This window comes from Rhodococcus sp. GQ147 (assembly GCF_059759155.1).
The window spans coordinates 1-56,620 of record NZ_JCAXDU010000024.1; the positions used below are offsets into that span (position 1 = coordinate 1).

Consider the following 56,620-nt stretch of genomic DNA (forward strand, 5'->3'; position numbering starts at 1 on the left):
CAAGGTTGCGGTTGCGCAATGACTCGGTAGTGGGTCTGGTGTGACCGTCCGAGGCGGACCACACTCGGAGAATGGCCAGGACAAGCGCACAGGCCCAGGATTTTCCGATTGCGCCCGACGTGCCGATGCATTTGATCGACCGCATCCGGGCACTCCGACATCTCGATACCGGTCCCGAGAAATTCCGTGATGCAGGCGGGCCGGTCACCCTCGTACATATCGGTCCTGCCCGGTGGGCGCCGACCTTCGCTATCGTCACCTCACCGCAGGGCGCCCACGATGTTCTCGGCGGTTTCGACGGTTCCTTCGACAAGGAAATGACCGTCCACGTCGAGGGACGGGTGTGGGTCGGCGACAATCTCTTCAATCTTCCTCACGATTCGTGGGTGCCGCACCGTCGTGCGTTGCAGCCTTTGTTCACCAAGAAGCACGTAGCGGTCTACGCCGACCGGATCGCCGAGGTCGCCGACACGATGGCGGCAGAGTGGAGCGAGGGCGGGTCGATCGATCTCGACACCGAAACCCGGCGACTCACCCTGCGTGTCCTTGGCCGGTCACTCTTCGGAACGGATCTCAGCGAGAAATCCGAAGCTGTCGGAGTTCCACTCGGACAGGTGGTGCAATTCGTGGGACGACGTGCCCTGCAACCGATACGAACCCCGACATGGCTGCCGACACGTGCCCGTCATCGTTTCCGTGTTTCGTTGGCTGTTGTCACCGAAACGCTCGACGAGGCGATGGACGCCGCGCGGAGCGGTGCTGGCAATGGCGCCGAATTGATCAAGCTGTTCTTCGAGCTCACTGATCCGGTCACTGGCAGAGCGTTCAGCGACGAGAAGATCCGTGACGAGTTGCTCGCGTTTCTCTTCGCGGGTCACGACACCACCGCGACCACTCTCGCCTACAGCTTGTGGCAGCTCGGCCGCAATCGCGAGATGCAGGAGCGGGTGGCGCGGGAGGCTGCAGCCATCGGAGACCGCCTGTTGCGCGCGAGCGATATCGGGGATCTGCCCTACACCGTCCAGATAGTCCATGAGTCACTGAGGATGTGTCCGCCCGCAGCGACGGCCGCGCGAATGGCAATGCGCGACGTGGAGGTCGACGGTCACCGTATCCCTGCCGGGACGAATACGATCGTCGGCACCTACGCGCTCCACCATGATCCGTCGCTCTGGGACGAGCCCGAGAAATTCGACCCGGATCGGTTCGCCCCGGGCGATCGGTAGACAGGTCGCGGTGGCAGTATCTGCCGTTCGGTGGTGGCCCACGCACCTGCATCGGAGATCACTTCGCCATGCTCGAAGCAATCCTGGGCCTCGCCAGTGTGGTGCGAAAACTCTGGGTGGAATCCCTTCACGACAATTTTCCGTTAAGGACGCCGTTCACCTTGGTCGCGGCCGGACCCGTGCCCGCGCGTGTGGGGACCAGAGCCGTCCCTGCGTAGTCGTCGGCGAGAGTAGGCAGGCCGGTGCGTCGCGCCGCACTGATCGGGACAGGGCAGGATGGTGGCCATGCAGACCCCACCTCTGACCTTCGAGTCCTCCGTCGTCGTTTCCGCCACCCCGGACGAGGTGTACGCCCTCGTCTCCGATGTCACCCGCACGGGTGAATGGTCGCCCGTCTGCGCGGAGTGCTGGTGGGACGAAGGGCAGGGCCCGGAGGTCGGGTCCTTCTTCACCGGCCGGAACGTCACCCCCGAACGCACCTGGGAGACCCGCTCGGAGGTCGTCGTCGCCTCCCCGGGCCGCGAATTCGCATGGTCGGTCGGCCCGGGCCTCGTGCGCTGGAGCTACGTCATCAAGCCCACCGACGCCGGCACGGAACTGACCGAGACCTGGGAGTTCACCGAAGCAGGGCAGAAATTATTCCACGAGAAGTTGGGGGCGGAGGCACCTGCCCGGATCGCCGCGCGGGAGCAGGCCGCCCGCAGCGGAATTCCGGCGACCCTGGACGCGATCAAGCGCATCATCGAGGGCTGACCCGGGACGCTCGTCGATCATCGTGGGATCGCCGGGCGCCTCCTTGCCGAGGGGCGAACGGTGAACACCGCGACCTTCGGGTGCACCAGGCTCGGTACGTGGTGGGCGCAGTGTCGTGCGCTGCGAGGCCGGGATCGGATTCGAGGGGTCGGCTGCGACACGTAGCAGCCTGATCGCCGAAGTGCGGGTCACCGAGGAACTCCCCACCGGCGGACTGGGTGTCGGCCTGGGCATCCAGAAGGCCGATTCGCGCTAGGAGGCCCTGCGCGATCTGATCGACGAGGTGCTCCGCGTCGACGATGCCGGCTCACCGATCGCGACGTTGATCTCCGGCCTCGACGTCGCCTACGACCTCGGTGAGAGACACCCGCTGCTGGGACGACGCATGCCGGATCTCGACGTCATTGCCGAGGAGAAGCCGGTTCGAGTGTTCGGGCTCGCCCACTTCTGCTGCAATCCGACGGTCCACCAATCGATTCCGGGCATCGTCCTGAATGCGTCGACCTCGTGTGGGCGCGTTACGACGCCGCTTGGGGATTGTCGTTGCTCGGTGAGGGGGACGCGCCGTCGGCTGTGCTCGTGCGCCCGTACGGGCACGTGGCATGGGTGGGGGGCTCGACGGACGGTCTCGACGCCGCGCTCGCGAAGTGGTGCGGCACTGCGGCCGGCCGACCAGGAACCGTTGCGTGAGCAGGTGATTCCTGACCTACGCGGGTAGACCGTACCGACCTTGCGCGCCGAACAGGGCTTCGCGCGCGTTGCAGTTGCGTCGAAACACGGTTCGGCGCGCAAGGATCGGCGGCGCAGTGAGACCATGCGTCACCGACGAGGAACAGCGACGTACTTGACCCCGAGGAACTCGTCGATACCGATGGTGCTTCCCTCACGTCCGAGACCCGATGCCTTGATGCCGCCGAACGGTGCCGCGGGGTTGGACACGATGCCGGTGTTCAGCCCGACCATGCCGACCTCGAGCGCTTCGCTGACACGGAAACTGCGGTCGACATCCTGGGTGAAGATGTATCCGGCCAGTCCCCAGGGCGTGTTGTTGGCGATCTCGACGACCTCGTCCTCGGTATCGAAGACGACGATGGGCGCGACCGGCCCGAAGATCTCCTCGCTCATCAACGCGGCGTCCTTCGACACGTCGGCGAGGACGGTGGGTGGGTAGAAGTAGCCGGGTCCCTCGGGCCGGCTGCCGCCACACACCACGCGCGCTCCACGTTCGACGGCATCGGCGACGAGACGTTCCACCTTCGTCAGAGCCTTCTCCTCGACCAGCGGACCGACTTGGGTGCCCTCGACCAGGCCGTCCCCGACGGCGAGGGCATCCATACGGGCAGCGAGCTTCTCGGTGAACCGATCGGCGACCGCGCGGTGCACGAAGATGCGGTTCGCGGCGGTGCAGGCCTCACCCATGTTGCGCATCTTCGCGGCGAGCGCGCCGTCGACGGCCCGGTCGAGATCGGCGTCCTCGAACACGATGAGCGGGGCATTTCCGCCCAGCTCCATCGAGCTGCGCATCACGTGCTGGGATGCCTGTTCGAGCAGCCGGATGCCCACCGCGGTCGAACCGGTGAAACTGATCTTGCGTGCAATACCGCTGGACATCCAGGTCGAGACGACCTCCCCGGGTGCGGTGGTGGGCACGACGTTCAGCACACCCTTGGGCACACCGGCCTCGACGAGCACGTCGACCAGGGCCAGCGAGGTCAACGGCGTCAGCTCCGAGGGTTTGAAGACGATGGTGCATCCGGCTGCGATGGCGGGTCCGATCTTGCGGGTACCCATGGCGAGCGGGAAGTTCCACGGCGTGACGAGGACGCACGGTCCCACCGGCTCCTTGGACACCAGGATGCGGGTCGCGCCGTCGCCGGTGCTGGTCACATCGCCGCCGATGCGGACGGCTTCCTCGGAGAACCACCGGAAGAACTCCGCGGCGTAGGCGACCTCGCCCTTCGCCTCGGCGAAGGGTTTGCCCATCTCGGTGGTCATGACGGTCGCGAACTCGTCCTGCCGCTCCAGGATGAGCTCGTAGGCCCGGCGAAGGATCACGCTGCGTTCGCGCGGAGCGGTCTTCGCCCAGTGCTTCTGCACGCGAGCACAGGTCTCGACGGCACGCCGGGCGTCGTCGGCGTTGCCGTTCGCGACGGTCGCGATGACCTCCTCGGTCGCCGGGGCGACGACCTCGAATCGTTCGCCGGTGGTCGACTCGACCCACTCACCGTCGATGAACAATTCTGTGCTGACGCGGGACGCTGCGTCGGAGACGCCCACCCGTGTCCCGACGATCGTTGCATCGGTCATGCGCTTTCCTCCTCGGAGATGGTGTTGTTCATCGACATTCGTGGCCCGGGGTCGAGAAGTTCTGCGAGATGTTGCCCCGGGGCGGACACGTCGATCTGCGCAACCTGCATCGCGCATGAGAAGCCGTCGGTGACCACCGCGGAGTCGTCGTCGGCCGCGCGCAGTGCCGGAGCGAGGGAGGTCTCGGCGACCTTCATGCTGATGTCGTGGTGTTGTTTCTCGAATCCGAAGTTTCCTGCCACGCCGCAGCATCCGACTGCGTCGCGGACGTCGTCGACTCCCGCTGCGGTCAGGATCCGGCGATGGCTTCCGGCGCCGAACACGGAGTACTCGTGGCAATGGGTCTGCAGCACTATCTCGTGTGGTAGCGGTTGTGCAGGGGCGGGTGTCCAGCCGTTGCGCACCATGGTGTCCAGATAGGACGCGAAGCTGTGGACCCGTGCGGCGACGCGACGCGCAGCCTCGGTGGGCACCAGCTCGGGCAGGTCCTTGCGCAGGGCGGCGGCGCAACTCGGCTCGACGACGACGATCGGCCGGTCGGTGCCGTCGTCCAGTGTGCGGGCGGCGTGGGAGAGCTTCTTCTTCGCGGTGTCGAGCTGGCCGGTGGAGATCCACGTCAGTCCGCAGCACGCGTCTGCGGAGCAGCTCATCACCCGCTGATCCGCCGAGGCGAGCACGCGGGCGGCGGCACCGGCGACCCCCGGCCGCAACCCGCGAGTGAAGGTGTCGACGAACAGCACCACCGGCGTCGAACCGGACCGGCCACGTAGTGCGTCGCGCACGGCCTTCTTCCAGGCCCGCCGGGAGGCGAAGGGCGGAAATACCCGGTCGGGGGAAATGCCGCCGAGTGCGGCGGCGCGCTTGGCGAGAGAAGTGCGCAGGACCGCGTTGACCAGCGGTGCTGCCAACCCCGTGAGGCGGAGCCAGCGTGGCAGCCACCCCAGCGAATAGTGCGACACCGGTCGTCGTGTGCTGTCGTAGTAGTGCGAGAAGAACTCGGATTTGTAGGTGGCCATGTCGACGCCGGCCGGGCAGTCGGTCGAGCAGGCCTTGCACGACAGGCACAGATCGAGTGCCTCACGCACTTCCTCGGATTTCCAGCCTTGCTCGATTGTGCGGGCGCCGCGCACCATCTCCTGCAGGACCCGGGCCCGGCCCCGAGTGGAGTCCTTCTCGTCGCGGGTCGCGCGGTAGCTCGGGCACATCACGCCACCGGAGTCGGCCCGGCATCGTCCGACGCCGATGCAGCCCTGGACGGCGTGCACCCACGGGGCGGGGGTGTGTTGCGGCCGCGCGCCGTCGGGACGGACCGCCTCGATCGGGTGCAGGTCGTAGTGGGTACGCCAGGTGCGTTCGGGAACGTCCGCCAACGCCAGATCGTCATCGATCCGCGCCGGGTCGGTCAGCGATCCCGGGTTCAGGATGCCTTGCGGGTCCCAGATCGTGCGGAAGGCGCGGAATGCGCTCATCATCCGCGCGGAGTACATCACCGGCAGCAGTTCCGAGCGGGCACGGCCGTCGCCGTGTTCTCCGGAGAGCGATCCGCCGTGACGGACCACCAGCCGCGCGGCCTCGTGCGTGAACTCGCGGAAGACCTGTCGGCCTTCCTCGGTGCGCAGGTCGTAGGTGATGCGGATGTGCATGCAGCCGGCGCCGAAGTGCCCGTACATCACGCCCTGCAGACCGTGCCGGTCGAGCAGTGCGCGGAAGTCCTGGAGGTAATCGGCGAGGTTCTCCGGCGCGACAGCGGAATCCTCCCAGCCCGGCCAGGATTCGCCGCCGGATGCCAGGCGGGAGGACAGTCCGGCGCCGTCCTCGCGCACCCGCCACAGGGAAGCACGCTCGGTGGTGTCGGCCGCGACGCGACCGTCGACGAGGCGGCCGTTCCGGCGAAGTGTGTCGAGCAGTGCGTCGGCGGCCGCGGCCACGGAGTCCGGGTCGTCACCGTCCAGATCGACGTAGAGCCAGGCGTTTCCCACCGGGAGTCCGAGGACGGAGTTCTCGCCCCGACGCAGCCGCATGGTCTCGACGATCGCCGCGTCGACACCCTCGACTGCCGCAGGCGAGAACTCCAGGATGGTTCCGATGTCGCGGGCCGCGTCGACGACATCGTCGTAGCCGAGGCAGACCAGCAACGCGCTGGACGGGCGGGGAACCAGCTCGACGCGGGCACCGACGATCACCGCGCAGGTTCCCTCGGATCCGACGAGCGCACGGGCGACGTCGAACCGCTTCTCCGGCAACAGATGATCGAGGTGGTAACCCGAGACCTGCCGTTGGATCCTCCCGAGTTCGGTGCGGAACTCGAACAGGTGCTCGCCTGCCAGCGCGGTGAGCTCGGCGTCGAGCTGCTGCGCGCGCGCCGCAGCGGCCGCGTCGTCGGGATCGGTGGCACGCAGACCTTGCTGCGCCGCGGTGAGCCGGAACCCGTCGGCGGTGACGAGGTCGATCTCGTGGACGTGATCGGACATGCGGCCGTAGCGCACCGAGTGGTTGCCGCAGGCGTCGTTGCCCAGCGCGCCACCGACCGTGGCCCGGTTCTTCGAGGAGGGATCGGGGGCGAAGGTCGTCCGGCCCGAGGACGCGTCCTCGGCCACCCGCGTGAGGGTCGCGAGCACGACGCCCGGTTCGACGTCGGCGACACCGGCCGTCTCGTCGATCTCGAGGATGCGGTTCATGTGCCGGGAGAAGTCGACGATCACACCGGGGCCGACGGCATTGCCCGCCATCGAGGTCCCGCCCCCTCGGCTGACCAACGGAATCCCGGTGTCGCCGCAGACGGTCACCACCGCCACGACGTCGTCCACCGACCGAGGAAAGACCACGGCCGAAGGTGGCACCCGGTAGTTGGAGGCGTCGTAAGAGTACTCGGCCCGTCGACGCGTGGAGGTGTCGACCGGGACGCCCAGTGTCCGGAGTCTGTCGGCGAGGACGCGAATCCGGACGTCCTCGTCCGTGCAGGAGACGCTGGGGCGCTGTCCTATGTTGAGCTGGTCGTCGTTCATCGCGTGCGCCGCGTCAGGATCGGGGACCGCAGAGAATATGGGCGCGTCGGTTCGGGAACTCCATCGGCCGCCTCCGGGTTTGTAGGATTGTCAACAATCCTGCCATGAACGGAGCCTACAAAGAGGAGGCAGCGAACGCAACGGCACGCCGGCCCGGGCGTTCTCACCGTCAACCGAGGAGGCTTCTGTGACAGCTTGCCGTCTGCACCCCGAGGCTGGACAGGGTGCAGACGGCAAAATGCTGTATCGGAGTCGGAGGGCGCTGCGGCGTGCCTAGACCAGCCGAGTCACGCCGATGGTGTGATCTGTGGTGAACTCCTCGATCGCCCACTCGCCGTTGAATCGTCCGACACCGGAGTTGCGTTCGCCACCGAATGCCACGTGTGCCTCGTCCTGAACGGTCATCTCGTTGATGAACGTCATGCCCGCCTCGACCCGATGCGCGAATTGCAGTCCCCGGTCGATGTTCTGCGTGAAGACCGCGCTGGACAGACCGAATTCGTGGTCGTTGGCCAGTTCGAGGGCGTGTGCTTCGTCATCGGCGCGTAGGACCGCGACCATCGGGCCGAAGATCTCCTCGCGGGCGATCTCCATACCGGACGTGACGTCGACGAACACGTGCGGAGGCACGACCCGGCCGTCGATCTCCCCACCGAGCGCAACGCGTGCTCCGGCGTCCCGGGCCTGCTCGATCTTCTCCTCGAGGCCCTTCAACTGCGAATCGTTGATGACGGGCCCGACCAAAGTGCCGTCTGCGGACGGATCGCCGTAGGACACGGCCTGCGCGGCTCGGGTGAACCGACCGAGGAAATCGTCGTACACCGGCGCCTGCACGATGATGCGATTCACGGCCATGCAGATCTGTCCGGAATGCAGGAACGACCCGGTCACCGCTGCCTCGACGGCCGCGTCGAGATCGGCGTCGTCGAGGACCACCAGGGGTGCGTTGCCGCCCAATTCGAGTGCCACCTTCTTGAGGTGCTTACCGCCGGTGGCGACCGCACCGACCTGCTTGCCGACCGGTGTCGAGCCGGTGAAGGAGATCAACCGCGGGACGGGATGCTCGACGAAGGCATCGCCGATCTCAGAACCGGAGCCGATCACCACCGACAACACTCCCGCCGGGAGGCCTGCTTCCTCGAAGATCCGCGCGATCAACAGGCCGCCGGTCACCGGAGTGTCCGAGGCCGGCTTGATCACCGCGGCATTGCCCAACGCCAACGCCGGTGCCACCGATCGCTGCGACAGGTGCAGCGGGAAATTCCACGGGCTGATCACCCCGACCACTCCGATGGGCTTTCGGTACACCCGCATCTCACGGTTCGGGGTGTTCGAATCGAAGATCGATCCGTGGACCCGGGACGGGAACGACGCCGCCTCCTGCGTGATGCCGATGGCCAGGGAGACCTCGGTATCGGCCTTGATCCGCGTCGAGCCGGACTCGGCGACCAGCCAGTCGATGATCTCGGCTCGGCGCTGCTCGAGGATCTGTGCGGCGCGACGCAGGACCGTGGCGCGCTCGGCGGGAGCGGTCGCGGCCCACTCGGTCTGTGCTGCCCGGGCAGCGGTGTAGGCGGCGTCGACGTCTTGGGCGGAAGCGAGGCGGATCGTGGCGACCACGCTGTCGTCGAACGGGTTGGTGTCGGTCAGGACGCGGTCGGAGCGTCCCTCGCGCCACTGCCCATCGATGAACTGGGAGGCGACCGGTTGCCCGGCGAACGTGGCACTGGAACCGAGATCTGTTGCTGTCATGGAGAACTCCTCGACGGTAGGTAGGTCAGAGAAAGGCGACGACGGGCTCGGGGGTCGATGTGTCTGCCGAATCGTCGAATGTGGTGTCGATCTGCCCGAGCGGATCGGTCTTCACCGGCCGACCGAACGGGAACCGCCCCAGCATCGGCCGGAGCACGTCGCAGATCGTTACCGGCTCCTGCCCGGATGGCGCAGATCGAACATGTTCTCACAGTGCGCCGCCTTGCTGGTGGTAGGCAGCGGCGTCGGGTACCACTGTTTGCGGGCGATCGCATCTGTGTGGCATACCCCGCCGGCGACCATTCGAACCCGGACTTGCGCCTTGTCGGGACCGGCGACGCAGGAGATGGCGCACGGCTCGCGAAGCTGTGCGCCATGTCTTGCGTTCGATGGACGATACCTACGAATCGAGCCGGCGACCGTCGAATCTATCGGCGTGCCCGGCGATGTGAGCGTGCAGTCGCGCGACCGCCGGGGACGGCGTCCTCGTCCCGGTCGTCAATCCGATGGTGCGATTCGCGATTCCGGCGACCGGCACGGTCACGATTCCGGGCACAGGCGTTTCCGAGCGAGGCAGCAGTGCGACACCGAGGCCCTGGGCGACCAGTGCCCGGATCGTTTCGAACTCGCTGATCTCGAACGCGATGTATGGTTCGAATCCTGCTTCTTCGCAAGCTGATTCGAGTTCTCTGCGGATGTGATAGTCGGGTGGGCTGGCGATGAAGTGATCGTCCGCGAGATCGCGCAGGTCGAGGCGGGCACGGCCGGCGAGTCGATGGCTGCTCGGGAGGTGGAGCAACAGTCGCTGTTGCGCGAGCACGGTGACCGGCAGATCCTCCGGTGGAGGGATGATGACGGCGAGATCGAGCCGGCCGTCGCGAACCATCTCCGCGAGCTCTTCACCGTGTGCCTGGACCAGATGCAACCGGACGCCGGGGGCCAGTCGGTGGAACTCGGCCAGCAACGACGGGATGCTCACCGGCCCGAGGGTGAGCGGGAACCCGAAGCGGACGAGGCCGTGGTCGGGATCGGCGTGCTCACGCACCGTGGTGATCGCACCGTCGAGTTCGCGGACCAGATGCCGGGTGCGTTCGTGCAACTCCCTCCCGGCAGTCGTCAGCACGACCCCTCGCCCGGACTGCTGGAACAACGTCACACCCACTGCCTTCTCGAGTGCCCGGATGCGGCGACTGACGGAAGACTGGGGAACGTCGAGCAGATCCGCCGCGCGCGTGATGTGACCTTCGCGCGCCGCGGCGTCGAAGGCGACGAGCAGCGGGGCGACCATTGCGGTCTCGGGCGTCACATACCAATCCATATCTGCATGGTACTGCCTGCAAGATCTCATTGGCCGGATGAATCGGAAGGGGGCACGCTGAAGGTCGACAACGGCGAAAGCAGGTGAATGATGGTGGATCGGAGGCATTCTGCCGACGGAGCACAGTACGGCGACCAGGAGTACGACGCCGTCCTGATCGGCGGCGGCATCATGTCGGCAACACTGGGTGCACTGCTGACACGGCTCGAACCCGATCGGTCGATCCTCGTCCTGGAACGACTCGACGAGGTCGCGGCCGAGAGCAGCGCCCCATGGAACAACGCGGGCACCGGCCACGCAGGTCTGTGCGAACTGAACTACATGCCCGATCCCGCGGATTCGACCCGGGCCGAGGAGATCGGCGGACAGTTCCGGATCTCACGGCAGTTCTGGCAGTCCCTCGACGACCCGGGCGAGGCGACGTTCGTGAACGTGACACCGCATATGAACGTCGTCTTCGGCGAACGCGATGTGGACTATCTGCGACAGCGGCACGCCACCCTGCAACGCTCGCCGCTGTTCTCGGCCATGGAGTACAGCGAGGACCCCGACGCGATCGCGCGGTGGGCACCGCTGGTGATGACCGGTCGCTCGGGCTCCGAACCGGTCGCCGCCACGCGCTACGAGGCGGGCACCGACGTCGACTTCGGTGCCCTGACACACCGACTGCTGTCGGACGCGCGTCGTCGTGGCGTCGAGCTTCGTACCGGACACGAGGTCACACGACTGCGCCGCGCCGCCAACGGGCGGTGGACCGTCTCCGGGCACACGAAGACGGGACGGTTCTCGGTCCGATCCCGGTTCGTGTTCGTCGGCGCCGGCGGGTACGCCCTGAAACTCTTGCAGAAGGCCAGGATCCCGGAGGTGCGAGGTTTCGCCGTCTTTCCCATCGGCGCGCAGTTCCTGCGCACCGGCGAGCCCGACGTGGTGTCCCAGCATGCAGCGAAGGTCTATAGCCAGGCCGACGTGGGAGCACCACCGATGTCGGTGCCGCATCTCGACAAGCGGGTCGTCGACGGCCGCGAGTGGTTGATGTTCGGGCCGTACGCCACGTTCAGCACGAGATTGCTCACACGCGGCCGGCTCACCGATCTGTTCACCACCCTGCGCCTGCACAACATCGCCCCGTTGGTGGCGGTGGGCCTGCAGAATCTGTCGCTGGTGCGCTATCTCGTCGGCCAGCTGCTCGCGTCCCGCGCGCGGAAGTTCCGGCAGCTGCAGCGATTCTGTCCCGAGGCGCGGGAGTCCGACTGGGAGTTGATCGACGCGGGGCAACGAGCTCAGCTCGTCAAACCCGATCGTCGCAGGGTCGGGGTCCTGACCTTCGGCACCGAGGTCGTGGCGAGCGCGGACGGCAGCATCGCCGGGTTGCTCGGGGCGTCGCCCGGCGCTTCGATCGCTCCGTCGGCGATGGTCGAGCTGCTGAGCACGTGTTTCCCGGATGATGTGGCGCGCTGGCGGCCGGTGCTCGAACGGATGATGCCCGACCTGTCTCGGGAGACCGAAACGACCTCGCGCGCCGAACCGAGGCTCGCCCGCGCTACAGCAGCGGCGAGAAACGGTTCGGCGCGCAAGGATCCGAGCGCCTCGTAGGGCTTACGCTCAGACGGTCTGCAGGAACGGGTAGTCGGTGTACCCCTCGGCTCCGGATGCATAGAACAGCTCCGGACGCGGTGCGTTCTCCGGATGCCCGTCCCGCCAGCGCTCGGCCAGGTCGGGATTGGCGATCAGCGCGCGGCCGACGGCCACGGCGTCTGCGTGCGAATCGTCGATCAGCTGCACGGCCTCGTCACGCGTGGTCGGCGAGCCGAAACCGCTGTTGGCGATCACCTTGCCGCCGAAACGCTTCCGGAGCTCCTGCGCCAGATCTCCGGTCGGCTCCTTGTGCAGGACCGACAGATACGCCAGGCCCAGGGGCTGCAGGGCGTCGACCAGAGAGCCGTAGACAGCACGCACATCGTCGCGATCGGTCTCGACTGCGTCCTGGATGTTGTGCTCGGGAGAGATCCGCAACCCGACACGTCCGGCGCCGACTGCCGCCGACACGGCCTTCACGACTTCGACGACGAGGCGGATCCGGTTCTCCACCGAACCGCCGTACTCGTCGTCCCGCACATTCGATGCAGGGGAGAGGAATTCGTGCAACAGGTAGCCGTTGGCGCTGTGGACCTCGACGCCGTCGAATCCGGCATCGATCGCGCGGCGAGCCGAGGCGACGAAATCATCGACGACGGACGGGATCTCGTCGATGGTCAGCGCGTGCGGCGTAGGGTAGGGCTGCTTGCCCTGCTCGGTGTGCACCTGGCCGTCGATGGCGATCGCGCTCGGCCCGACGACACGCCGGCCACCGTTGACGTCGGGATGCGTGACGCGGCCGCCGTGCATCAACTGCAGCACGACGCGTCCGTCGCGCTCGTGCACGGCATCGGCGACGCGACGCCAGCCGGCGACCTGCTCGTCGGTGACGATGCCGGGCTGACCGACGAAGGCCTGCGATTCGAAGTTCACATAGGTTCCCTCGGTGATGATCAGGCCGGCACTCGCCCGCTGACGGTAGTGCTCGACGATCAGGTCTCCGGGTACACCGGCCGAACCACCACGCAGGCGGGTCAGCGGGGCCATGACGATGCGGTTCGCGAGTTCGAGGTCTCCGAGGGCTACGGGTGTGAACAGATCCATGGGTGGCGCAACCACCCCACCCCCGACGGCATTCCGATCCCCGGCCGGTTGTGGGATGTGTCATAGCGCCGGATGGATGGTCACTTCGAGTGTTCGTCGGCGGTGACCAGCCGATTCGACCAGTTCTCCAGGTACTCGACGAACTCCGGTGGCGACGCGCCGAGCAGCCGCCCACCGGACATACCCACGGCGAATACCGCCCAGTCCATGCTGTCGGCGTCCACCTCGATCCGGCACCGTTCGGAGTCGATCGCGATCACCTCGGCCCACTGACCGATCCGGCGGCGCACCTCGTGCTCCGACGCCTCCAGTTCGGCGCTGACCTTCACCTGGGAGCGGCTGCGGATGCCGCGTTCGACGAAGGCCGCGGCGTCGCCGCCGGGCAGCTCGCGTTGTCGGAAACGCATCCCGGTGGCCGTGGTCTCGGCCATGCGGTCGAGCCGGAAGCTGCGCCAGTCACCGCGGTCGAGGTCGTAGCCGACGAGATACCAGCGTCGCCCGAGGGAGACGAGCTGCCGGGGTTCGACGCGCCGGCCCGTCGCGGTGCCATCGGCGGCGGTGTACTCGAAGACGATGCGTTCGTCGTCGCGGCAGGCGCGCGCGACGGTGACGAGTTGCTGCGAATCGGTCGCGCGGGTCGCCCAGGGGATATCGGCGGAGACCGTCGCCCCATCGATCGCCTCCACCTGGCGTCGCAGTCGCGGCGGCATCACCTGGATGACCTTGGCCAGCGCGCGCACGGAGATCTCGGCGATCCCGGTGATCGAGGTCTGGGCCGCGGTGAGGAGGCCGACCGCGAGCGCGACCGCTTCGTCGTCGTCGAGAGCCAGTGGTGGCAACGACGCGCCCGGCGCGAGCTGATACCCACCGCCGACCCCGCGATCGGACCGCACCGGATATCCGAGATCGCGGAGCCGTTCGATGTCGCGGCGCAGGGTGCGCAACGAGACGCCCATCCGGTCGGCGAGTTCGGCGCCGAGCCAGTAGCGGTGGGTCTGCAACAGCGATAGAAGCCGCAGGATGCGGGAGCTCGTGTCGGACATGACCTCATTCTTCCGCACCTGCCGACCTATAAGTGACAGGAACTGGCACCAATGGCTCGTAGCGTAGATCTTGCCGGATCACGACGACGAGGAGCACCCGATGACCGAGAGCACCACCACCCGGAACGCCACCCCGACCCTCGACCAGGAACGCCGGGATATGCTGTCGAGCCTCGCCCACGCTCGGCACTTCCTGCGGTTCACGGCCCGCGATCTCACCACCGAACAGGCGTCGCAGCGAACGACGGTGAGCAACTTGACGATCGGTGGTCTCATCAAGCACGTCACCGAGGTCGAGCGGGGTTGGGCGGATTTCCTCGTGGTCGGAGCCGACTACATGGAGAAGGATTTCACCGAGTGGACCGAAGAGGATTTCGCCGAACGCGACAAGGACTTCCAGCTGCAGCCCGGTGAGACCCTCGAAGGTGCGCTGCGCGCTTACGACGAGGTGGCGGCCCGAACCGACGAGTTGGTGCGCACGCTGCCGTCGCTGGACGTCGTCCACGAACTCCCCAAGGCCCCCTGGAACATCGAGGACGCCTGGTCGGTGCGTCGCGCGCTGCTGCACATCGTCGCCGAGACGACGCAGCACGCCGGCCACGCCGACATCATCCGCGAGTCCCTCGACGGATCGAAGTCGATGGGATGAACCGGAGGTCGCGCTAGCGCCGGCCAGTGTCGCGCATCAACTCGGCGAGCTCCGTGCGGTCGGAGACGTCGAGTTCGGTGCACGCCCGGTAGATGTGCCCCTCGACGGTGCCGACCGGCACCACGAGCCGGTCGGCGATCTGCCGGTTGGACAGCCCGGCGGTGACCATTGCGGCGAACTCCCGTTCCCGGCTGGTCAGGGGGAGTGGGCGGGCCGCTTCGTCCAGCGCAGGCGACGAGGCGTGATCGCATCGCGCAGCCAGTGCCGCGGCCGCGGCGGCGGCTTCGACGGACCGTTGGGTGTCGGCGTGGTCGCGGTACGTGATCGGGGCCAGGGCGTGGGCATCGGCCGCGTCGGCGAGTGCCCCCAGCGCCTCGAAGGTCTCCGCGGCCACGGTCAGTCCCCGGCCGTCCGCCTCCGCGGAAGCGGATCCTGCCGCCCGCGTCGCCGGTTCGCACCGGACCCGAGACGAACCGGTTCCATATCGCGCGACTGATTCCTAGTCCGCGGGTGGCCCGGTGGTGGCAGCGACTGCTGCCTCATCCGGAACCGGAGACGGCGCGCCGCACCCCGGCGGTCTGCGGCTGATTGATCAGAACCCGGGAATGCTGGGCAGCTGCGGGAGCTGGATCTGCGGAGGCGGCGGCAGCGTCGGCAGCTCGAACTGGGGGAGCCCGGGGACCATCGGGGCCGGCTCCGGTTCGAGTGACGGCACCGAGGTGTCGGCTGCCGCATCGTCCTGCGCGCCGGTGGTGACGGGGACCTGCGCGGAGGTCTCCGCCGTCGTCTGCGGCCGGTAGGTGGTGCGGGTCTCGCTGCGATCGATGGCCGTCGACTGCTCGTCCGACACTGCCGGGACGGTTTCCGGCGCGGGCGATGCGTCCGTGGTGGTCATGGGCCGCGGTTCCGCTGCCGGTGGCTCCTGCGTCTCCTGGTGCGTGGAGGTGGGCTGCGGATCGCGACCGGAATTCTGCAGCAGGTCGACACCGAGGCCGATCGCCGCTGCGCCGACGACGGCACCACCGGCGAGCAGGAGGCGTCGACGGTTCCGCGGCTGCGCGGGCGTCTCGGTCTCCTGCCGGATGTCGGGGGCAGCGAAGCTTGCGGTCGGTGCGTCCGGCGCGACCAGCTGCGGGGCGAACTGTACGGTCTCGGTGAACTCCGTCGGCGCAGCGAACTCCGCCGTCTCGACGACCTTCGCAGTGTCCGGGCGGGCGAGGAGCGCCGCGCCTTCCGCCGCCACGAGTTCGGGCTGCGAGGGCACGATCACCGGAATGTCGAGCCACGACTCCATCACGGCGGTGACCAGTGGAATGTTCGCTCCGCCTCCGATGAGCACCGCGGCGTCGGGAGTGCGTCCCGAGCGGCGGATGACGTCGAGGGTGAGGCGGGCCGAGGCCTTCACGGGTCCGTCGATGAGCGAATCGAAGCTGGCCTGCGAGAGCAGTAGCAGACCCCCCTCGCCGGGCATGCACACCGCGTCCTTCGAGGACAGCTGCTCCTTCGCGTCGCGGCACCGGGCGGTGAGGGCCCGCTGCGCCGCCATGTCGGCCGGCTCGGCGAAGCGCTGCAGTTCGACGTGGTGGTCGTAGATCAGGTGGTCGACGAGGTCGCCGCTGATCCGGTCCGAGCGTGCCGTGCTCAATGCGATGCGGGTGCCCCGATCGACGACGGTGACGGTGAGGCCCGAGCTGCCGAGGTCGTAGAACACGAGTGTCTCGTGGTCGTCGAGATCTCCTGTGGTTTCCAGCATTTCGAGCGCGGCGGTCACTTCCGGGACGAGCCGGAAGTTGTCGATGTCCAGGCGGCTCATCGCGCCCTGGACGAAATCGGCCTGCGTCTCGTTCTGGTAGGCGACGCCGATGGCGCGCACCTGCTCGATCTCGTCGGTTTCGGCGAGCATCGTCTCGATGGACTCCGCGGCCAGCTCGGCCGGCCGGTCGAGCAGGGCGGGCATCGAGTGGGATCCGAAGACGAGGCTGTCGAGGCTCCCGGTGTCACGTCGCGCAAAGCGCACCGCGCTGGCACCGACCGAGACACCGAGAACTGTAGTCACGACGCCGACTATAACGGTTCGGTCACGGTCTGCACGCCGGAGGCGGGCGGTGCCTGGATGACGGCACGTCTCCGAACGGCAGCCGAGGACGTTCGTGGCCTTCGCCGATCCCGACTGACCGGGCTCACATCTCCACGGCGGTACCGCAGATCCCGCACTGCTCCAACTGTCGGCGGCCCCACCGCGCGACCGGCACGAAGAACAGCGTGAACTGCTTGGACTCCCGGATCCGGAGCCACTGCGTGGTGTTGTGGCAGCGCGGACACGTCCGGTTCTGCCCTGGACCGAGATTCTGTCGCTTGGTGCCGAAGCCGAAGAGAAGGAACATCGTCCGAGCATAGAGCGATGACGTGTGGTCTTTCAGTGCATGATCGGAAGGATCGCCGTGCTCGTCGCCACCGATCGGCCAGCCTCTGTCGACGACCCGACCGCCGTCCCTCTTGCCGGGGCGACGCGACGGATCAGGCGGGGGAGAGCCGCACCCGTAGGTCACGGGGCTTCAATGTGATCGCCTCGTGAACGTCGAGTTCGTAGCCCGGTTCCGGAGCGAAGTCGTACCGCCGGATCAGCGACGCGAGCGTGAGCGCCGCCTCGTGCAGCGCGAACTGCCGACCGATACACGCCCGGATGCCGGTGCCCCACGGTTTGAAGATGTGCGCCGGCCGCTTCCGCACGGCCTCGGGCTCGAATCGATCCGGGTCGAACCGCTCGGGATCGTCGCCCCACAGCGGGTCGCGGTGCAGTTGCGGCAACAGCACGAACACCCACGAACCCTTCGGCAGCGTCCGTCCGCCGAGGGTGGTCTCACCACGCACCTTGCGGAAATAACCCGGGGCGGCCGGCCACAACCGCAGCGTCTCGTCCACCACCCGCCGCACATACCGCAGCTTGGCGACCTGCTCGTACCCGATCCGGCCGTCGGCACCGACCACCTCGGCGATTTCGGCCCGCGCCTTCGCCACCACCTCGGGATGTCGGCTCAGGAAATGGACCGCGAACCCCAGGGTGGCCGCAGTGGTCTCGTTACCCGCGACCAGGAAGGTCAGCACCTGATTGCGGATCGACTCCGGACTGAGCTGCTCGCCGGTGTCGGGATCGACGGTGTGCATCATCAGATCCAGCAGATCGCCGTGCTGCCCACCGGAGCGCATCCGCTCCTCGACGATGCGATCGACCGTCTCCTGCATCAGCGCGATGTCGTGTTCATGCTGCTCCCTGGCACTGCGGCCGAACAGGGCCCGGAGGATGGGGATGTCGTTCGACGAACGGTTGATGTACTCGAGCGCCCGGCTCATCGCCGCGATGAACGGATCGGGTTCAGTGCGGCCGAACGAGTCGAAGTCGTAGCTGAAGCCGCACCGGCCGATGACGTCGAAGGTCAGCGACGTCATGCTCTTCGGCACGTCCACATACTCGCCGTCGGCCGCTGCGCTGTCCCAGCTGTCGACCAGTCGGTCGACGACGGTGAGCATCGAGTCGTGATAGCCACGCATCGCGGCCTGGCTGAAGCCAGGCCCGAGGATGTTGTGGGCTTTGCTCCAGTTCGGTTCGGAGTTGAACGCGGTGAACAGTCCGTCGCCGGCGATGACGCGAAGCTTGCGCAGCGGCTTGCCGAGGAACTTCGCCCACTTCTCCTCGTCGTTGACCTCGCGCACCAGATCGGCGCCCGAGACCACGATCAACCGGTGCTGCAGGATCTTGCGTTCGAAGATCCCACCGAGTTCCTGTGCCATCTGCATCTCACGCTGAACCGGCTTGGCCACGTCGATGCTGAGCAGATCACCCACCAGCGGAAGTCTCCATCGCGGCTGTGGAATCGGCTGCGCGCCGGTCGTCATGGTGATGCTCGTCGTAGTCGGTGACCCCATTCTGCGAGTGTGCATCAGCCTCCACGGGACGATTCGGGCGGCCTCACCGCGACGCCCAAGAGGATCAGAACAATCGCGGAGTCGCGTGCGACCCGTCCCGGGCTTCGCAGATTCGGGCGTGCCACCGGTCGACGAGCCACATCTCGACCATCTCCGGACGCGTGGCGATCAACGACGCCCACATGTTGAGGAGTTCGAGGTACCGGTGATAGCGCCGCAGCGTGAAGTCGGCGACCGACGGATCCTCGAGCCACCCTTCGTGGATGAGCGTCGACACCGCGTGCTGATCGAGAAGTTGCGCCGGGCCCGCCTCGGTCCGCACCTCGACCGCCCACAGATAGGTCGCCAGGAGCGATACGCCGACGCCGGGGGTGTCCGGCCATCCGGACCAGGTCTGCCGCGCGGTGTCGGGTAGCGACTTGGTCTTCGCGCAGTAGTCGAGGGCTCCCTTGATCTTGGTGAACCGGTCCCGGTCCTTCGGGGCGTGTGCGTCGCGGACGTCCGGAAAACGTCGGGCACCGCGTCGTCGCGGATGTGCGCTGCGCCAGGCCGCGCACAGGAACAACAGCCCCAGACCGGCGTGGTCGGCTTCGATCAGTTCACTGTCGAGGCGGAGGTCGTTGCGTTGGACGATCGCGTCGCCGTCGTCGATGATCCGTCCGTCGAGATTCCGTCCCCGGAGGCGGATATCGTGCCCGGTCCGTTCGAGGTGGCTGTTCCACCATTTCAGGTCGACAGTGACGCCCTCGTCGAGCACCTGCAGGTCGAACGAGCGTGCCCGGCACCACTCGGAGCACGCTTGCGGAGGCTCGAACCCCTGGTCGTACGGATGCATTCTGTGGACATTGCCACGAGTGGGCGGCGATTCCCGGGCAGGACACGCGTGTGGGGCCGACCTGTTCCCCGCCTGTAGCAGCACGTGGGCCGCCACGACCGTCCGAGGATATCGGTAGACCGGAACGACGCAGCGAAGAGAGCGTGAACCGCATGAGACCCTTCGATGTCACCGACGCCCTCGCGCTCGCCGCCCGGCACGACCTGCACCTGTCGGCGTCACGGTGAACGAGGCGGGACTCGACTACCGTGTCGCCCTCGCCGCCGACGTCGATGCAGACGGACGTGTCCACGACGGTCTGGCGGTGCGCCGCGCGAGCCAAAGCAACTGTTGCTGAGCGCAATTCGTAGTCGGAGTCGGGCGGTGACAGATAGCCGGCATGCGTCATGGCTCGCCCACGCGGCGTGGTGACATCGAGGTCGAGGCCGTATCGGTCGCTCCGACACAGGTTGCCGCCGCCGCATCCGGGAACCCGCCGAGCTTCCGGGCCATCGCCAGCAGCGCGTCGGCGTGATCGTCGTTGAGATGCGCGATCGCACGAGCTGCCGACGGGGTCACAGAATCCGGCAATGCTTCGGCATAGTCCTCGGCGGTGGCCGAATCCATCCGCCCGTACCCACCGACCCAGCGCACGCGCCGAACCCGAAGAACCCAGAGCGTGAAGTCGGTGAAATCGATGTACACGCGGGTCCCGGGGACAGCGGCCAGGTGGGCTTCGCGCGCGGCGGCCAGTTCCTCGCCTTCGGGCCGCTCGACGTACCCGGCGACAGTGACGCGGGTGCAGGCGAGCGGGTCGCAATGCGAGCTGTCCTGCAGCAGTGTCATGTAGACGGTAGCGTCCGTGCGCATGAAGCGCTCTGTGCAGGGTGTACTCGCGGCGACGGCATGTGCAGTAGCGGTGGCGATACCCGGGTGGGCCTACGCCACTCCGAGCGAGGGCATCTCAGGGGTGACATGGGTGGACATCGAGGTGCCACCGGGACTGCTGCCGTTCGTACCCGACGGCGTGCACGCCGTGGCCCGGGAGATCACCATCGAACCGGGCGGTAGCACCGGTTGGCACTATCACGATGGTCCCGTGCTCGGCATCGTGCGGGCCGGCACCTTGACGCATCCTGAAGGAGACTGCGAGCCTGTCATGTTCGAGACCGGCGATTTCATCAACGAGCCCTCGGGTCCGGACCATCTGCACGTCGGTCGCAATCTCGGCACGGAACCGGTGATCCTCGACGTGGTGTACCTCGTGCCGATCGGGTCGCCGCTGTTCGAGGATGTTCCCGCGCCCGCCTGCGATTGATGTCGGAGTAGTGGCGGGCTCCTGTCGGTAAACGCTCGGGTCGAGTCGTCGGCGAGAAATGTGAAGTACTTCATCGGGACGCAGGCGTGCGGTTCCCTCTCGGGTCCGCGGTCGTCTCCCCCAAGCAACGATCGACGAACCTCGATTCTCGACGGAACGATCGTCCCCGCCGACAGCATCTTCCGGCGTCGGCATTCGAGCCGCGATCGGACGGACGAGGGATCGCAGTCCGGTTCGACAACGGAATCGCTTGTGACAGTAGTCTTCCCACTGCTTGTGAAGACTTCTTTCCTGGCGGCGATGCTGTGCGCCGGTCGCACCCGCGTTACGACAGGTCGAGGGGCCATCGAAGCGGTGGCTCGCAGGACTGCGGCGTTCTCGGTCGCGAGCGGACATGAGGTCGACGGTTGGGCGCCCGAGGGGCCGTCGAAGCCTGTCGGCGGAGTTCGAGTTACCGGCGAGTAAATGTCGTTCTCGAGTTCTCGCACGTAGCCTGATACCCGATGCAATCCCGCACGCGGAGCATTTCGTGAGGCGGACCGGACCGACGTAGGGAGTCGAGACAAGAATGAGCGCCGACAAGCAGTCGACCATTATCTATACGTTGACCGACGAGGCGCCGTTGCTTGCGACCTACGCCTTCCTGCCGATCGTGCGTACCTTCGCTGGAGCCGCGGGCATCGAGGTCGAGACCAGCGACATCTCGGTGCCGGCGCGGATCCTGGCCGAGTTCCCCGAGCACCTCACGGAAGAGCAGCGCGTCCCGGACAACCTGGCCGAGCTGGGTCGTCTGACGCAACTGCCCGAGACCAACATCATCAAGCTGCCCAACATCAGTGCGTCCGTGCCGCAGCTCCTGGCTGCCATCAAGGAACTGCAGAGCAAGGGCTACCAGGTCCCGGATTTCCCGGACGCCCCGAAGACGGACGAAGAGCGTGCCATCCGGGAGCGCTACGGCAAGATTCTCGGCAGTGCGGTCAACCCTGTCCTGCGTGAGGGCAACTCCGATCGGCGCGCACCCCGGGCGGTGAAGGAGTACGCCCGTAAACACCCGCACAGCATGGGCGAGTGGTCGATGGCCTCACGCAGCCACGTCGCGCACATGCGGCACGGCGACTTCTACCACGGCGAGAAGTCGATGACGCTGGACCGGGCGCGCAAGGTCCGGATGGAGCTGGTCACCAAGGATGGCGAGACGATCGTCCTCAAGCCCGAAGTGGAGCTGGGTGAGGGCGACATCATGGACAGCATGTTCATGAGCAAGAAGGCGTTGCTCGAGTTCTACGAGGAGCAGATGGAGGATGCGCGCAAGACGGGCGTGATGTTCTCCCTTCACGTCAAGGCGACGATGATGAAGGTCTCGCACCCCATTGTCTTCGGCCACGCGGTGAAGACCTTCTACAAGGACGCCTTCGCCAAGCATCAGAAGCTGTTCGACGAATTGGGCGTCAACGTCAACAACGGTCTCGGCGACCTGTACGACAAGATCGAGACGCTGCCCAGTACGCAGCGCGACGAAATCAAGCAGGACCTGCACAACTGCCATGAGCACCGTCCCGAATTGGCCATGGTCGATTCCGCACGCGGCATCTCCAACTTCCATTCCCCCAGCGATGTCATCGTGGATGCCTCGATGCCCGCAATGATTCGCTCGGGCGGCAAGATGTACGGCGCCGACGGACGACCCAAGGACGTCAAGGCGGTCATGCCGGAGTCCACTTTCGCGCGCATCTACCAGGAGATCATCAACTTCTGTAAGACCAACGGCGCGTTCGACCCGACGACCATGGGTACCGTTCCCAACGTCGGTCTCATGGCGCAGAAGGCCGAGGAGTACGGCTCGCACGACAAGACCTTCGAAGTTCCGGAGGCGGGCGAGGCCAACTTCGTCGATGCCGAGACCGGTGAGGTGCTGCTCACCCAGCACGTCGAGGCGGGTGACATCTGGCGCATGTGCACCGTCAAGGACGCGCCGATCCGCGACTGGGTCAAGCTCGCGGTCACCCGGGCACGCAACTCCGGTATGCCGGTCCTGTTCTGGCTCGACCCGTACCGCCCCCACGAGAACGAGTTGATCAAGAAGGTCGAGCTGTACCTGCAGGATCATGACACCGATGGCCTCGACATCCACATCATGTCGCAGGTGCGCTCGATGCGGTACACGCTGGAGCGGCTGAACCGCGGAATGGACACCATCGCCGCGACCGGCAACATCCTGCGTGACTACCTCACCGACCTGTTCCCCATCCTCGAGCTCGGTACGAGCGCCAAGATGCTGTCGATCGTGCCGCTGATGGCGGGTGGCGGCCTCTACGAGACGGGCGCCGGCGGGTCGGCGCCCAAGCACGTCAAGCAGTTGGTGGAGGAGAACCACCTGCGCTGGGATTCGCTCGGTGAGTTCCTGGCGTTGGCCGTAAGCCTGGAGGACCTCGGCATCAAGACCGGCAACGAGCGCGCCAAGATCGTGGCGAACGCGCTCGATGCAGCGACCGGCAAGCTGCTGGAGACGAACAAGAGCCCGTCGCGCAAGGTCGGCGAGCTCGACAACCGGGGCAGCCAGTTCTACCTCGCGATGTACTGGGCACAGGAACTTGCCGCGCAGACCGAGGATCCGGAACTCGCAGAACAGTTCGCCCCGCTGGCCGAGGCACTGGCCAGGGACGAGGACACGATCGTGCGAGAGTTGAACGAGGTGCAGGGCGCGCCGGTCGACATCGGCGGCTACTACCGGCCGGACAGGGACAAGACCGTGGCCGTAATGCGGCCGAGTCGGACCTTGATCACCGCGCTGACGGCAGTCGACCCTGAGGCCGGAAACGCACCGTGACAGGTAGACCTGCATCCGTGTAGACAAGCCGACCTCCCTCGCGTGGTACGCCTCGGCCCGGTTCTCGTGTTCCGGTCTACGGGACCGTTCCGCTGCGGTCGGCGGAGGAATCCGGTGTCGGGTCGAGCCGGTCGATCGTGTCGAGCGCCTCGTCCAGCCAGGTCAGCCACGTTTCTTCGAGGAGGATGCCGAGGCGGAGCACGAGATGTTGCAGGGTGCTCCGCGCGTCGCCCCGGACCTCGACGAAGTCGCGTTGCTCGATGGCGCGATACTGCTCGAGCATCGCCGTCCGGTAGGCGCGTTGATGTTCCAGCGCGGGACGCGCGGCGTCGGGATCGTCGAGCGCCGCGGCCGCGCGCAGGCGCACGGAGACACCGGAGCGCACCACGTCCGGATCCTCGATCTCGGAGATCCAGCCGCGCAGCAGTCGGCGGCCGTCCGCTGTGATGGTGAAACGTCGGGGCTGACCGCGACCGGGTTTTCCGTCCGTCGGGACTTCACGGATCAGGTCGCCCGCCCGCATCCGGTCCAGTTCTCGGTAGATCTGCTGGTGGGTCGCGGGCCAGAAGTACCCGATCGACCGGTCGAAGCGCCGCGTCAGTTCCAGTCCGGTGCTGTCGCGCTCGACCAGTGCGGTGAGGATGGCGAACCTGAGAGACACCGCGTCAGCCTAGGTCACGCTATCCGGCGTCGATCATGGCGACTCGGCGTCGTTCGAGGGACGTCCACGCCAGCTCGTACTCGTCGCGGAGTCGTTGGACGAGCTCGCGGGCGGGGACGACGGACTCGATCGCGCCGAGGCCCTGGCCGGCGCCCCAGATGTCGCGCCAGGCCTTGGCGCCGGTGTTGCCACCGGACCCGAAGTTCATGGCGGACGGATCGGACTCGGGGAGGTCGTCGGGGTCGAGTCCGGCGGCGACGATGCTTCCCCGCAGGTAGTTGCCGTGCACGCCGGTGAACAGGTTGCTGTAGACGATGTCCTTGGCGGTGCTGTCGACGATCATGTTCTTGTAGTCGTCGGCGCTGCGGGCCTCCTCGGTGGCGAGGAAGGCTGTGCCGGCGTAGGCGAGGTCGGCACCGGCGGCCTGGGCAGCGAGGATCGAGCGGCCGTGGGCGATGGAGCCGGACAGCAGCAGGGGGCCGTCGAACCACCGGCGGATCTCCTGGAGCAATGCGAACGGTGACTGCGTCCCGGCGTGGCCGCCGGCGCCTGCGGCGACGGCGACGATGCCGTCCGCGCCCTTGTCGATCGCCTTGTGCGCGAACTCGTTCGAGATCACGTCGTGGAGGACGATGCCGCCGTAGGAGTGAACAGCCTCGTTGACCTCCTCTCGGGCACCGAGCGAGGTGATCACAATGGGGACCCGATGCTCGACGATCACCTCGAGGTCCTGCTCGAGTCGCTCGTTGGAGCGGTGCACGATCTGGTTGACGGCGAACGGCGCGACGTACTCCTCGGGGTGGCGCACCGCGTAGTCGGCGTTGCTCTCGGTGATCTGCTGCAGCCAGTCGACAAGCATCGACTGGGGACGGGCGTTGAGTGCCGGGAACGACCCGACGACTCCGGCCTGGCACTGGGCGGACACCAGTTCCGGTCCCGACGCGATGAACATCGGGGAAGCGACCAGGGGCAGGCTCAGCGGGCCGGACAGGATCGGTGGCAGCGTCATGGTGTGTTCCTTCTTCGTCTAGGGCGGTCCCTCTCAAGCCAGACTATGTGCAACAAGGTGCAAAAAACAACGGGCCGACGTCACCTGCTCTGGAACAGAGGGATTTCGGGCGTGGCAGCTGCATGCACCGAGTGGCACTGTGGCATACAACGAGCAACCCCGCTCAATGTGTAGTGAGCGTGATCGCTCAGTGCGCGGACCTGATCGTCGGCGCGTATGGGGGCGACAGGGACGGTCGGGGCATCTGCCGGCCGGCCAACCGAGCGACGAGTTCCGCGCGACTACCCGCCCCCGTCTTCGCATAGACGGATTTGAGATGGTCGTGCACCGTGTTCGGCGTGATGCCCCGGTGTCGAGCGATCGCGGCCGTCGACAGTCCGTTCAGCACGTCGGTGCACACTTCGCACTCGCGGGCGGTCAGCGCGTACGCGGCGAACAGCATGTCTGTGAGTTCACTGTCGGCCGCGGGTTCGATCGTGACCGCCGTGCGGGCCTCGTCGCCGTCGGCGCTCAACGGCGCCGCACGGACGACGATCCAGCCTCCGCCGTCGTTGCGGATACGTGCCCGGAACACCCCGGTCGTACTCGCCCGAGCCCCGAATGTTGCCGCCCGCAACAGCAGCGCCAGTCGCACCGGACCGGCGAGCCGATCCTCCCAGATCCGCGCCGCGACCGTCGATGCGACCGGCTCACCCGCGGGATCCGTCACGATCACGGCAGGACCGGGATCGGCTCCGGGGCGTGCGTGCAGGGTATGGACGGCGGCCACCCGGGTCGCAACCGCCACCGCCGGTGCGGTCATTGTCAGGAACTCCAGTTCCCGATCCGTGAAGTCCGGACCCGAGCGGACGAAACCCGCCGCTCCCCAACACAACCCGTCCACTGTGAAGACGACTCGCACCTCGCGGTCGAGTCCGAGTGGACGCCATACCGCCGCGTTCCGGAGGCTGTGGGCGACTTCGGTCGACGGTAGATCCGAGGCCCGCACCACTGTTCGTCCACTGCGGGCGATGTCTGCGAAGGTTGCGGGATCGTGTCCACCGCATTCCGATTCCGCGAGCAGTGGCTCGTACTCACCGGGAATGCGGTTGCGCCCACTGGTCATCGAACCGAACGCCAGGGTCAGGGGATCGAACAGTGCCCAGCACGTCAAGTCGCTGCGTACGGTGCGATCGACCAGTTCGATGGCACGCTGGTGCAGTGCGGTGACGCCGACGCCGGTGCCCGCGAACTCCAGGATCTCGCGGCGTAGGCGCTCCGCCCGCACTTCGAGCATGAACCCAGTATGCGCTGGATCCGGAAGACGGAGCATCCCCGATTCAGGGGATGGTCCGGCTGTTTCCGGATCCATAGCGTCGCAGTTGTGTCCACGATCGATCTCCAACGTGCCAGTACGGGCGGGCAATTGTCGGTGCCGGATGCCGTCGTCACCGTGCTGTCGTCCGGTGAACAGACCGGCGACGCCTACGAGCTCATGCTGGTCGAGGCGCCCTGCAGCAGCCCACCGCCGCTGCACTCCGAGCCCTGGCCCAAGACCTACCACCTCCTGCGCGGCCGGATCCTCGTCCTCCTCGACGGCGAGGGCTGCGAACTCGCCGCCGGTGACACGCTCACCATCGCGGCGGGAACGATGAACAGCTTCTCGGTGCTCACCGACGACGCGGCCTTTCTCCTCGTCTGCTCCGGGACCGGGACGAGCGGTTTCTTCACCGACCTCGACGCGCTGGGGGAGGAGCACCTGCCCGAGGATGCACTGATGAGCAGGTTCGGGCAGATCGCCACCCGTTACGGAATCCGATTCGCCGAGGAGGTCTCGCCATGATCGTCGTTGCGCAACTCGCGGCCCTGGTCGCTGCCGCGGTGCACCTGATGGTCTTCGTGTGGGAGACGATCCTGTTTCGCCGTCCGAGCATCCACTGGGGCGTGTTCCGCGTCCCCGCTGCGGATGTTCCACCGGTGCGGATGTGGGCGTTCAACGTCGGCTTCTACAACCTCTTCCTCGGATCCGGAGCGCTCGCCGGCATGATCCTGTGGTGGACCGGGCACGAAACCCCGGGCCGCACCCTCGTCGTCTACACGTGCGCGTTCATGTTCCTGGCCGGCATGGCATTGTTCGCCTCGGACCGGATGGCGATGAGCCGTCCACGAGGTACCGGGGTGGTGGGGTCGCTGTGTCAGAGCGTGCCGTCGCTGGTCGCGCTCGTAGCGCTGGCGCTGGCGTAGAAGCGGCGCGGCCGACGATTTGGTGTTCTCGACCTCGCTCAGCGCGGTCGAGAACACCGGATTCGTGGCATGCGTGAGGATGAACCCGGTGCACGGTAGCCGACTTGGGTGGCTTCAACCCCGATCTCCGGGGTCGAAGCCACCCTAACGCAACTACCCATCTAGGCATTTTCGTCCGACGGGCGCACGGCGGGAATGGAACCGAATCGCCCGGCCTGGAAGTCCTCCATCGCCTCGATGATCTCGGCGCGGGTGTTCATGACGAACGGACCCGCCATGACGACGCGTTCACGAATCGGCTTGCCACCGAGCACGAACACCTCGAGGGCGTCGGTGCGCGAATCCTGTGTCGCGGCAGCAGAGATGGTCAGGCTTTCACCCCTACCGAAGACGGCGGTCTGTCCGGTCCGGATCGGGCGGTGTTCCGGTCCGACCGCGCCATCACCGGCGAGCACGTATGTCAGGGCGTTGAATTCGGGGTTCCACGGCAGGGTGACGCTTGCTCCCGGCGCCACGGTCGCGTGCAGCAGGGTGATCGGTGTGTGCGTCGAACCGGGGCCACGGTGCCCGTCGAGTTCTCCGGCGATCACCCGGATGAGCGCGCCGCCGTCGGCCGAGGACAGCAGGGCGACCGCGCCGCCGCCGATGTCCTGATACCGCGGGGCGACGAACTTCTCGGCCTTGGGCAGGTTCACCCACAGCTGCACGCCGTGGAACAGTCCACCGCTGACCACGAGATGTTCCGGTGGTGCTTCGATGTGCAGAATGCCGCTGCCGGCGGTCATCCACTGGGTGTCGCCGCCACCGATCGTGCCGCCGCCTCCGTGGGAGTCGCGGTGCTGCATGATGCCGTCGATCATGTAGGTGACGGTCTCGAAACCGCGGTGCGGATGCCAGGGGGTGCCCTTCGGTTCGCCGGGCGCGTAGTTCACCTCACCCATCTGATCCATGTGGATGAAAGGATCGAGGTACTTCGTCTCGATGCCCGCGAACGCACGGCGGACCGGGAAGCCTTCGCCTTCGAAGCCGCGCGGTGCAATGGTCACGGACAGGACGGGGCGCGAGAGTGCGTCGGGTGCGGGCTCTTCGACGCGAGGAAGAGCGAGAACGTTGTCGACGGTTACGGCAGGCACGGTAACCCCTCTCGGTCATGTAGTTGATCTGTCAACTATCTTACTGCACTCAACCGCAGTCCTTCTCGGGTTGTTCCCACCCCGATGTGCGCCGCCGCATTCATGGCTTGACCCTGACGTAGCGTCAGGGTCGATGCTGAAGCCATGAGGATCAGCGACTTGGCCCAGGCTGCGGGAACCACCGTTCGCGCCGTTCGGCACTACCACCGGCTCGGGCTCATGCCCGAACCCCCACGGGCACCCAACGGATACCGGGACTACGAACTCGCCGACCTGGTGCGTCTGCTGCGCATCCGCTGGCTCGCCCAGTCGGGTGTTCCACTGGGTGCGGTGGCGACCGTCCTCGGCGGCCACTTCACCGACGGCAGCGACCGAGATGCCGAGTCCGATCTCACCGCAGACCTCGAATCGCTGCTCGAGGCGGCAGACAATCAGATCCGGACGCTGCAGGTCAAACGTGAGGCACTCGCCGCGATTCTCGAGCGTCACCGCGCCGGCGACCGGCTCTCGCCCCTGCCGTCACCGATCGTCGACGCGTTCGACGAACTCATCGACGGCGAGGACGACCCGCACACCCGGACGCTGTTCGTCCGCGAACGCGACAGCTGGGAGATGCTCGCACTCACCGGGCAGGCATCACCGGAGTATCTCGACGCCATGCGAACCCTGCTCGACGACCCCGAACAACGGCACGCCATGGTCGCCGTCTACCGACGCTTCGGTGCACTTGCCGGACAAGATCCCACCGCGGCAGCCGACGAGGTCAGCGCCGTCATCGACGGCATGACCGCCTTGCTCGACGACATCCCGATCATGGCGGAGGTGCTCGGTTCGTGGGCAGCCGAGGCGGCAACTGCCCTCGAATCGAACACCGAGGTGCTCGCCGAGTTCCTTCCGGACCCGGCCCAGCAGGCCGTCGCGATCGGGTTCGCCCGGCGCGTCGCCGCACAGTCGGGACCGCAGCAGGACGGAGCGCGGGCATGACTGAGCGCACCGTCCGGCGCGTCCACCGAGCCGCTCTCGTCCTCACCGTGGTGGTGGCCTGTACGAACGCCCTCCTCGTTGCACTGGGCATCCTCACACCGGTGACAGCACTGAAGGTCTGGCTCGGATTCGAGCTACCTCTGGGAATCCTGGTGCTGATCGTCGGCGCACTGCGGGTTCGAATCCTGCGCCGATCCGGAACACCGTGGGCGGGGGTGCTCGACGAACTCGTCGGCCGCGTGCCCGGGGCCCTGATCCGCGCAGAGTTGAGAAGCTACCGCGCACTGTGGTTCCTGATACGAGGACGTCGGGTCGGCGCCGGACCTGAGGTGACGACGATCGGTTACACCCGCGGCACGATGAGCGTGCCGATCGCGTGGCTCGTGGCGTCGGTCATCGAGATCGCGGTGGTCCACATACTCGTGCCGTGGGAATGGCTGCGCTGGACGTTGCTGATCGTCTCGGTGTACTCGCTTCTTCCTCTCGCGGGGTGGCTCGCGGATCGTGTCGTCAACCCGCATCTTCTGACACGGGACGGCCTCGTCCTGCGCTCCGGACATCAGGTCGTGGCACGTATCGACGCCGACAACCTGCAGCGATGTATCCCGCGCCATCGCTTCCAGCCGGCGGAGACGGGTGTGGACGGCGAGGTGCTGTTCCTGCCCGGTCCCGACGGCACCAATCTCGATCTCGTCCTCGCGGAACCCGTCGAGGCCCTCTTGCCGGCCTTCTTCGAACATCGCCGCCGTCCAGCGCTCGTGAGCCGGTTCGCGATCCATGTCGACGATCCCGCAGCGGCGCGCCGAGTGCTCGACGCCGCGCTCCTCGCCTGACGAGACGAGGGTGAAATCGCGGTGCTGGCACGTGACTTCGCGACGACCACGCGTTTGTCGCCGATACGCAGACCCGGCCCGTCTTCCCGCCACCCGCGCCGACCTCGAGGCGTACGTCGACGAGCAGCGCCACTGGTTGTCGCTGTCGCTCGCCGCCGCCGAGGTGACGCACGCGCTCCGGAAGCCGAACCTGTGGGGCAATCCGGTGAAGGTGTTCACCTTCGTCGTCGTGCAGGACGACATGTTGTCGCTGCTACCGGAGTGGGCGCGCCTGATGTACGGCATCGAGGGCCGCCCGATGAACCTGGGCGCCGCCGCGCGCACCACCAAGCGGCTCATCGGCATCGCCCGCAAGAACGAGTCGTACGACAGGATGGTCGCCGAGGTCACCACGCGCATCGACGAGACCCCGTACCGCAAGATGCGTGCGCGCAAGGCCTGACCCTGTTTCAGAAGGAGGGATTCGGCCGGACGAACCGTTCGTCGATATCGGCGACCGAACGGGCACCGGTCAATGCCATGGTGAGGTCGAACTCGGCGATCACGTTGCGGACCACCTCCTCGACGCCCTGCCGACCCGCGATCGCCAGTCCGTACATGTAGGGCCGGCCGAGGAGTACGGCGTCCGCGCCGAGCGCGAGCGCGACGAAGACATCGGCACCGCTTCGGATCCCGCTGTCCAGCAACACGGTCGGCTCCCGGCCGATCGCGGCACGGATGTCGAGCAGAGCATCGAGTGAGGCGATCGATCCGTCGACCTGGCGTCCACCGTGGTTCGACACGACGAGGGCGTCGACGTCGAGGTCGACGGCGCGACGCGCGTCGTCCGGATGCAGAATTCCCTTGAGTACGATGGGAAGTCGCGTCCGATCCCGCAACGTCGCCAGATGCTCCCAGCTCAGTCCCGGATTGGAGTAGATGTCGAGGAAGGTCTCCGCGGCGGCGCGCGGTGCGGGGGAGCGGAGATTGTCGAGGAATCGACCCGGATGGTTGCGGGTCATCGACAGCAGTGTGCGGATCGCGCCGAGCGTGACATCGGGTCGCTCCGTCAGCGTGTCGCGGGCGGCGTCGATCCGCTGCCGGACGATGTCGAGGAAGCGGGGATCCGAGGTGTACTGGGCGATGCCCTCGCCGCGTGCGAACGGCAACGACCCGAGATTCAGGTCCTGCGGACGCCATCCCAGCATCGTCGTGTCGAGGGTGACGACGACGGCCTCGGCGCCCGCCGCTTCGGCCCGCCGCAGCAGGCTGTCGACGAGATCCTCGTCGGAACTCCAGTACAGCTGGAACCAGCGGGACGCAGAGCCCATTGCGGCAGCGCAGTCCTCCATGGAATTGCAGCCCTGATTGGAGAAGATGTACGGCACGCCGGTCGCGGCGGCCGCCCGCGCGATCGCCAGGTCGCTGTCCGCGGCCATCAATGCTCCCGCGCCGATCGGTGCCAGCAACAGCGGTGAGGACAGCGACGTGCCTGCCACGGTCGTACTCAGGTCGCGTTCGGTGACTCCGTGGGCCATGCGCGGGACGATCGCCCATCGGTCGAACGCACGCCGATTGTTGCGCATCGTGCGTCCCTCGCCGGCGCCGCCCGCGACATACGCCCAGGCCCGCTTCGAACTCGCGCGTCGCGCGGCGTGTTCGAGGTCGCCGAAGGACGTCGGGACGGCCGGACGCCGGCCCAGCGCGCCGTTGCGGTACACGACCCCCTGACGTTCGCGGCCGGGGCCGGCGGGTGCAGATGCGGCGGTTTCGGTCACGAGTGAGTTCCCCTCTCGAACGGTGGCGCTTGTCGATCCTTCCTCACGAACCCGGCCGAGTGAACCGGTTACCGGTGCCGAATTCGGAATCGGTGCGGTGGATCCGGCGGCGGGCGTACCGTCGGATCCATGACCGAGGACGGCCAGGTTGCACCGTGGGACGACATCTACCGGGGCGTCGCCGAAGGGTTTTCGGGCCCCGTACCCTGGAACATCGGCGAGCCCCAGCCCGAGATCGCCCGATTGATCGACGAGGGCGGATTCCGCAGCGACGTGCTGGACGCAGGCTGTGGGCATGCCGAGACCTCCCTCCGTCTGGCGGCACAGGGATACACCGTGATCGGTCTCGATCTGTCGCCCACAGCCATCGAGGCCGCTCGGGCCGCGGCGGCGGAGCGGGGACTGACGACCGCGACCTTCCAGGTGGCCGACATCAGCTCGTTCACGGGTTTCGACGGCTGGTTCGCGACGATCGTCGACAGCACCCTGTTCCATTCGCTGCCCGTGGACCGGCGCCGTGCCTACCTGAGCGCCGTCACCCGTGCCGCTGCTCCGAACGCGTCCTTCTTCGTCCTTGCCTTTTCGAAGGACGCCTTCCCCGAAGAGGGCCAGGGACCCAATCCCGTGACGGACGACGAGCTACGCGACGTGGTTGCCGAGTTCTGGACCGTTGACGACGTGCGGCCGGCCTTCATCCACGCATTTCTCGGCGACGAAGAGGCTGCCGCGTGGCAACGCGACGACAGGGGCCGTTCGATGCTCCCGGCCTGGCTGCTGTCGGCCCACCGCGATTGAGGATGCACGCGGAAATTCGATTGCATTGCAGGGTGCGAAGTTCACCATCGGATCTGTCGGAGCGGACCACCCGCGCCTCGTCATGATCCAGGAGTCACCGTGCACCCCGATGTCCCACCCGGAACCGATCCGCTGGTCGAGTACGGCTGGTCCGAGCAGATCGCGGAACGGTTCGCGGACAACGACGTCCAGGGATCCCCCGGCCGGATCGTGAGGGTCGGCGGAGGTCATGGTGACACCATGACCTCCGCCGGTCCGCTGCGGGTACGGACAGCGGGCCACCACGTCTGCACCGGCGACTGGGTGATCGTGCGCGAACCGGCCACCGAAGGCGATATGACCGGCAGGGTCTGTGCGGTGCTGCCGCGTACCGGCGCGATTCGTCGTGCCGACGCGTCGGGGCGTTCGGAAGAGTAGGTTCTCGCTGCCAACGTCGACACCGTCGTGGTGACGGTCGCATCCGACACCCTCGATCTCGGTCGCATGGAACGTCTGCTGGGGCTGGCCTGGGACAGCGGCGCGCAACCGGTAGTCGCCCTGACGAAGGTCGACATCGCCACCGAAGCGGTATTCGAGCAGGTCGCCGTGGTCGCACCCGGTGCGAGCGTGGTCGAGGTCTGTGCGCCGAATCGATCCGGCCTGAATGAACTGCGCGAGGTGCTCCACGGCACCGTCGTGTTCGTCGGAGCGTCCGGCGCCGGGAAATCGACGCTGGTCAACGCGCTGTGCGGTCGCGACATCCAGGCGACGGCACCGGTGCGCCAGGGCGACGGCAAGGGCCGGCACACCACGACCGATCGGGAGATGTTCCCTTTGGGCGGCGGCGTGACCCTCATCGACACTCCGGGGTTGCGGGGTATCGGGATGTGGGACGCCGGTGCCGGCATCGCCTCCGCCTTCCCCGAGGTCGATGAGCTCGCTCAGTACTGCCGCTTCGCGGACTGTGCGCACGAGACCGAACCGGGATGCGCGGTTCTGCCGCTGTCGACCGCGGCGACCTCGATGCCCGGCGAGTGGAGAGTCATCGCAAACTGCGACGTGAGGACGAATGGATCGCGGCCCGGTCCGATGCCCGATCCCGGCACGAGCGGACCGGTGAGATCAAGGTGATGAGCCGCGCGATCCGGGCGTACTACCGCGACCGCTGAGTGTTCTCGGCGCGGCATACAGGGCGGTCGGTACCGCTCCGCGCAGTTCGCGCTATGAACCGGGGCTTGCTACTGCAGCACGCCGCGCCGACCCGCTTCAGCGCGCTGATCATGGAAGACCCGACCGAACGGTCGGGGTCTTCGACCTGTGTGAACATACCAATCGGTACTTCCTGCTCGGGTCGTCGTATTGTGAACGCGGACGGTCTCGGTCGGCGTGCAGCTACGCGTTATCGAGGTGTGTCGTCGGACACGAAATGATTACGACCCGGCTCGGGGGTGTACACCTCCTCGGTCGGATCGAACCGGTCTGTTCCCGAGGGGGGCGACCCATCGCGGCCTCGATTCGACCATCTGCGGGACGAACCTTCGGCGCGTGCGGTTTCGTGATCGAAGGTACTGCTGCACAACTAATTCGGTGAGAGTGCAGCGATCCTCGGTGGACAAGGGGCAGGATCGGCCAGGTACCGCTCCGGCAGGTTCTCGCTGGGCCGGCCGGATGCGATCGCCGCAATGATCGACTTCCGAGTATGGCACGCACCACTTTCATTGGTTCAGATGGCGTCGGCCACGATCGCTTGAAAACCTCTCGACCTGCGACGTTACCTGGTTGTGACCTGATGGTCGTGTGTTGGCCCTCCGTGCGGTGGTAACGATCCCGCCGGTGATGCCCGCGGCCCCGTTCGAAGGCCGAACCCAGCTTCGGCGAATCTTGGAGCACGACCCTTGTCCGTTTCATCATTGCGCCGTTTCCGTGCCGCGGTCGCCGCCGCGGCCGTCCTCACCGCCGCGCTCGGCGTCGGTACCTCCGTCGCCCACGCCGACACCGCACCCACCACCCCTGCACCTACCCGTTTCCAGGAGCCCCGCGGCCTGCTCCGGGCGCTCGACTTCGACGCCCTGGCCGCCGACGGCTGGACCGTGACCGACGACGAGGAAGAGGCCGAATCCGCAGAGGCGACCGAGGTGGTCGAACTCGTCGCCGAGACGACTCCTGCGCCGCTCCCCGCCGTCACACCCGAGGAACTGACCCGCATCGTGCCGGGCATCCCGGCGGAGAAGGTCGAGCAGTTCATCGCGCCGCTGAACGACGCGATGGCGCGCAGCGGCATCGACAACCCGGTCCGTCAGGCGGCGTTCATCGCCCAGCTGGCCGTCGAATCGGACTCCTTCCGCACCTTCGAGGAGTACGCGTCCGGTCGCGCATACGAGGGTCGCGCCGATCTCGGAAACACCCATCCCGGCGACGGTGAGCGCTACAAGGGTCGCGGCGCGATCCAGATCACGGGCCGTCACAACTATGAGAAGGTCAGCGAGCACATCGGCGTCGACTTCGTCGCGCACCCCGAGCTGCTCGCCGCGCCGGAGAACGCCTTCACCACCGCCGCCTGGTACTGGACGTCGCGCAACCTCAACGAGATCGCGGACACCGCAGGGATCGTCCGTGTGTCCGAGCTGGTCAACGGCGGTCACCATGCCCTCGGTCGCCGCATCGACGAGTTCGAGCGTGGTCTGGACGTGCTGCTCCAGCCGTAAGCCCGACACGGTCGCACCGGGCCGATGAGTTCGGGGTGCGCCGACGGTCTATCGGAGCATGAGAACACTGATCTACGACTTCGGCGTGTCCCTCGACGGTTACATCAACGACCGTGACGGCAATATCGACTGGACCGACCCCGACGACGAACTGCACCAGTTCCACAACGACCGGTTCCGCCGGCTCGAGCTCTCGTTGCACGGCCGGCGGATGTACGAGCTGATGGCCGAGTACTGGCCGCACCTGCCCGAGGACGCCTCGCCCATCGAACGCGACTTCGCCGAGTTGTGGACGACCACGCCCAAGGTCGTCTTCTCCCGCACCCTCACCGAGGTCCACTGGAACAGTCGCCTCGTCAGCGACGACGCGGTGGAGGAGGTGCGCAGGCTCAAGGCCGAGGGAGACGGCGTCATGGAGGTCGGTGGGGCGAACCTCGCCGCGTCGCTGATCCCACACGGTCTCATCGACGAGTACCAGGTGTTCGTCTCACCCGTCCTGCTCGGTGGTGGCACACCGATGTTCCCGCCCCTGGAGAAGCGCGTGGATCTGCGCCTGGTCGAGACCCGACAGTTCACCACCGCCGTGATGCTGCGCTACCTCGCCGACTGAATTCCTGTGACACACCGGTTCTCACGTACCAGGCGCGTGACGGGGTCGCGTCCACCATGTCATCCGCTTTCACCGCGCGCCGGTGCCCGGACCGTAGAGTCGCGCCACATCGGGGGAATCGAGCCACCCCGAATAGGTCGGCGACTGCGGCCAGCCCTCGGGCGAATCCTGCCATTCCTCCTGACGACCCCACGGAAGGATGTCGATCAGCGCGAAGGTGTAGCTGAGCTGCTCGGTGCCGCGGCCGGTGGTGTGCCAGGTGCGGTAGACCGTGTCGCCGTCGCGCAGGAACACGTTGACCGCGAACCCTCCACCGGGAGGTGCGTCGACGTCGGCGCCGAACGAACTCTCCGACGACGAGTACCACTCCATCGTGTTGCCCACCTTCACCTTGTAGGTGAGGGCTTCGTCGATCGGCCCGTTGGTGACGACGACCATGCGGGCGTCGTAGTTGTCGAGGATGCCGAGCCGGGTCCACTGCGTCGTGAGACTCGTGCATCCACCGCACTGCCATTCGGCACCGTCGGACCACATGTGGTGATAGGTGATGAGCTGCGAGCGGCCCTGGAACACATCGACGAGCCGGGTCGGGCCGTCGGCGCCGATCAGCGTGTAGTCGGGCAGTTCGATCATCGGCAGCCGGCGGCGCTGCGCTGCGATGGCGTCGAGCTCGCGAGTGGCGGCCTTCTCCCGTCGCCGTAGGTCGTCGAGCGCCGACCGCCATGTCTGCTCGTCGACGATCGGTGGAAGGGCGCGGGTGGTCTGCTGGGTCATGACGTCTCCCGGAGTCGGACGGATCCGTTCGCGAATGTTGACCGGGGGCATGCCCGAAACTCATCGAGCCCCTCGATCGGAGTGTTCCGACAGAGGGGCTCGATGCGGCGCGTCCCGTGACGGTTACGCGCCCTGGCGGACCGGCGTGCGGCCCATCGCGGCGAGAGCGGCGCCGAGCACCGCGGTGGCGGCGAGCCCGGCCAGTGCCGCGAGGAACTCGGTGCCGCTGAGCGTGCCGTAGTCGGCGAGGCCGGGAAGACCGGCGAAGGCAGCGTCACCGACCGGCAGCGAATAGGCACCGACGATGTGCTCGAGACCGTCCGGGTTGCCGGACGCGACGAGCGCCAGCGCGCAGGCGCTGACCACGCCCAGACCGCCGATCGCCGCGAGACCACGTCGGACGGCAACGGGAGTGACGGAAGGCCGTGCGTCCCACGCGGCGACGCCGGGCGCGAACGCCATCACGGTGCTCAGCACGGCGGCGGTGATGAGGGCTTCACCGAGACCGATGGTCAGGTGGACCGCGGTCAGTTCGCCGATGAACGCTGCTGCGGCGCCGGTTCCGACGGTCGACGAATACGCGACGCCGAGAACCGCGGCACTCACCGGCACGGACAGACCGGCGCTGACGGCGGCGGTGGTCCGCGCCAGCTTCCCGAGGCCGAGTCGCTCGGCGCCGATGCGGACGGCCGCGGTGACGAGGACGGGCAGCACCGCCATCAGCAGCACGTTCACTCCGAGCGCGTTGATGCCGCCGTCTGCGAATAGCAACGCCTGCACGCCGACCACGGCGGTCATCGCGAGAAGGGCGAGCCGGGGCCCGAGGAGCGCGGTCGCGAGTGCGCCGCCGATGAGATGGCCGCTGACGCCACCGGCGATGGGGTAGTTGACCATCTGGGCGCCGAAGATCATCGCTGCGGTCGTGCCCGCGAGAAGGGTGTCCCGGGTCGTGATGCGCGGGCGCCCGGCGGTGGCGGCGAGGACGACCGCACCGGTGGCGATCGCCGCAGCGGGCGCGGTGACGCTCATGGGGAGGAAATGGTCAGGGACGTGCATGGGTGAGACTCCCTTCGAGGGTGGACGGGTGAACGTGTGTAGAGCGCCAGGAGCGCCAGGTCGACTCGAGAGGCGAGGAGTGGGCGTCGGCGCCGAGGAATCGCAGCAGGCTGCCGGGCCCTTCGAGTTGGACGACGCCGTCGCCCTCGGCGCGTCGCCCGTAGGTCGCGATGACGTCGTGCACCCGCGCGGAACCGAGGATCCCGGGTTCGGGGAACGCGCCGTGCGTGTTCAACTCCTCGACGAAGAGGGGACGACGATCGAGAGTGACCGAGGTACGGCTGCGGATCGCACCCCCGGTTTCTCCGTGGCGCCCGAGGACGAGGGTCTCCCGCATGCTCGTGGCGGCGTCGGAGGCGAGTTCGATCCGGGTGTCGCGGTGCACGCGGGCGCCGGTGGCGATCACGAACGGGTAGGTGTCCCATACGAGGGTGCCGCCCTCGGCGACGGTGATCCGCACGTCCCACCGGGACAGCCGGTTGTCGGCGTCGTAGGCGACGGTGCCACCGATGTCCTGTAGTTCGAGTGTGCATCCGGCGTCGATGTGGACGTCGACGGTCACCGAGTCACCACCGAGCAACAACGCGCCGGCGGCGACGAGGGCGACCCGCGCGTGGTCCGGACCGACCTCGACCGTGCGGGGGACGAGCATGCCCGCCCGCTGGGTCAGTCGTGCCCGGCCTGGTGCGCGGTCGATACGGATCGTGGTGCGGGACATGATCAGTCGTGCGTGTGCGCGACGACGTGATCGTGGCTGTGACCGTGACCGTGCCCATGGCTGTGATCGTGGTCGTCGTCCTCGTCGGCGTGGAAGTGCGGAGCCATCGGACCGGGATCGACAGGAGTGTGCGACCCGGTTCGGTGGGCTGCCAGCATCTCGCGCACCCAGTCACCGAGCGCCTGCACCGATGCGGCGTCGGTCCGGGACAGCGCCAGCACCGGTCCGCCCTCGCGGGCCTTCTCGGCGTCGGCGACCATCTGGGGCACGTCGACACCCACATACGGGGAGAGATCGGTCTTGTTCACCACGAGCAGGTCGGCGCGGCTGATGCCGGGACCGCCCTTGCGGGCGACGTCGCCACCACCGGCGACGTCGAGCACGAAGATCTGCGCGTCGACGAGCGCGGGGGAGAAGGTCGCGGTGAGGTTGTCGCCGCCGCTCTCCACCAGCACCACGTCGAGCGGCGCGAAGTCGCGTTCGAGATCCTCGACGGCCAGCAGGTTCATGGTCACGTCGTCGCGGATTGCGGTGTGCGGGCACGCACCGGTCTCCACCGCGCGGATGCGCTCGGGATCGAGCACGCCGGCCGAGCGGAGGAATCGGGCGTCCTCGTCGGTGTAGATGTCGTTGGTGATCACGCCGAGCTGCAGCTCGGACGCGAGGGTGCGGCAGATGGTTGCGATCAGCGAGCTCTTGCCCGTGCCGACGGGACCGGCGACGCCGAGACGGAGCGAACGGGTGGTGGTGTGTTCAGGCACGGAACAGCCTTTCTGGAGCGGATGCGTGGGCTTCGGCCCACAGTTCGGTCTGGGGGCCACCGGTGGCCGGGATGTCCGCCGGATCGGTGAGGGCGGACAGCTCGGCGATGAGAGGTTCGAGATGAGCGCAGGTCTCGAGCGCCCATCGCGAACCGATGGCCGGGTCGGTGGGGTGCAGTTTGAGGAAGGCCGCGACGATCGCCTGCGCCTCCTCGTACAACACCAGTCGGGCGGTGTCGATCGCCGGGATGCGCGCGAGCGCCGCGATGGCCCCGACGACCAGTCCCCGCGACGGTCGCGGGGTCCGGGCGTCGAGGTCGTCGAAAACGGTGGAGGGCCACAGGTTCCGGGCCAGTCGCAGGTAACCGCGGGCCAGCAACCGGGACGCGTCGCGCTGGGCCGGGCCCGGAGTGCGCGCCGCCCAGTGGTCCTCGATCTCGTCGATCCGGAGCGCCGGGGCGGTTCCGGCATCGGAGTCCACGGCGTGCCGGGTGACCACGGCGACGCCGGCCTCGACCGCCGCCGAGGTGCGCAACCGCGCGACGAGGAAGCGACGCACCTCGGTCGGCGACATCCCACCCTGGAGCGCCGGTTCGAGCCCGCCCGAGTTGACGTTCCCGCCGACCGGCGCGCGCCCGTCCGCGAGGAGGAGCAGCACCGTGGTGGGGGACAGAGTGTCGGGCAACATCAGAACATCGAATACAGCTGCGCGAGCGGCAGTTCGGTGGCCGGCGCCGGATCGACCCGCTCGCCGTCGATGTCGATGTCGAAGGTGTCGGGACGGATTTCGATGCGCGGCAACACATTGTTCTGTTTCATGTCGGCCTTGCCGATGTGCCGGGTCGGCCGCAGCGGCAGCAGTGTGCGGCGCAACCCGAGTCGTTCTTCCAGGCCGTCGTCGAGGGCGGCGGGGGAGACGAACGACACCGACGTGTGCGGGGCGAGTGCATCGCCGAACGCCGGGCGCTGCAGCACCGGCTGCGGCGTGGGAATCGAGGCGTTGGGGTCGCCGAGCGCCGCCCAGGCGATCGATCCGCCCTTGATGACCAGCGACGGCCGGATACCGAAGAACTTCGGGTCCCACAGCACCAGATCGGCCATCTTGTCGACCTCGATCGAACCGAGTTCGTGGTCGACACCATGCGCGATCGCGGGGTTGATCGTGTACTTCGCGATGTAGCGGCGGGCCCGTTCGTTGTCGGCGGGCATGCTGCCGTCGAGCGCCCCGCGCCGGTTCTTCATCACGTGCGCGACCTGCCAGGTGCGGGTGACGACCTCACCGATGCGGCCCATCGCCTGGGCGTCGGACGAGGTGATCGACAGGGCGCCCATGTCGTGCAGGATGTCCTCGGCCGCGATGGTGGTGGCCCGGATCCGGGACTCGGCGAACGCGAGGTCCTCCGGGACGGCCGGGTTGAGGTGATGGCAGACCATCAGCATGTCGAGGTGCTCGTCGACGGTGTTGATCGTGTTCGGCAAGGTCGGGTTGGTCGAGCCCGGGATGATGTGCGGCAATCCGGCGATGCTCAGGATGTCCGGGGCGTGCCCACCTCCGGCGCCTTCGACGTGGAAGGCGTGGATCGAGCGACCACCGATCGCGGCGAGGGTGCTCTCCACGAACCCTGCCTCGTTCAGTGAGTCCGAATGCAGCGCGACCTGCAGTCCGTGCTCGTCGGCCGCGCGCAGCGCCGCATCGATCGCGGCGGGAGTGGAGCCCCAGTCCTCGTGCACCTTGTACCCGGCGGCTCCGCCGAGGGCCTGCTCGCGCAGCCCCTCGGCGGAGACGGTGTTGCCCTTGCCGAGCAACAGCACGTTCACCGGCAGCACGTCGAGCGCGCGGTGCATCTGCATCAGATGCCACGGGCCCGGCGTGACGGTGGTGGCCTTCGATCCTTCGGACGGACCGGTTCCGCCGCCGGCGATGGTGGTGATGCCGGTGGCGAGTGCCTCGACGATCTGCGACGGCGACAGCAGGTGCACGTGCGAGTCGAAGGCGCCCGCGGTGAGGATGCGACCTTCACCGGAGATGACGTCGGTGGACGGGCCGATCTGCAGCCTCGGGTGCACGCCGTCGGCGATGTCCGGGTTGCCGGCGCGACCGAGGGCGACGATGCGACCGTCGCGGATGCCGACGTCGGCGCGCACGATGCCCCACCAGTCCAGGACGATCACGTTCGTGATGACGGTGTCGGGAGCGCCCTCGGCTCGGGTCGTCACACCTTGGGCCATCGATTCGCGGATGGACTTGCCGCCACCGAAAACGGCTTCCTCGCCGCCGAAGGTGCGGTCCTCCTCGATCTGGATCCACAGGTCGGTGTCGCCCAGGCGTACCTGGTCACCGACCGTCGGTCCGTACAGTGCCGCGTACTCGGCGCGTGTGATCTCCACGTTCTCAGTCCTCCTGCTTCCGCACGTGGATGCCGGGCACGACGCGTCGCCCACGGAGGGCGACGGCGTCCAGTTCGCGGCTGCTGCCGGGTTCGAATCGCTGCGAGGTCCCCGACGGGATGTCCAGGCGGAAGCCCTGCGCGCGTTCGCGGTCGAACTCGAGGGCCGCGTTCGCGTCCGGCAGGTGGATGTGCGATCCGATCTGGATGGGACGGTCACCGGTGTTGAGGAAGACAAGGGTGATGCGCTCGTCGTCGGAGCGATCCGCGTTGAGGGTGAGGGAGCCCTCGGCGACGCGAATCGCTCCGGGTCCCGAAGTCGGTCCGGATGCCATGTCGGGCTCCTTTCAGGAAATCGGGTGGTGGATCGTGACGAGCTTGCGTCCGTCCGGGAAAGTGGCCTCGACCTGCACGTCGGTCAACATCTCGGCGACACCGCCCATGACCTCGTCGCGGGCGAGGACCTCGCGGCCCTTCACCATGAGGTCGGCGACATCGGCGCCTTCGCGTGCCCGTTCGATCACCCAGGTGGACAACAGGGCAACGGCTTCGGGATAGTTCAGTCGGACGCCGCGGTCCCGCCGGTCGCGCGCCACCATGCCGGCGACGGCCAGAAGGAGTTTCTCGGTGTCGGCGGGAGTCAGCTGCATGTATCGTTCTTTCGTGCGAGTCGGCGGTCGTGCAATCGATGCCGATCATGCGCGGCTCTTGTTTCGCGGACGTTACCCCCGCGTATCGCGGAGAAATCCGGACGCGTCGACCTCAGAAGTGCTGCCGCACTGAGTGAACGCGACAACCCCCGGACCGAGATGTCTCCGCTCCGGTTCGGGTCCGAACAGCGCTGCGGCCGTCTCCGATCGATCGGAAACGGCCGCAGGTCAGCGACATTCGAGACGTTCGTCGCTAGGACGGAACGGAGACCTCCTGATATCCCGTAAGGATCTCGTCGGTGTGTTCCCCGTGCAGCGGTGGCGCCGACCGCAGCGGCGGTCGTGCCCCACCGAAATTGACCGGGAAAGCGATCTGTTCGAGAGGCCCGGACGCATGGTCGACGGTGCCGACCATGCCGATCGCGGCGGTGTGCGGATCGCTGTAGATCTCGTCGAGATGCCGGATGGGGGAGACCGGCACGCCGTGGTCTTCCAGGACGCGGCACCAGTGCTGCACCGTCCCGGTCGCGAACGCCGCGGTGAGGACCTCGTCGAGTTCGCTGCGATGCTCGATACGATCACGATTGCGGACGAACCGCACATCGGTCGCAAGTTCCGGTCTTTCCAGTGCCGCGCACAGCTTCTCCCACAGTCCGTCGTTCCCGACCGCGACGACGAAGTGGCCGTCGCTCGCCGGATACGCTTGATAGGGAGCGAGATTGGGGTGCGCGGAGCCCAGGGCATGCGGGCGCTCCCGGGTGGCGAAATAGTTTGTGGCCCAGTTGACGTGCATCGCCAGCTGGCATTCGAACAACGACGTGGTGACGTACTGGCCGCGACCGGTGCGAGTGCGTTCGACCAGCGCGGCGAGCACCCCGATCACCCCGAACAGTGCCGCACCGAGATCACCCATCGCGTACCCGGCCTTCATCGGCGCTCCGTTCGGTTCCCCGGTCAGCGACATCAGACCACCGGCGGCCTGGGCGACCATGTCGTAGCCGGGCTGGTCGGCCAACGGCCCCTCGTCACCGAAGGCCGAGATGTGCAGCACGATCAGGTGCGGATACTGCTCGGACAGGGCGCGGTAGTCGAAGATCTTCTGCAGACCGCTGCCGGGCTTGAAATTCTCGACCACGACGTCGGCGTCGGCGAGCATTCGCTGCACGATCCGCTGCCCTTCCTCGGACTTGAGGTCGATGGTCACCGACTTCTTGCCGCGGTTGACCGCGAGGTAATAGGTGGCGTCGTCGCCGACGAAGGGCGGCCCCCACACCCGGGTGGGGTCGCCACCCTCGGGGTGCTCGACCTTGGTGACATCGGCGCCGAGGTCGGCGAACGACATGGTCGCGTACGGTCCGGCGAGGATCTTCGACAGGTCGAGGACCTTGACGCCGGCGAGCGGGGCGGGGCCGGTAGCGGGCTTCGCAGTCATCTTAGTGCTCCTGTCAGTGCAGTCGGTGCCGCATCGGCGGCGGTGCTCGGTGCCGCAGCGGCGGCGACGGACGGGTCGACGTCGGTGCCGTCGGCGATCGCGGCGAGGTGGACGAGAGCGACGGCATTCGGCTCATCGGCCAGGCCGTCCAGGTAGGCGTGGGCGACGAGCAACGACCGGTGGCCGAAACCGTGTTCGATGCGGTGCGACGCCAAGTCCACGAGCAGGGTGGCCATCACCGTCTGTGCGAGATCGTCGGTGTAGGCGGCGCAGCGGGTCTGCGCGTGCGCGTCGTCGCCGGCGAGCAGGTCTTCGCCGCGCGCCTCGAGCACGTCCCACCGTTCCCGCAGTGCCGCGACGACCGGGGCGCATTCCGGATGCGCCGCGTCGAGCAGTGTGCGCTGCGCGTCGGCGAGGACCCGGTGCGCGCCGTTCTTGCGCATGGACCGGAGTACGTCGAGCGCGATGACGTTGCTCGAACCCTCCCAGATCGATCCGAGATGCGAGTCGCGGACGAGGCGGGCGAAAACGCGGTCCTCGATATAGCCGCTGCCCCCCCGGATCTCCATCGCCTCACCGGTGACGGTGCGGGCACGTTTGCAGATGTAGTGCTTGGCGACGGGCGTGAGGATCCGGACGACACCGCGGGCCTGCTCGTCGCCCTTGTCGGCACGGTCGAGGGTCGCACCGCTGTAGGCGACGAGCGCGAGCGCGGCCTCGGCGTCGAGCAGCAGCGGCAGCAGGGTGGCGCGCATGAGCGGCTGATCGAACAGGGACTTCCCGAAGACCTCCCGCTCCCTCGTGTGAGCGACGGCGTCGCGCACGGCGCGCCGGATCAGGGCACTCGAGCGCATCGCGTTCGACAGGCGGGAGGTGTTGAGCATCTCCGTCATCTGCCGGAATCCACGGTCGAGGTCGCCGACCTGCAGCGCGTACGCGCTGTGCAGGGTGATCTCACCACTGGGCATCGATCGCGTGCCGAGCTTGTCCTTGAGCCGGTCGATCGTGTACGAGTTCCGGCTGCCGTCGGGAAGTTGCTTGGGCAGCATGAACATTCCCACCCCGCGGGTCGAGTTCTCGTCGCCGCCGGGGAACCGGGCCAGGGTGATCACGACGTCGGCGTCCGGGTTGGAGGCGAACCACTTTCGACCGGTCAATCTCCATGCGGTGCCGTCGAATTCGGCGCAGGTCTCGGTCTTCGCGATGTCCGTTCCGGCCTGGGTCTCGGTCATGAACATCGCCCCGGTCAGGGCGGTGGCCGGATCGGTGGAAGTCAGGCCGTCGATCCACGGACCGAACACCTCGGGGTCGCCGAACATCCGCAGGGTGCGCGCGGCGGCATCGGTCATCGACACCGGGCAGGCGAGGCCGAACTCGGCCTGCACGAACAGATACGACGCCAGGTACTTGACGAGATGCGGGGGTGTGTCCGTCCAACCGTGGATCGGGCGGTGCGACAGTGCCGAGAGGCCGTACTCGCTGTAGGCGGCGCGGCACAGTTCGAGATAGGCGGGGTGGTACTCGATGCGGTCGATCCGTTCGCCGTCGGGGTCGTACTGGTGCAGCACCGGCGGATGGGCGTTCGCGATGGCCGCGAGCGCGTCGAGACGGTCGGCGGCGTCGGCACCCAGACGATCGAGGAGACGCTCGGTCAGCGGCCGGTCGGCGTCGGAGATCCAGCGGTCGAGTACCGCATGCAGGGCCGGGTCGGTATGGGCGTAGTTCATCGTCGTCCGTTCGTGTCAGGAGGCGTCGGCCGTCGTCCGGGCGGGTGCGGAGCGTGGTTCGTCGGGCTCGGTGGTGGTCGGTGAGCGTTTGAGCAGGGCGGTCATGCAGACCAGGGAGAGCAGCACGTACCCGATCCCGAGGCCGACGACCGGCCATATCGAGTCGGTGCGCTCGAGAAGGAACTGGCTCGCCATCGGTGCGGTGCCGGCGAAGATCGCCGTCGAGATCTGGTACGACAACGAGATGCCGGTGTAGCGCACGTGCGTGGGGAAGACCTGCGCCAGGATGCCGGCCAGCGCCGAGTAGTACATCGCATGCGGCGCGGTGGCGAGCACCATGCCGATGATCGCCCAGGTGAGCGAGCCGGTGCGGATCAGTACGAACATCAGCGGCAGGACGACGAGCTCGGGTCCGAGCATCCACAGCACGGCCCGTCGCGCGTCGATCCTGGTGGCGAGAACCGCGCCGAAGGGTTGGACGAGCACCTGCGCGACCAGCGCGAGGGTGATCACGAGCAGGAAGTCCGATCGGGTGAACCCGAGATCGGTGGTGGCCCAGGCGAGGGCGAAGGTCGTCTTGACGTAGGTGATCGCGACACCCGCCACCACGGCACCGACACCGAGGAGCAGCGACGCCGGGTGGGAGCGCAGAACCTCGACGAGCGGCAGTTTCGTGCGTTCCTGGGCGACGGCGGCCACGCGCATCTCGGGTGTCTCCTGGATCCGCACGCGTATGTAGAGGGCGACGATCACCAGCGCGGCGGACGCCAGGAACGGGATACGCCAGCCCCACCCTTCGAAGGTGGCGTCGGACATCGCGGTCAATCCGAGAAAGGCAAGGGTGGCAAGGAGATTGCCCACCGGTGAACCCTGTTGTGCAAATGCCCCGTAGAGGACCTTCTTGCCGGGTGGAGCGAATTCGGTGGCGATGAGGACGGCGCCACCCCATTCGCCGCCCATCGCGATGCCCTGCAGCACCCGAAGGAGGACGAGGAGGACCGGAGCCCAGATCCCGATCTGGTCGTAGGTGGGCAGCAGGCCCACGCCGACGGTGCCGGCGCCCATGAGCGCGAGGGTGATGATGACCGCGTTCTTGCGGCCGAAGCGGTCACCGAAGTGGCCGAAGATGATCCCGCCGAGAGGGCGGGCGATGAAACCGACCGCGAAGGTCGCGAAGGCGGCGAGCGTGCCGACGGCGGGGGAGGCGTCGGGGAAGAACAGCGCCCCGAGCACGAGGGCGGACGCGGTGCCGTAGATGTAGAAGTCGAACCATTCGATGGTGGTGCCGACGAAGGCGGTGACACCGGCGCGTCGTGCTGCCCGGGTGTCGTGCATCGGGCGTGGCGGCGGGGGCGCGGTGTGCTCTGACGAAGTATTCACGCTGCACTTCCGAAGGCGTCGAGCGGACTCGGTCCGCGGATGAATGAGTCGTGGATCACTATCACCGGCGCAACCGTGTAAAGTCCAAGACCTAATCGAGCACGATTGTGTAGATCAACCGACAAAATTGAGGCCGGTATGGAACTTCGGCAACTGCAGGCCTTCCTGGCGGTGGCCGAGGAGTTGCACTTCGGACGCGCAGCGGAGCGACTGCACATCGCCCAGTCGCCGCTCAGTCAGACGATCCGCGCGCTCGAACGCGAACTCGGCGCCGAGCTGTTCGCCCGCACCACCCGCTCGGTGCAACTCACCGCGGCCGGTGAATCGCTGCTCGGACCCGCACGCGTGATCGCCGCGCAGATCGAGATCGCCCGGACCGTCGTGCGGTCGACGGCCTCGGGTGTCACCGGGGTGGTGAGCGTCGGGTTCGGCGGCGCGAGCGGATACACGGTGATCTCGCAGCTGACCCGGCTGCTCGAGGAGCGTTGTCCCGGCATCGAGCTGGATCTGCGTCCGCAGACCTACACGGGGGAAGTGCTCGATCTCGTCTCGCAAGGACTGCTCGACATGGGGATCGTCGGCCTCCCGGTGCCCCGGGACGTCGCCACCGAGACGGTGCGGCAGGAATCGCTCATGGTCGCGCTGCCGGCCGACCATCGGCTGGCGGCGCGGGAGGAACTCGATGCCGCCGATCTGACCGGCGAGCGGTTCGTCGTGTATCCCGCCGCCCACGGGTCGAGCGTGCGGGAGATGACCTTCGCGGTGTGTCACTCCGCCGGATTCACCCCGGTGATCGCCCGGGAGGCGCCGGATCCCTACAGCCTGCTGGCCCTCGTCGGAGCCGGGGTGGGGGTAGCGGTCGTCGTCGCGTCGACCACCGACATCACCGTGACGGGCGTGCGATACGTCCCGCTGCGGAACAGTCCGGTGCTGCCGATCGCGCTCGCGTGGCGCCGCGACAACCCGGCACCGGCGGTCCGGCGGGTGGTGGATGTGCTGCGCGCCCATGTGAACTGACCGCTGCCGCGCCCTGGTATCTGCCCTGCGGGTAGTGCGGGCGTGCCAAGGTGGAAGGCACCCTCGAAGGGCCCGACGCTCGAGCGGAGGAGGTGACCCGACGGTGCCTGTGCCCGCATGGGTCATGCGGGACGGAAAGTCAACGGTTGACGGACGTCGAGTGCTGCAGGTTACATCTTATCGGTAAGCCATTGAGGCCGGAGCGTCGTGTTCGGCGCGGCGACTGCGCCATTGCCGGACACCAACGACCGACAACAGCACACCCAGGACGATCTCGATCGTGGCTCTCGACGTCGACGAGCCGTCCTGCAAACTCGTCGAGAAGGTGCCTCGCTCGCGGCAATCGACAGGACTGATGCGCTGACAACTACCGACTCACAAGGACCGCTCGGGCACGGTCGAGCACAGTGTTCAGCGCACGTTCCGCGGCGACACGGTCGGCCGGATAGACGGCCTCCCAGATACCGGACGTCAGCTCCTCGATGCGATGTTCGATCCTTGCCACGGTTTCTCGTCCGGATTCGCTGAGCCGGTCGTAGCGGATCAGGCCCCGAGCGATCAGGGAATCGACGACCTCCGCAGTGTCCGGTGCGTAGGTGGTGTCGTGGAGCAGAGCGTTGAGAGTCTTCTCGGTGGGGCCGATGAGTTGTGGTCCGAGAGCGATCACGGTTCCTCCAGGAGTGTCGGTGTGCGGACAGCACCTCGAGTCGACTCGAGGTCGATACGCGATGCCATATGGCCGGTCGGTTCTGTAGACCTCGACGGCCGGACCGATGAGATCGAGGAGTTGCTCCGGTCTGTCCTTTCAACGCCACCACTCGTGGCCACTGTCGTGGACTTCGTTCACGCAAATTCGGACAAGACGGAACCCGATCGAGAAGGAGACGAGACCATGGGACATCGACCGCGGCTCGACGGCACCCGCTACGAGGACTCGACCTTGCACACCGGAAGCTCGAGCGAGTCATGACCACCATCAGCGCCAACGGGGTCGACCTCGGCGTCGAGTTCTTCGGCGACGATGACGCACCACTCGTCCTGCTCGTCGGCGGCACGACGATGCTCTCGTGGCCCGACGAACTGTGCACACGGCTCGCGGCGGGTGGGCGTCGTGTCGTGCGGTACGACCTGCGGGATTGCGGGGAGTCGACGACGAAGGACCCGGACGTGCCCGGCTACACCCTGCGCGACCTCGCCGACGATGCGGCAGCCCTCGTCGACGCGCTCGATGGCAGGCCGGCGCATCTAGCGGGCATCGGTGTCGGCGGCATGGTCGCCCAGGTCGCTGCGCTCGACCACCCCGCCACGTTCCGGGCCCTGACTCTGGCCGGGACGCGTCCGGTCGCCCCGGGCCCGTGCGATCGCGACCTTCCCGATCACGACGCAGCGACGATGAAGCGCATGTTCGCACTTCCGTTGCCCGAGTGGGCCGATCGCACGGCCGTGGCAGAGTTCGCCGCTGCCCGCGCAGCAGTCCTCGGCGACGATCCGGTCGCCGCGCGCGTGGTCGCCGAGCGCATCTGGGACCGCACCCCGAACGACGAACCGTCGGTCCAGGCCGCGAATCAGCTCGGAACGGTCTTCGCCGGACTCGATTGCACGCCCCGCTGGCGGGAACGCTTGCCCCAGGTCGACGTCCCGACCCTCGTCGTGCACGGTCGCCGGGATCCGTTCTTCCCCGTCGGCAACGGAGAAGCCATCGCACGCGAGATCCCGGGAGCGCGGTTGCTCGTCCTGGACGATGCCGGCACCGCGGTCCCTGTTGAGGTGGTCGACGAGATCGCCGAGGCGATGCTCACGCTGGACCGGTAATTGCTCACGCGGACCAGGATCGCCAGCGCAGCCTGTCGATGGTGATCACCGGTCCCGGTGGTCGTTTCGCCTGGTACTGCGAGTATTTGCGGACGAGCGCGTCGATGCCCGCAGTTCCCTCGGGAGTATCGGCGTCGTGGACCGTGGCGATGCCGTCGATGCGGACCCACCACAGCTGCGACCAGTCGTCGCTGTAGTGGTCGACGAGCACGCACACCCGCGGGTTCTCGGCGATGTCGGCGAGTCGACGGAGGCGTCGGGTGGATTTGGGTTTGTCGTCGACGCACGTGTGGATCACGTCGCCGTCGAGGGCGAACGCGATCGGAACGAGGTGCGGCTCGCCCGATCCGTCGGCGGTGGCGAGGCGGGCCACTCGGGCATCGGCGACACTGCGACGGAGGTCCATGCGCCTCACGGTAACCGGAAGGTCAGTGTCGGCCGGGGAGATCGACCTCCGGCACCGTCTTGTCGGTGCGTAGTCCTCGCCAGCTCGGATGCCGCAGACTTCCGCCCGCGTACTCCCGGTACTCGACCTCTCCGACGAGGATGGGCTCCACCCAGTGGGCGCCGTGGGTCTCCCGTGCCGGCGGCGCAACCGCCAGTGGGGTCGTCGGTCGTTCCAAGGGACGCAGCTGCGATCGCAACTCACGTCGGGTCGCGGCGGTGAATCCCGTCCCGACCCGGCCGATGAACACCAACCGTTCCTCGTCGTCGTGCGCGCCGAGCAGCAGTGAACCGATGCCGCCGGCAGCCTTGCCGGATCCGGGGAGCCACCCGACGACGACCACCTCGGTGTTCCGACGCAGCGGCGTCTTGATCCAGCCGTCGCTGCGGGTCCCGGGTAGATACGGTGCGTCCGGGTCCTTGGCGACGATCCCTTCGAGGCCGTGTTCGCGCGCGACCGTGAGCATGGTCGGTGCGTCGACATCGGTCCAGTAGGGCGACAGCTGAACCCGAGGTCCGGGGACGATCAGATCGTCGAGGACGGCCCGGCGCTGCCGATAGGACAACTCCGTCGTGGACTCCCCGTCGAGAGCGAGGACGTCGAACAGGTAGATCAGCACCGGTAGCTCGGCGCGTAGCTCCTCGGTGGGACGGTGGACGTGCATGCGGCGCTGCAACCGGGCGAAGGACGGCCGACCCTCGGAATCGAGGGTGACGATCTCGCCGTCGACGATGCAGTCCCGGCCGCCCGTCGCGGTGGTGAGCAGGTGGGGGAGTTCGGGGAAGCTCCGGGTGATGTCGTTCCCGGTGCGGCTGGTCAGCCGGCACTGTCCGTCGGTCACCGTGGCGAGGGTGCGCTGGCCGTCCCATTTCATCTCGAACGCCCAGTTCCCTGTCGGCGGCGGACCGAGGGTCGCCAGCATCGGGGACAGTTCCGTCGTCGTGGAGGGCATATCCCGAGTCTGCGGTACGGGGCAGGGACGGGACCGGTGAATGCGCGGTCTCGTCGCGTCGGTGCGTCCCTCGCGCCGCGACCCGGGCCGTGCGAGGCTGACGTCATGACGCGTGCTGCGACACAGAACATGACTCTCATCGCCGGAGGCATGTTCTGGATGGGGTCGGAGGATTTCTATCCGGAGGAGCGACCGGTCCACCAGGTGACGGTCGACGGGTTCTGGATGGACACGCACCCGGTGACCGTCGCCGAGTTCCGGCGCTTCGTGAAGGACACCGGATACGTCACCACCGCGGAGGTCGCGCCGGACCCCGCCGATTATCCGGGCGCCGATCCGTCCCTGCTCGTGCCCGGCTCGCTCGTGTTCACGCCGCCTCCGGGGCCGGTACCGCTCGATGACTACACGAGGTGGTGGTCGTTCGTCCCGGGCGCGAACTGGCGTCATCCCGAAGGGACGGGGAGCACCGTCGGCGGGCGGGAACGCCATCCCGTCACCCACGTGTCGTGGTTCGATGCCCGCGCCTACGCCGAGTGGGCCGGCAAGGAACTGCCGACCGAGGCCGAATGGGAGTTCGCCGCCCGCGGCGGACTCGACCGCACGGCCTTCACATGGGGCGACGAGCACGAACCGAAGGGCCGGCCCGGCGGGAACGTCTGGCAGGGCGAATTTCCGTGGCAGAACCTCGAAACGGACGGATTTGCCGGAACCTCACCTGTCGGACACTTCCGGCCGAACGGATACGGGCTCCACGACATGGCGGGCAACGTGTGGGAGTGGACCGCCGACTACTTCACCGCGAACCATGCTTCGAGCGGCAAGAACGTCGCGCCGGGGTCGTCGTGCTGCATCCCGACGAATCCCCGCGTCGACAAGGCCGAACACGATCCGCGCGAGGCGTATCCGCGCCGTGTCATCAAGGGCGGATCGCATCTGTGCGCCCCGAACTACTGCCTGCGGTACCGACCCGCGGCCCGTCAGGGTGACACCGAGGAGACCGCGACGTGCCATATCGGATTCCGCTGCATCATTCGCCCGTAACAGGGCAGGTTTCACCCTGATCAGGGGTGTGTGCGGCCCGATACCGGTGGTGTACTGGGAACGGATGGGGTGAGAAGAGGCATCCACCATGAGCCAGGATCTGCGTCCGGATCCGATCCCGGGCGGAGAAACTCTGCCGTTCCCACCGGTGCCGTCGGGAAGCATCGCAGGACGGACCATGCAGGAATCGGTCTACAGCCCACGCACACAGCACCGTCGCCTTCCCGATGACGCCCCGAACATCCTCGTCGTCCTCATCGACGACGCGGGTCCCGGTCTGCCGAGCGCATTCGGCGGCGAGGTGAACACACCCACGCTCGACCGCTTGCTCGACGAAGGCATCAGCTACAACCGTTTCCACACCACGGCGATGTGCTCGCCCACCCGCGCATCGTTGTTGACCGGGCGCAACCATCACCGCGTCGGGAACGGGCAGATCGCCGAACTCGCCAACGACTGGGACGGCTATTCCGGGCACATCCCGAAGTCGAGCGCCACCGGAGCAGAGGTGCTGCGCCACTACGGGTACACCGCAGCGGCTTTCGGCAAGTGGCACAACACCCCTGCGGAGGAGACCACCGCAGCGGGTCCCTTCGACAACTGGCCCACCGGAGTCGGTTTCGACTACTTCTACGGTTTCCTCGCCGGCGAGGCGTCGCAGTACGAGCCGAACCTCGTCCGCAACACCACCGTCGTCCTGCCCCCGAAGACTCCCGAGGAGGGCTACCACCTCAGTGAGGACCTCGCCGACGACGCGATCGGCTGGTTGCGCCGCCACAAGGCGCTCGATCCGTCCCGGCCGTTCTTCATGTACTGGGCCAGCGGTTGTCTGCACGGGCCGCACCACATCATGAAGCCGTGGGCCGACCGGTATGCAGGCAAGTTCGACGACGGATGGGACGCATACCGCGAGCGGGTGTGCGAGCGGGCCAAGGAGAAAGGCTGGATCCCACCGGAGGCCGAACTCACCGAGCGGCATCCCACCATGACAGCGTGGGACGACATCCCCGACGACGAGAAGCCCTTCCAGCGACGCCTCATGGAGGTCGCGGCCGGATACGCCGAACACTGCGACGTCCAGGTGGGGCGGTTGTTCGACGAACTCGACCGGCTGGGCTATCGCGACAACACCCTGGTCTTCTACATCTGGGGCGACAACGGGTCGTCCGGTGAGGGCCAGAACGGCACCATCAGCGAACTGCTCGCGCAGAACGGGATCCCCACGACGACGGCCCAGCACATCGCGGCGCTCGACGAACTCGGCGGACTCGATGTTCTCGGCTCGCCGAAGACGGACAACATGTACCACGCGGGATGGGCCTGGGCCGGAAGCACGCCCTACAAGGGCATGAAGCTCCTCGCGTCCCATCTCGGGGGAACCCGCAATCCCATGGTGGTGCGCTGGCCTGCGCGCATCACGCCGGAGCGCACCCCACGCACCCAGTTCCTGCACTGCAACGACCTGGTACCGACTTTCTACGAGCTACTGGGCATCACACCGCCGCGGACCGTCAACGGGATTCCGCAGGATCCGATCGACGGCGCCGGTTTCGCCCGGACCTTCGTGGACCGTGACGCGCCGGCGGGCAAACTCACCCAGTACTTCGAGGTCATGGGCAGCCGAGCGATCTACCACGACGGATGGATGGCGTCGGCCTTCGGGCCCCGCGCACCGTGGCTGCCCGGCCTGCCCGGCGGAATCCGCGATTGGAGCCCGGACGACGACACCTGGGAGCTGTACAACCTCGACGAGGACTGGACGCAGAACCGCGACCTCGCCGAGCAGTACCCCGAGAAGTTGGCCCAGATGCGGGAGATGTTCGCGATCGAAGCGGCCAAGAACAACGCCCTTCCCATCGGCGGGGGCCTCTGGGTCGCGGCAATCCATCCGGAACAACGCATCACCACGCCGTACACGAGTTGGGATTTCACCGGCGACGTCACGCGTATGCCCGAATTCTGTGCTCCTGCACTGGGAAACAAGAACAACCGGGTCTGCATCGAGGTGACCTTCCCGGAGCGGGCGCACGGCGTCCTATATGCGCTGGGTGCCAACGGTGGTGGCCTGACGTGCTTCGCGGACGACGGCTACCTCTGCTACGAGTACAACCTGTTCATCCTGATGCGGACGAAGATGCGTTCGGCGAGCCGCGTCGCACCGGGACACCACCTCGTCGAGGTGGTCACCAAGTACGCCGAAGCGCGCCCCGGTGGTCCGTTGAACGTCCGGATGTCAGTCGACGGGCAGTCGGTGGGGGAGAGCGTCGTGCCGGTCAGTGCGCCGTTGCTGTTCACGGCCAACGACTGCCTGGACATCGGCACCTGCCTGGGTTCACCGGTCTCGCTCGACTATTTCGACCGGGCACCGTTCCCGTTCGACGGGAGCATCGACAGGATGACCGTCGAATACACCTGAACGCAGCTCTTCGAGCGCCTTACCGGCTCCGGGCGGTGGATCCGCCCGGAGCCGCGAGGTCTGTCAGTTGAACTCGTCCGGATGAGGTCCGGTGCGCAGATCGCGATCGGCACCGGCGATGGTCGACATGTCCTCGTCGGTCAGCTCGAAGTCGAAGACCTCGAAGTTCTCCCGGATCCGGGACGGCGTGACCGATTTGGGGATGACGACGTTGCCGAGCTGCAGATGCCAGCGCAGCACCACCTGGGCCGGCGACTTGCCGGTGCGTTCGGCGATCGACGTGATCGCCTCGTCGTTCAGCACGGCGCCCTGGGCGAGCGGGCTCCATGCCTCGGTGGCGATTCCGTGTTCGGCGTGGAAGGCGCGCAGTTCGCTCTGCTGCAGACCGGGGTGCAATTCGATCTGGTTGATCGTCGGGACGAGCGAGCTGCCGTCCAGCAGGCGCTGCAGGTGGGCGGGCTGAAAGTTCGACACGCCCGCGGCGCGGAGGCGTCCTTCCTCGACGAGGCGTTCGAGGGCACACCAGGTGTCGGCATAGCGGTCGCGGGCCGGGGTCGGCCAGTGGATCAGGTAGAGGTCGAGACGATCGAGGCCGAGCGCGGCGAGGCTGGTGTCGAAGGCACGGAGGGTGGCGTCGTAGCCCTGATCGGAGTTCCACACCTTCGTCGTGATGAACAGTTCGTCGCGGGACAGTCCGGAGTCCGCCAGCGCGCGGCCGACGCCGGCCTCGTTGCCGTAGATCGCGGCGGTGTCGATGTGGCGGTAGCCGGTCTCGAGTGCGGCGCTGACGGCCGCGGTGGTCTCGTACTCGGGGATCTGGAAGACGCCGAAGCCGAGCTGGGGGATCTCGACGCCGTTGTTCAGGGTGACGGTGGGGATCGTGGACGATGTCACGAGAGGGTGCTCCTTCGGGGGTGTTCGCGTAGTTCGGGATCAGAGTCGGACGGGGTCGACGGCCGTACGGGAGGTGCTGTGGAGGTCGGGTTCTGCGGATGGGCGAGTTGCGTTGGCGTGATCGTCCTTTCGCTGTAGTCGGTGGGACAGGACCGCCGGGAGAAGGGCGGACGCGGCCAGGAGGGCCCCGACGGCGTTGGGTGCCGTGTACCCGAATCCGGCGGATATCACCATGCCGCCGAGCCAGGCGGCCAGAGCGTTGCCGAGATTGAAGGCACCGATGTTGGCGGCGGACGCCAGGGTCGGGGCGCCGTGCGCATGGTCGAGGACGTGCTTCTGCAGGGGCGGGACGGTCGCGAAACCGAGAGCGCCGATCAGGAAGACCGCCGCGACGGACACGGTTTTGTCGGAGGCCAGGAAGGTGAACAGACCGAGCACCACGGCCAGACCGGCCAGGGCGGTGTAGAGCATCGGCATGAGATTGCGGTCGGCGAAATGTCCCCCGACGAGGTTGCCGACCACCATGCCGGTTCCGAACACGGCCATCAGCCAGGGGACGGAGGACTCGGCGAAACCGCCGACATCGGTCAGGATCGGTGCGATGTAGGTGATCGCGGCGAACACGCCCCCGAAGCCGAGGACCGTCATGGTCATGGCCAGCACGACCTGGACGTTCTTGAACGCCGCGATCTCGTGACGCAGCCGGACGCCCTCGGGTCGGGGGACGTCGGGGACGAGTTTCGCGACGCCCACGAGACCGACGACGCCGAGCGCGGCGACGACCAGGAACGTCGCCCGCCAGCCCGCGGTGTGGCCGACGAAGGTACCCAGTGGGACGCCGACGACATTGGCCA

55 protein-coding genes and 1 pseudogene (1 of these 56 cut by a window edge) are annotated in these 56,620 nt (G+C 67.4%); 23 read left to right on the forward strand and 33 right to left on the reverse strand.

What is annotated here, in order from left to right; translation table 11 throughout:
* The first annotated feature begins 125 nt into the window (after nt 1-125).
* The 5 genes from AC6CID_RS21755 (at nt 126) to AC6CID_RS21775 (ending at nt 2,669) form a co-directional block, all read left to right on the forward strand.
* Nucleotides 126-1,226: a cytochrome P450 gene (locus AC6CID_RS21755; protein WP_498354467.1), complete on the forward strand. Its 1,101-nt coding sequence runs from the start codon at nt 126-128 to the stop codon at nt 1,224-1,226.
* Nucleotides 1,227-1,276: 50 nt separating this feature from the next.
* A complete protein-coding gene (locus AC6CID_RS21760; RefSeq protein WP_498354468.1) occupies nt 1,277-1,444 on the forward strand; it encodes a hypothetical protein in 168 nt (55 codons plus the stop codon).
* Nucleotides 1,445-1,502: 58 nt separating this feature from the next.
* Complete coding sequence (locus tag AC6CID_RS21765; RefSeq protein WP_498354446.1) at nt 1,503-1,979, forward strand: SRPBCC family protein; 477 nt, start codon at nt 1,503-1,505, stop codon at nt 1,977-1,979.
* A 115-nt stretch (nt 1,980-2,094) separates the two neighbouring features.
* Nucleotides 2,095-2,235 (forward strand): hypothetical protein, encoded by a 141-nt coding sequence (locus AC6CID_RS21770; protein ID WP_006552001.1) that lies wholly within the window; start codon nt 2,095-2,097, stop codon nt 2,233-2,235.
* Between the two features lie 251 nt (nt 2,236-2,486).
* Nucleotides 2,487-2,669, forward strand: a complete 183-nt coding sequence (locus AC6CID_RS21775; RefSeq protein WP_498354447.1) for an aromatic-ring hydroxylase C-terminal domain-containing protein — start codon at nt 2,487-2,489, stop codon at nt 2,667-2,669.
* Nucleotides 2,670-2,798: 129 nt separating this feature from the next.
* On the opposite strand, the gene AC6CID_RS21780 is transcribed toward AC6CID_RS21775, so the two are convergent.
* The 4 genes from AC6CID_RS21780 to AC6CID_RS21795 form a co-directional block, all read right to left on the reverse strand.
* The gene (locus tag AC6CID_RS21780) at nt 2,799-4,286 is read right to left on the reverse strand and encodes an NAD-dependent succinate-semialdehyde dehydrogenase (protein ID WP_217579814.1); all 1,488 of its coding nucleotides are present in this window, start codon (nt 4,284-4,286) and stop codon (nt 2,799-2,801) included.
* Nucleotides 4,283-7,291, reverse strand: coding sequence for an FAD-binding and (Fe-S)-binding domain-containing protein (locus tag AC6CID_RS21785; RefSeq protein ID WP_498354448.1), 3,009 nt, complete (start codon nt 7,289-7,291; stop codon nt 4,283-4,285). The genes AC6CID_RS21780 and AC6CID_RS21785 overlap by 4 nt, the downstream gene beginning before the upstream one ends.
* 273 nt (nt 7,292-7,564) lie before the next feature.
* Nucleotides 7,565-9,043: an aldehyde dehydrogenase family protein gene (locus tag AC6CID_RS21790; protein WP_498354449.1), complete on the reverse strand. Its 1,479-nt coding sequence runs from the start codon at nt 9,041-9,043 to the stop codon at nt 7,565-7,567.
* A gap of 400 nt (nt 9,044-9,443) precedes the next feature.
* Complete coding sequence (locus tag AC6CID_RS21795; protein WP_064060972.1) at nt 9,444-10,361, reverse strand: LysR substrate-binding domain-containing protein; 918 nt, start codon at nt 10,359-10,361, stop codon at nt 9,444-9,446.
* 87 nt (nt 10,362-10,448) lie between these two features.
* Between AC6CID_RS21795 and mqo the strand changes: the two genes are divergently transcribed.
* Nucleotides 10,449-11,954, forward strand: coding sequence for a malate dehydrogenase (quinone) (mqo, locus tag AC6CID_RS21800; RefSeq protein ID WP_006552008.1), 1,506 nt, complete (start codon nt 10,449-10,451; stop codon nt 11,952-11,954).
* Between the two features lie 9 nt (nt 11,955-11,963).
* Here the strand turns inward: mqo and AC6CID_RS21805 are convergent, their stop codons facing one another.
* Together AC6CID_RS21805 and AC6CID_RS21810 are read right to left on the reverse strand one after the other, a co-directional pair.
* Nucleotides 11,964-13,040 (reverse strand): alkene reductase, encoded by a 1,077-nt coding sequence (locus AC6CID_RS21805; RefSeq protein WP_064060974.1) that lies wholly within the window; start codon nt 13,038-13,040, stop codon nt 11,964-11,966.
* 80 nt (nt 13,041-13,120) lie between these two features.
* On the reverse strand, nt 13,121-14,083 hold the full coding sequence (locus AC6CID_RS21810) for a helix-turn-helix transcriptional regulator (protein ID WP_217579813.1): 963 nt from the start codon (nt 14,081-14,083) through the stop codon (nt 13,121-13,123).
* A gap of 100 nt (nt 14,084-14,183) precedes the next feature.
* Between AC6CID_RS21810 and AC6CID_RS21815 the strand changes: the two genes are divergently transcribed.
* Nucleotides 14,184-14,732: a DinB family protein gene (locus AC6CID_RS21815; RefSeq protein ID WP_498354450.1), complete on the forward strand. Its 549-nt coding sequence runs from the start codon at nt 14,184-14,186 to the stop codon at nt 14,730-14,732.
* Between the two features lie 13 nt (nt 14,733-14,745).
* On the opposite strand, the gene AC6CID_RS21820 is transcribed toward AC6CID_RS21815, so the two are convergent.
* The 6 genes and pseudogenes from AC6CID_RS21820 to AC6CID_RS21845 all read right to left on the reverse strand — a co-directional run.
* Entirely contained in the window at nt 14,746-15,126 is a 381-nt protein-coding gene (locus tag AC6CID_RS21820; RefSeq protein ID WP_498354451.1) for a helix-turn-helix domain-containing protein, read from the reverse strand.
* Nucleotides 15,127-15,324: 198 nt separating this feature from the next.
* A complete protein-coding gene (locus AC6CID_RS21825) occupies nt 15,325-16,788 on the reverse strand; it encodes a DUF7159 family protein (RefSeq protein ID WP_498354452.1) in 1,464 nt (487 codons plus the stop codon).
* Between the two features lie 124 nt (nt 16,789-16,912).
* Entirely contained in the window at nt 16,913-17,116 is a 204-nt protein-coding gene (locus tag AC6CID_RS21830) for a zinc-ribbon domain-containing protein (RefSeq protein ID WP_024100896.1), read from the reverse strand.
* A 133-nt stretch (nt 17,117-17,249) separates the two neighbouring features.
* A complete protein-coding gene (locus AC6CID_RS21835; RefSeq protein ID WP_498354453.1) occupies nt 17,250-18,656 on the reverse strand; it encodes a cytochrome P450 in 1,407 nt (468 codons plus the stop codon).
* Nucleotides 18,657-18,720: 64 nt separating this feature from the next.
* Nucleotides 18,721-19,491: an 8-oxoguanine DNA glycosylase OGG fold protein gene (locus tag AC6CID_RS21840; RefSeq protein ID WP_498354454.1), complete on the reverse strand. Its 771-nt coding sequence runs from the start codon at nt 19,489-19,491 to the stop codon at nt 18,721-18,723.
* A 307-nt stretch (nt 19,492-19,798) separates the two neighbouring features.
* Nucleotides 19,799-20,289, reverse strand: a pseudogene (locus tag AC6CID_RS21845) (DUF2470 domain-containing protein); the annotation flags it as partial.
* A 49-nt stretch (nt 20,290-20,338) separates the two neighbouring features.
* Here AC6CID_RS21845 and AC6CID_RS21850 point away from each other — a divergent pair.
* Together AC6CID_RS21850 and AC6CID_RS21855 are read left to right on the forward strand one after the other, a co-directional pair.
* Nucleotides 20,339-20,788: a cupin domain-containing protein gene (locus AC6CID_RS21850; RefSeq protein WP_064061039.1), complete on the forward strand. Its 450-nt coding sequence runs from the start codon at nt 20,339-20,341 to the stop codon at nt 20,786-20,788.
* A gap of 568 nt (nt 20,789-21,356) precedes the next feature.
* Entirely contained in the window at nt 21,357-23,615 is a 2,259-nt protein-coding gene (locus tag AC6CID_RS21855; protein ID WP_024100900.1) for an NADP-dependent isocitrate dehydrogenase, read from the forward strand.
* A gap of 76 nt (nt 23,616-23,691) precedes the next feature.
* On the opposite strand, the gene AC6CID_RS21860 is transcribed toward AC6CID_RS21855, so the two are convergent.
* The 3 genes from AC6CID_RS21860 to AC6CID_RS21870 form a co-directional block, all read right to left on the reverse strand.
* Nucleotides 23,692-24,276, reverse strand: a complete 585-nt coding sequence (locus AC6CID_RS21860) for a PadR family transcriptional regulator (protein WP_006552020.1) — start codon at nt 24,274-24,276, stop codon at nt 23,692-23,694.
* Nucleotides 24,277-24,295: 19 nt separating this feature from the next.
* Nucleotides 24,296-25,285: an NAD(P)H-dependent flavin oxidoreductase gene (locus AC6CID_RS21865; RefSeq protein ID WP_019289383.1), complete on the reverse strand. Its 990-nt coding sequence runs from the start codon at nt 25,283-25,285 to the stop codon at nt 24,296-24,298.
* Between the two features lie 187 nt (nt 25,286-25,472).
* A complete protein-coding gene (locus AC6CID_RS21870; RefSeq protein ID WP_498354455.1) occupies nt 25,473-26,561 on the reverse strand; it encodes a helix-turn-helix transcriptional regulator in 1,089 nt (362 codons plus the stop codon).
* A gap of 87 nt (nt 26,562-26,648) precedes the next feature.
* Between AC6CID_RS21870 and AC6CID_RS21875 the strand changes: the two genes are divergently transcribed.
* Together AC6CID_RS21875 and AC6CID_RS21880 are read left to right on the forward strand one after the other, a co-directional pair.
* On the forward strand, nt 26,649-27,107 hold the full coding sequence (locus AC6CID_RS21875) for a cupin domain-containing protein (protein WP_498354456.1): 459 nt from the start codon (nt 26,649-26,651) through the stop codon (nt 27,105-27,107).
* Nucleotides 27,104-27,508 carry a DUF1304 domain-containing protein gene (locus AC6CID_RS21880; RefSeq protein ID WP_019289386.1) on the forward strand — a complete coding sequence of 135 codons (405 nt, stop codon included), beginning with the start codon at nt 27,104-27,106 and terminating at the stop codon, nt 27,506-27,508. The genes AC6CID_RS21875 and AC6CID_RS21880 overlap by 4 nt, the downstream gene beginning before the upstream one ends.
* A 161-nt stretch (nt 27,509-27,669) precedes the next feature.
* Here the strand turns inward: AC6CID_RS21880 and AC6CID_RS21885 are convergent, their stop codons facing one another.
* A complete protein-coding gene (locus AC6CID_RS21885; protein ID WP_230811027.1) occupies nt 27,670-28,641 on the reverse strand; it encodes a pirin family protein in 972 nt (323 codons plus the stop codon).
* Nucleotides 28,642-28,785: 144 nt separating this feature from the next.
* On the opposite strand from AC6CID_RS21885, the gene AC6CID_RS21890 reads away from it, so the two are divergent.
* Genes AC6CID_RS21890 through AC6CID_RS21900 form a run of 3 tightly spaced genes read left to right on the forward strand, consistent with a single transcriptional unit; the run spans nt 28,786 to nt 30,900 of the window.
* Nucleotides 28,786-29,625: a MerR family transcriptional regulator gene (locus tag AC6CID_RS21890; protein ID WP_498354457.1), complete on the forward strand. Its 840-nt coding sequence runs from the start codon at nt 28,786-28,788 to the stop codon at nt 29,623-29,625.
* Nucleotides 29,622-30,458, forward strand: coding sequence for a hypothetical protein (locus AC6CID_RS21895; RefSeq protein ID WP_217579808.1), 837 nt, complete (start codon nt 29,622-29,624; stop codon nt 30,456-30,458). Before AC6CID_RS21890 ends, AC6CID_RS21895 begins: the two co-directional genes overlap by 4 nt.
* A gap of 31 nt (nt 30,459-30,489) precedes the next feature.
* The gene (locus tag AC6CID_RS21900; protein ID WP_174556283.1) at nt 30,490-30,900 is read left to right on the forward strand and encodes an oxygenase MpaB family protein; all 411 of its coding nucleotides are present in this window, start codon (nt 30,490-30,492) and stop codon (nt 30,898-30,900) included.
* A 7-nt stretch (nt 30,901-30,907) separates the two neighbouring features.
* Here the strand turns inward: AC6CID_RS21900 and AC6CID_RS21905 are convergent, their stop codons facing one another.
* Nucleotides 30,908-32,215, reverse strand: coding sequence for an alpha-hydroxy-acid oxidizing protein (locus AC6CID_RS21905; RefSeq protein ID WP_498354458.1), 1,308 nt, complete (start codon nt 32,213-32,215; stop codon nt 30,908-30,910).
* A gap of 129 nt (nt 32,216-32,344) precedes the next feature.
* On the opposite strand from AC6CID_RS21905, the gene AC6CID_RS21910 reads away from it, so the two are divergent.
* The 5 genes from AC6CID_RS21910 (at nt 32,345) to AC6CID_RS21930 (ending at nt 36,304) form a co-directional block, all read left to right on the forward strand.
* A complete protein-coding gene (locus tag AC6CID_RS21910) occupies nt 32,345-33,010 on the forward strand; it encodes a class I SAM-dependent methyltransferase (protein WP_064060982.1) in 666 nt (221 codons plus the stop codon).
* Between the two features lie 99 nt (nt 33,011-33,109).
* Nucleotides 33,110-33,427 (forward strand): ribosome small subunit-dependent GTPase A, encoded by a 318-nt coding sequence (locus tag AC6CID_RS21915; protein ID WP_248846242.1) that lies wholly within the window; start codon nt 33,110-33,112, stop codon nt 33,425-33,427.
* A 30-nt stretch (nt 33,428-33,457) separates the two neighbouring features.
* Complete coding sequence (gene rsgA, locus AC6CID_RS21920; RefSeq protein WP_498354459.1) at nt 33,458-34,120, forward strand: ribosome small subunit-dependent GTPase A; 663 nt, start codon at nt 33,458-33,460, stop codon at nt 34,118-34,120.
* 764 nt (nt 34,121-34,884) lie between these two features.
* Nucleotides 34,885-35,694 (forward strand): glycoside hydrolase family 19 protein, encoded by an 810-nt coding sequence (locus AC6CID_RS21925; RefSeq protein ID WP_230811032.1) that lies wholly within the window; start codon nt 34,885-34,887, stop codon nt 35,692-35,694.
* A gap of 58 nt (nt 35,695-35,752) precedes the next feature.
* The gene (locus AC6CID_RS21930) at nt 35,753-36,304 is read left to right on the forward strand and encodes a dihydrofolate reductase family protein (RefSeq protein ID WP_006552034.1); all 552 of its coding nucleotides are present in this window, start codon (nt 35,753-35,755) and stop codon (nt 36,302-36,304) included.
* 69 nt (nt 36,305-36,373) lie between these two features.
* On the opposite strand, the gene AC6CID_RS21935 is transcribed toward AC6CID_RS21930, so the two are convergent.
* From AC6CID_RS21935 to AC6CID_RS21985, 11 genes are all read right to left on the reverse strand, one after another.
* Entirely contained in the window at nt 36,374-37,078 is a 705-nt protein-coding gene (locus AC6CID_RS21935; RefSeq protein WP_033098148.1) for a DUF899 domain-containing protein, read from the reverse strand.
* A gap of 123 nt (nt 37,079-37,201) precedes the next feature.
* Nucleotides 37,202-38,134, reverse strand: a complete 933-nt coding sequence (locus AC6CID_RS21940; RefSeq protein WP_037216621.1) for an energy-coupling factor ABC transporter permease — start codon at nt 38,132-38,134, stop codon at nt 37,202-37,204.
* The gene (locus AC6CID_RS21945) at nt 38,121-38,852 is read right to left on the reverse strand and encodes an urease accessory protein UreD (RefSeq protein ID WP_006552038.1); all 732 of its coding nucleotides are present in this window, start codon (nt 38,850-38,852) and stop codon (nt 38,121-38,123) included. The genes AC6CID_RS21940 and AC6CID_RS21945 overlap by 14 nt, the downstream gene beginning before the upstream one ends.
* 2 nt (nt 38,853-38,854) lie before the next feature.
* Nucleotides 38,855-39,613 carry an urease accessory protein UreG gene (gene ureG / locus AC6CID_RS21950; RefSeq protein WP_006552039.1) on the reverse strand — a complete coding sequence of 253 codons (759 nt, stop codon included), beginning with the start codon at nt 39,611-39,613 and terminating at the stop codon, nt 38,855-38,857.
* Nucleotides 39,606-40,301, reverse strand: a complete 696-nt coding sequence (locus AC6CID_RS21955) for an urease accessory protein UreF (protein ID WP_064060984.1) — start codon at nt 40,299-40,301, stop codon at nt 39,606-39,608. Before AC6CID_RS21955 ends, ureG begins: the two co-directional genes overlap by 8 nt.
* Nucleotides 40,301-42,001, reverse strand: a complete 1,701-nt coding sequence (locus AC6CID_RS21960) for an urease subunit alpha (RefSeq protein WP_498354460.1) — start codon at nt 41,999-42,001, stop codon at nt 40,301-40,303. Before AC6CID_RS21960 ends, AC6CID_RS21955 begins: the two co-directional genes overlap by 1 nt.
* Nucleotides 42,002-42,005: 4 nt before the next feature.
* Nucleotides 42,006-42,335, reverse strand: a complete 330-nt coding sequence (ureB, locus tag AC6CID_RS21965; RefSeq protein WP_019289399.1) for an urease subunit beta — start codon at nt 42,333-42,335, stop codon at nt 42,006-42,008.
* 12 nt (nt 42,336-42,347) lie between these two features.
* Nucleotides 42,348-42,650: an urease subunit gamma gene (locus tag AC6CID_RS21970; RefSeq protein WP_006552043.1), complete on the reverse strand. Its 303-nt coding sequence runs from the start codon at nt 42,648-42,650 to the stop codon at nt 42,348-42,350.
* A 253-nt stretch (nt 42,651-42,903) separates the two neighbouring features.
* Nucleotides 42,904-44,082: a CaiB/BaiF CoA transferase family protein gene (locus tag AC6CID_RS21975; RefSeq protein ID WP_039587283.1), complete on the reverse strand. Its 1,179-nt coding sequence runs from the start codon at nt 44,080-44,082 to the stop codon at nt 42,904-42,906.
* Nucleotides 44,079-45,809, reverse strand: coding sequence for an acyl-CoA dehydrogenase family protein (locus tag AC6CID_RS21980; RefSeq protein ID WP_064060986.1), 1,731 nt, complete (start codon nt 45,807-45,809; stop codon nt 44,079-44,081). The genes AC6CID_RS21975 and AC6CID_RS21980 overlap by 4 nt, the downstream gene beginning before the upstream one ends.
* Before the next feature lie 15 nt (nt 45,810-45,824).
* Entirely contained in the window at nt 45,825-47,144 is a 1,320-nt protein-coding gene (locus AC6CID_RS21985) for an MFS transporter (protein ID WP_498354469.1), read from the reverse strand.
* A 183-nt stretch (nt 47,145-47,327) separates the two neighbouring features.
* Between AC6CID_RS21985 and AC6CID_RS21990 the strand changes: the two genes are divergently transcribed.
* Entirely contained in the window at nt 47,328-48,206 is an 879-nt protein-coding gene (locus AC6CID_RS21990; protein ID WP_064060987.1) for a LysR family transcriptional regulator, read from the forward strand.
* Nucleotides 48,207-48,573: 367 nt separating this feature from the next.
* Here the strand turns inward: AC6CID_RS21990 and AC6CID_RS21995 are convergent, their stop codons facing one another.
* Nucleotides 48,574-48,873 carry a hypothetical protein gene (locus AC6CID_RS21995; RefSeq protein ID WP_006552048.1) on the reverse strand — a complete coding sequence of 100 codons (300 nt, stop codon included), beginning with the start codon at nt 48,871-48,873 and terminating at the stop codon, nt 48,574-48,576.
* 299 nt (nt 48,874-49,172) lie between these two features.
* Between AC6CID_RS21995 and AC6CID_RS22000 the strand changes: the two genes are divergently transcribed.
* Complete coding sequence (locus tag AC6CID_RS22000) at nt 49,173-50,018, forward strand: alpha/beta fold hydrolase (protein WP_064060988.1); 846 nt, start codon at nt 49,173-49,175, stop codon at nt 50,016-50,018.
* Nucleotides 50,019-50,022: 4 nt separating this feature from the next.
* Here the strand turns inward: AC6CID_RS22000 and AC6CID_RS22005 are convergent, their stop codons facing one another.
* Together AC6CID_RS22005 and ligD are read right to left on the reverse strand one after the other, a co-directional pair.
* Complete coding sequence (locus tag AC6CID_RS22005; protein WP_064060989.1) at nt 50,023-50,424, reverse strand: TIGR03668 family PPOX class F420-dependent oxidoreductase; 402 nt, start codon at nt 50,422-50,424, stop codon at nt 50,023-50,025.
* A gap of 22 nt (nt 50,425-50,446) precedes the next feature.
* On the reverse strand, nt 50,447-51,415 hold the full coding sequence (gene ligD, locus AC6CID_RS22010) for a non-homologous end-joining DNA ligase (RefSeq protein WP_064060990.1): 969 nt from the start codon (nt 51,413-51,415) through the stop codon (nt 50,447-50,449).
* Between the two features lie 105 nt (nt 51,416-51,520).
* On the opposite strand from ligD, the gene AC6CID_RS22015 reads away from it, so the two are divergent.
* Both AC6CID_RS22015 and AC6CID_RS22020 read left to right on the forward strand, forming a co-directional pair.
* Nucleotides 51,521-52,456 carry a formylglycine-generating enzyme family protein gene (locus AC6CID_RS22015; RefSeq protein WP_064060991.1) on the forward strand — a complete coding sequence of 312 codons (936 nt, stop codon included), beginning with the start codon at nt 51,521-51,523 and terminating at the stop codon, nt 52,454-52,456.
* A gap of 88 nt (nt 52,457-52,544) precedes the next feature.
* Nucleotides 52,545-54,872, forward strand: coding sequence for an arylsulfatase (locus AC6CID_RS22020; RefSeq protein ID WP_217579795.1), 2,328 nt, complete (start codon nt 52,545-52,547; stop codon nt 54,870-54,872).
* A 63-nt stretch (nt 54,873-54,935) separates the two neighbouring features.
* On the opposite strand, the gene AC6CID_RS22025 is transcribed toward AC6CID_RS22020, so the two are convergent.
* A complete protein-coding gene (locus AC6CID_RS22025) occupies nt 54,936-55,766 on the reverse strand; it encodes an aldo/keto reductase (RefSeq protein WP_498354461.1) in 831 nt (276 codons plus the stop codon).
* A 39-nt stretch (nt 55,767-55,805) separates the two neighbouring features.
* Nucleotides 55,806-56,620 carry the 3' portion of an MFS transporter gene (locus tag AC6CID_RS22030; protein WP_217579793.1) on the reverse strand. 412 nt of this gene lie beyond the right edge of the window, so the window shows 815 of its 1,227 coding nt (coding positions 413-1,227); its start codon lies beyond the right edge, outside the window — the gene reads right to left on this strand; its stop codon occupies nt 55,806-55,808.

Excerpts from the sequence above, each read along its gene's own strand:
- AC6CID_RS21755 (WP_498354467.1), top strand. The coding sequence starts at position 126 with ATGCATTTGATCGACCGCATCCGGGCACTCCGACATCTCGATACCGGT.
- AC6CID_RS21765 (WP_498354446.1), top strand. The coding sequence starts at position 1,503 with ATGGTGGCCATGCAGACCCCACCTCTGACCTTCGAGTCCTCCGTCGTC.
- AC6CID_RS21780 (WP_217579814.1), bottom strand. The coding sequence starts at position 4,286 with ATGACCGATGCAACGATCGTCGGGACACGGGTGGGCGTCTCCGACGCA.
- AC6CID_RS21785 (WP_498354448.1), bottom strand. The coding sequence starts at position 7,291 with ATGAACGACGACCAGCTCAACATAGGACAGCGCCCCAGCGTCTCCTGC.
- AC6CID_RS21790 (WP_498354449.1), bottom strand. The coding sequence starts at position 9,043 with ATGACAGCAACAGATCTCGGTTCCAGTGCCACGTTCGCCGGGCAACCG.
- AC6CID_RS21795 (WP_064060972.1), bottom strand. The coding sequence starts at position 10,361 with ATGGATTGGTATGTGACGCCCGAGACCGCAATGGTCGCCCCGCTGCTC.
- mqo (WP_006552008.1), top strand. The coding sequence starts at position 10,449 with ATGATGGTGGATCGGAGGCATTCTGCCGACGGAGCACAGTACGGCGAC.
- AC6CID_RS21805 (WP_064060974.1), bottom strand. The coding sequence starts at position 13,040 with ATGGATCTGTTCACACCCGTAGCCCTCGGAGACCTCGAACTCGCGAAC.
- AC6CID_RS21810 (WP_217579813.1), bottom strand. The coding sequence starts at position 14,083 with ATGTCCGACACGAGCTCCCGCATCCTGCGGCTTCTATCGCTGTTGCAG.
- AC6CID_RS21815 (WP_498354450.1), top strand. The coding sequence starts at position 14,184 with ATGACCGAGAGCACCACCACCCGGAACGCCACCCCGACCCTCGACCAG.
- AC6CID_RS21830 (WP_024100896.1), bottom strand. The coding sequence starts at position 17,116 with ATGTTCCTTCTCTTCGGCTTCGGCACCAAGCGACAGAATCTCGGTCCA.
- AC6CID_RS21835 (WP_498354453.1), bottom strand. The coding sequence starts at position 18,656 with ATGGGGTCACCGACTACGACGAGCATCACCATGACGACCGGCGCGCAG.
- AC6CID_RS21840 (WP_498354454.1), bottom strand. The coding sequence starts at position 19,491 with ATGCATCCGTACGACCAGGGGTTCGAGCCTCCGCAAGCGTGCTCCGAG.
- AC6CID_RS21850 (WP_064061039.1), top strand. The coding sequence starts at position 20,339 with ATGAAGCGCTCTGTGCAGGGTGTACTCGCGGCGACGGCATGTGCAGTA.
- AC6CID_RS21855 (WP_024100900.1), top strand. The coding sequence starts at position 21,357 with ATGAGCGCCGACAAGCAGTCGACCATTATCTATACGTTGACCGACGAG.
- AC6CID_RS21865 (WP_019289383.1), bottom strand. The coding sequence starts at position 25,285 with ATGACGCTGCCACCGATCCTGTCCGGCCCGCTGAGCCTGCCCCTGGTC.
- AC6CID_RS21870 (WP_498354455.1), bottom strand. The coding sequence starts at position 26,561 with ATGCTCGAAGTGCGGGCGGAGCGCCTACGCCGCGAGATCCTGGAGTTC.
- AC6CID_RS21880 (WP_019289386.1), top strand. The coding sequence starts at position 27,104 with ATGATCGTCGTTGCGCAACTCGCGGCCCTGGTCGCTGCCGCGGTGCAC.
- AC6CID_RS21890 (WP_498354457.1), top strand. The coding sequence starts at position 28,786 with ATGAGGATCAGCGACTTGGCCCAGGCTGCGGGAACCACCGTTCGCGCC.
- AC6CID_RS21895 (WP_217579808.1), top strand. The coding sequence starts at position 29,622 with ATGACTGAGCGCACCGTCCGGCGCGTCCACCGAGCCGCTCTCGTCCTC.
- AC6CID_RS21910 (WP_064060982.1), top strand. The coding sequence starts at position 32,345 with ATGACCGAGGACGGCCAGGTTGCACCGTGGGACGACATCTACCGGGGC.
- AC6CID_RS21930 (WP_006552034.1), top strand. The coding sequence starts at position 35,753 with ATGAGAACACTGATCTACGACTTCGGCGTGTCCCTCGACGGTTACATC.
- AC6CID_RS21935 (WP_033098148.1), bottom strand. The coding sequence starts at position 37,078 with ATGACCCAGCAGACCACCCGCGCCCTTCCACCGATCGTCGACGAGCAG.
- AC6CID_RS21940 (WP_037216621.1), bottom strand. The coding sequence starts at position 38,134 with ATGCACGTCCCTGACCATTTCCTCCCCATGAGCGTCACCGCGCCCGCT.
- AC6CID_RS21945 (WP_006552038.1), bottom strand. The coding sequence starts at position 38,852 with ATGTCCCGCACCACGATCCGTATCGACCGCGCACCAGGCCGGGCACGA.
- AC6CID_RS21955 (WP_064060984.1), bottom strand. The coding sequence starts at position 40,301 with ATGTTGCCCGACACTCTGTCCCCCACCACGGTGCTGCTCCTCCTCGCG.
- ureB (WP_019289399.1), bottom strand. The coding sequence starts at position 42,335 with ATGGCATCCGGACCGACTTCGGGACCCGGAGCGATTCGCGTCGCCGAG.
- AC6CID_RS21970 (WP_006552043.1), bottom strand. The coding sequence starts at position 42,650 with ATGCAGCTGACTCCCGCCGACACCGAGAAACTCCTTCTGGCCGTCGCC.
- AC6CID_RS21975 (WP_039587283.1), bottom strand. The coding sequence starts at position 44,082 with ATGACTGCGAAGCCCGCTACCGGCCCCGCCCCGCTCGCCGGCGTCAAG.
- AC6CID_RS21980 (WP_064060986.1), bottom strand. The coding sequence starts at position 45,809 with ATGAACTACGCCCATACCGACCCGGCCCTGCATGCGGTACTCGACCGC.
- AC6CID_RS21985 (WP_498354469.1), bottom strand. The coding sequence starts at position 47,144 with ATGCACGACACCCGGGCAGCACGACGCGCCGGTGTCACCGCCTTCGTC.
- AC6CID_RS21990 (WP_064060987.1), top strand. The coding sequence starts at position 47,328 with ATGGAACTTCGGCAACTGCAGGCCTTCCTGGCGGTGGCCGAGGAGTTG.
- AC6CID_RS22000 (WP_064060988.1), top strand. The coding sequence starts at position 49,173 with ATGACCACCATCAGCGCCAACGGGGTCGACCTCGGCGTCGAGTTCTTC.
- AC6CID_RS22005 (WP_064060989.1), bottom strand. The coding sequence starts at position 50,424 with ATGGACCTCCGTCGCAGTGTCGCCGATGCCCGAGTGGCCCGCCTCGCC.
- ligD (WP_064060990.1), bottom strand. The coding sequence starts at position 51,415 with ATGCCCTCCACGACGACGGAACTGTCCCCGATGCTGGCGACCCTCGGT.
- AC6CID_RS22015 (WP_064060991.1), top strand. The coding sequence starts at position 51,521 with ATGACGCGTGCTGCGACACAGAACATGACTCTCATCGCCGGAGGCATG.
- AC6CID_RS22020 (WP_217579795.1), top strand. The coding sequence starts at position 52,545 with ATGAGCCAGGATCTGCGTCCGGATCCGATCCCGGGCGGAGAAACTCTG.